Here is a 57671-nt window from a genome sequence, read left to right as displayed (position 1 = left end):
GGAAGAAGATGCCGTAATCGCTGGTGCGGAAGTAGCGCTGGGCGGAACCGGGACCACCGGTCACCGGATCGGTATTGATTGCCTCGAAAAGCGGTGTGTCATTGAACAGGTTCCACGGCGTGGCGAACGTATATACCGGCCTCGCCCCACCGAGGAGATTGTTGTTGTCCTGCTCGCGAATGATTTCACCACCGAACTTGAAGGCATGGCGACCGACGACCTTGGTCATGACATCGCGGAATTCGAAGGTGTTTTCCGCGAAACTCGCCGGTGTTGTTTCGCCTTGTGGGGCGCCCCAACGAACGCGATCGATGGGCATGTCTTCAATTTCCACGCGCGGAATGCCCCAGTCCACGGTCGACGAAGACTGGACCGTGTTGTAAGCCCAACGCGTGGCGTTGAAGCGAAATTCGTTCAGCCACGTCGAAGAGAACGGCCTGATCCAGCTCGCCATCAAATCCTGATTCTTTGGCTTAAATCGAACATCACCGGAAGGACGCGCTCCGGTCGAAGAATCGGCCCCAAGATTGTCCTGCATGGTGATGTAGCCGCCGACTGCGAACTGGTTCTGACCGAGGTTGTAGTCCGCCCGGGCGTTGTATTGATAGGCGCGATTGGTGCTCGGCACCGCCACGCGCACAAACTGCAGATCAGGAATGCCGTCCAGTCCGCCGCCGGTGCGATTGTTGGTGGAATATACGGGAACATACTGTCCGAGCGCACCCGTGGGCGAACCGATATCGATGGCATTGCCAACGATCTGGCAAGGCCACCCGGCATTGTCGAAATTCGTGCATGTCGGAGTGAGGACCTGCACGGTCCGGGGTGTCATGCCCGTGGAGTTGACGATCTGTGTGCTGAGACCATCAGGCCGAGCGCTGGCAAGCAGTTGATCAAATTCCGGGGTGTCGACCCAATTATTGGAATAGCCCAGATTGTTGGCGCGATTTCCATCCATCGAGAAGAAGAAGAACAACTTGTTCTTGATGATGGGTCCGCCGAGGCTGCCGCCGAACTGACGATATTTATTGTCGTTGCGGACAGGGTCGCCGCCGTCGGGACCGCCCCACTTGTTGTACGCATTCAGAGTTGGGTTCTGATAGCGGAAGAAAGCGCTCCCGTGGAACTTGTTAGTTCCGCTCTGGGAAATCACTTTCACCTGTGCACCCGAGGTGCGGCTTTCTTCGGCGGAATAGGTTCCGGTCACCACCTGAAGTTCTTTGACGGACTCCTGGTTCGGTGTAATCACCGCGGCCCCGCCCCAGGTCTGACTGTTTACGCTAACGCCATCGATGCTGTAGCTGTTAGCTGAGGCGCGTTGTCCATTGGCGCTGATCTGCACGAGGTTTTCCGTCTGGTAAATGGAGGAATTGGAGCCACCCGGTCCAACGGAATTGGGAAGGGCGACGGAGTCGCCATTGCCGGCCCGAGCGCCGGTTCCGAATACCCCAGGCGCGAGGCGCACAAGTTCATACGGATCGCTGCCGAATTTCGGAAGGTCCTGCACCTGCTGGGTGTCGATTGAACCCGACATGGCCGAATTCTCTGTCTGCAACGGCGGGGGCTCACTGGTAACCGTAATCGACTCGCTGGCGCTTCCGGTTTCCATGTTGACGTCGACCCCGCGAGGACTCTCAGCGACGACGGCAATGTTCTCGAGTACCTGCTTCTTAAATCCGCTCGCTTCGACCGCAACGGTGTAGTGCCCTGGCGGCAAACCAGAGATGCGATAGAACCCCTCCTGGGAGGAGTTGGTTTTGTAAGCCACGCCGGTTGCATGGTTGGTTGCAACTACGGAAGCGTTCGGTATCACAGCGCCGGTGGGGTCCAGAACAGTGCCTTGTATTGAGGCATTGAACTGCGCGTGGGCGGCAGTTACGGCGCAAAGAATCAGCGCGAATGTGAAGAACGGCAGGAGACGACGGATACGGGGCATAGTTCTACCTCCGATAGCGGATGTGGGGTGCCGCGGCCTAAACCTGCTCGAATGGGGGTGGAACAGTTCTCGGCGCCGCAACACTAAACCGGGTTTAATTAATCGATTTAGTGTGCGTCGGGAGAATATCACTTTCAGAGTAGCTGTCAAGTGAGGATTTGCAATGTTCTCCGCTTCTAAATCGATTTATGCGGAAAGGCGCGTAAATCGCGGAGTGGGCTATTGGCGAAAGCGGTACGGGTTGGCGGCTGGGCGGCAGTTGAACTAGGATGCAACCGCAACCGGACAACCGCAGATCGGGGTGTCGAAGAAGGAAAGTCCAAGGCGGAACAAAAGATCCCTCGGCTGCGCCGCGATAAAACCGCGGCTAAGCCCAGGATGACACGGCGTTGTGGAACGCGACCTGTGCTGAAGATGGCACAGGATCAGGCAGCGAGAAGCTGCTGCAAGCAAGGATGACAAAGAATGAATTCGAAGATGACGAGGCGCGAGTTGTTGCGGATGGGAGCGATGGGCGCGGCGGCGGTTCCGTTCGGCGGGTTGGTAGCGGCGTGCCAGACCAGGAAGAGCTTTACGCCTCCGAATGGCACTCCGTATCAGGGCACGGATGAGCAGTTGCTCGACGAGATTCAGCGGCGGAGCTTCGATTTTTTCTGGAACGAGGCGAGCGAGAAGACGGGGCAGGTGAAGGATCGGGCCAAGGCGAACTACCCCACCCTATCGCCAAATGCAGGCGATAAGGGTGGGGCACCCGAAGGCGATCCGAGGCGGATGTCGAGCATTGCGGCGACGGGGTTTGGGCTGACGGCACTGTGCATTGGGGACCGGCGCGGGTACAGGCCGTCGAAGGAAATCAAGGAGAGGGTGCGAACGACGCTGGACTTCCTGGCGAACAAGTTGGAGAACGTTCACGGGTTCTACTATCACTTCATTGATATGGAGACGGGCGCGCGCTGGGCGAAGGGAGTGGAGCTTTCGTCGATCGATACTTCCCTGCTGCTATGCGGGGTGCTGACGGCGCGGCAGTACTTCGACGACCAGCAGGTTAAAGACCTGGCCACGACGATTTATCACCGTGTGGACTGGCCGTGGATGCAGAACGGCGAGAAGACGCTTTCGATGGGGTGGTTCCCGGAGAAGGGATTTCTCAGTGCACGATGGAACCACTACTGCGAGCTGATGATGATTTACCTGCTGGGTATGGGGTCGCCGACGCACTCGCTGGCGCCGGATACGTGGGATGCGTGGACGCGGCCGAAGATCACCTACCAGGGGATTGAATATATTTCGGGGAACGATCCGCTGTTCACGCACCAGTACTCGCAGGCATGGTTCGATTTTCGGAACAAGCGCGACAAGTATGCCGATTACTTCGAGAATTCGGTGAAGGCAACGAAGGCGCACAAGCTGTTCTGTTTGTCGCTGCGGGACAAGTTTCCGGATTACAGCGAGGATTTGTGGGGGATCTCGGCGTCGGACTGGGAGAAGGGGTATACGGCGTGGGGAGGGCCTCCGGCGCAGGGGCCGATCGATGGGAGCGTGGTTCCGTGCGCTACGGGTGGTTCGCTGCCGTTCCTGTTCGATGACTGCGTGAAGGTGCTGCGGAATATTCGGGGGCGGTACGGCGAGAGGGCGTGGACGAAGTACAGCTTCGTGGATGCGTTCAATCCGCTGGATGGGTGGTATGACCAGGATGTGCTGGGGCTGGACCTTGGAATAACAATGGTCATGGCGGAGAATCATCGGACGGGCATGGTGTGGGAAGTTTTCATGAAGAATCCTGAGGCGCAGGCGGGGATGGAAAAGGCGGGATTCAAGGAACAATCGGAAAATCGGAACATCGGGTAATCGGGAAAGAATAGGCGAGCTACGCTCGCCCGGACAGGCGAGATCGCCTGTCCCCACCAAACTGGGACGGAAAGAATGAAACAGACGACGAAGTTGGCGGAGTTTGTGAAGCCGTATCGAGTAGAGAGCGGGAAGGGGTTTCGGCTGAAGGATTTTGATCCGGCAGATACGCATGGGCTGAAGTCGGAGTTCAAAGGCGAGGCCGTGCAATTGCTGCAGCAAGGCGTGGAGAAGCTGGCCGAGTTGCAGGACATGCTGTACGCACAGGATCGGTGGGCGGTGCTGCTGATTTTCCAGGCGATGGATGCGGCGGGCAAGGACGGCACGATCAAGCATGTGATGTCGGGAGTGAATCCACAGGGCGTGCAGGTGTATTCGTTCAAGGCGCCGTCGGCGGAAGAGTTAGACCATGATTTTTTGTGGCGGACGACGCGGCGTCTGCCAGAGCGCGGGCGGATCGGGATTTTTAATCGGTCGTATTACGAAGAGGTGCTGGTGGTGAGGGTGCATCCGAAATTGCTGGGGCCGCAGAGGATTCCGGAAGGTCTGGTTGGGAAGCATATCTGGGAAGAGCGGTTCGAGAGCATCAACTGTTTCGAGAAGCATTTGGCGCGGAATGGGACGGTGGTGCGGAAATTCTTTCTGCATCTGTCGAAGGGCGAGCAGAAGAAGCGGTTTCTGAAGCGACTGGATGAGCCGGAGAAGAATTGGAAATTTTCGGCGGCGGATATCCAGGAGCGCGGCTACTGGAAGGATTACCAGAACGCTTACGAGGACATGATTCGCAACACCGCGAGCGAAGAGGCGCCGTGGTTCGTGGTTCCGGCGGATAACAAGTGGTTCGCGAGGATGGTAGTGGTGGCGACGGTGGTGGATACGCTGAAGAGTTTGGGGCTGGGGTATCCGGAGGTTGCGGCGGAAAAGCGTCGACAACTGGCGGAGTGCGAGAAGGCGCTGCGCGGGGAAAAATAGAAATCCCCTCGGGGCCGGTTGTGCCTTGAGGGGATCGGGTGGGGCCTCTGTGGTTGCAGAGGCCCGGCTGAAGAGAGGAGCGGCAGTCGCGAAGGTCTCAGAAGGTGTACTGTGTCCAGATCGCGATGCCGTTGGAGTCGCCGCCGGGGACGAGTCCCTGGGGGTGCACCCAATGGAAGTTCTCGTTGCCCACAGCAAAGTCGAAGTACTTGGTCACGTGATAGCTGATGCCGCCGACGGTGCGCGCAAAGTCGAGCGGGTTGTCACCGGCATACCGCGTGTTTGGCTGGAAGTATTGGTAGAAGCCAAACAGGGAAAAGGGAGTGCCTCCGAGGGCGGCATGGCCGAATGTAGCAAAGCCCTGCTGCCGGGTGTGGGTACCGCTGAGAACGCTTCCGGCGAGCGTATTGAAGTCATCGTAAGGACCGCCGGCAACGGGGCCAGTTCCCGAGAACATGTTCCCGGTGCTGACCGCATTGTGTCCAAGGTCGTACTCGAACGCGATCTGGTACTTCTTGGAATCGGTCTGGTAATGCCCCAGGATAGCCAGACGGTTCAAGGGAGTGCTGACCTGTGATGGCAACTTGGTGTTATACCCGTAGTTTTCAAACGCCGTGATGCCGAAGCCGGAGCGATCGGACTTGGTGCCGAATGGATACCACGTCAGCCGCGCCATTAACTGCTTTTTGTCGCTTGTTTCAATGGCGTGGAAACTGGCGGTCGTAAAGACGCCGAGGTCATAGTCCAGATATTCTTTCCCGTTGATCTCAACGGGACCGTGCAGCTTCGCACCGACATAAGTGGAACTGAGGCCCATATAGTTCCACGGCACAAGGTAGGTGTAGCGGTAGGTACTGAGACCCTCTTCCCAGTCAATGAGCGGGTTCTGTGTTTGCCCGAAGGTCAGTTTCGCCTTACGGAACGCCTTGCTGCCCTTGAACAGGTTGTTGAAATCGACGTAGGCGTACTTGAGACGGAAGGTCAGGTTGCCATTTTCACTGCTGCCTACCTGTGCTCCGGTGCCGTTGGGAATGGCGCCCGAAGTGCCGTCGATCTGACGATAGATGTTGGGAGTGATCCGCAGGGTCACCATGTCGTTGGGGGTATAGAAGAAATTAATGTAGGCACGGGTTACGTCGAAGATGTTGGCGCCGGCGTTCCCTGGCCCGAGTTGGTTGACGTTGGCAATCCACTGAGGTCCGAAGCCGGTATCGGTGTAATGGGTGAAGCCCCCGAAGAATTGACCACCAAGCTTGATCTTTCCATTGGCGAGATCGGACAACTTGTTCTGCCTGTCGGACAGGGTCGCGACTTTCTTCTGATCTTCCTGAACGGTTTGCGTTGTGCTGGCGAGAGTGCTGTGAACTTCGTTCAGTTCGGCGGCAGTCTTCTGCTGCTGGTCAGCGACGGTGGTCTCGACATTGGAAGCTTTCTGCTGGGCTTGCTGCGAGGCGGTCTGCGCCTGGTTCAGTTCCTGCTGGACCTGCTGCAGTTTCTGATCACGGTCAGCGAGTTGCTGCTTCAGCTGGTCGATCTGCTCCTGCATGGTTTCCTGCAGCCGCTGCAGATCTTCAGTTGTGGCTGCCGGAGCACGTTTAGGCACCGCGCGGTGATGGGTTGTAGTTACGGTTTTCTTCCGCGTCGTAGTAGTCGTCGTGGTCTGGGCGAAGCAGACCCCGCCCAAGGCGAGGGCGACAACCACATTTCGAAACTGAGCGTTCATTCTTCTCTCTCCAGAAAAGTTCTGCGTAGATTCCGTACGGGCCACGAACCCTGCTTCTTGCGGTTCCTGGAAGCGACTCGATGGACGGATTTTCCTCGTCCGCTGGCCTGCTTCGTTTGTACGTGGATCGCATTACAAGGGCGTTACACAATTGTTAATTTGGCGTGAACGAAGAATGGCAACCGAAAAGCACCTGAAGACCGGGGGACCGGATGTTGTTGTCACCCGGAAACTCGAACCAGGCGTGAATGAGAGTTCTCCGGATAAACTAACCCGCTCGGGCCGAGCGAAGAGCCCGCGCCACTGGGCTTCAACTTCATTCCGACCGCGAGCCCTGCTGCCGGGGATGGCAACGCACATGATCCAAAGTCCGGCGGAGGGTGGCCTCTCGTGACCTTACGACGCTCGATGTAGGACGGCATACCTCTTGCCGTAACCCCACTTAGGTGTGTTTTCCGCTTGCATCGGGTTTGCGCGGTGCTACATTCCGCGAATTGCAAGAGGGAGTGAGCCCTCCGCATTTTGGGGGTTGTATGCAGTACCTGCGCGTTGCTTCGTTTCGCTTCGCCAGCAGGCTCGCCGTGGCCTTGCTGGCATTTTCGTCAATGGTCGCTGCTGAGATCACGGTTGTGTCGCCCGCAGCAAACAGCTACGGAACTTCACCGGTGCATTTCGTCGCCTCCGCAACCAGTTCTTCCGGTCATCCGCTGACCGCAATGTCCATCTATGTCGACAACCAGCTTCGTTACAGCATCGATGGACATTCTGTCGATCTCTTCCTGCCGCTCACCACCGGAAAGCACAATGTGGTTTTCCAAACGTGGGATAGCGCCGGGATTGTTCAGAAGTACTCGGTAACTACTTACGTGAATTATGGGGTGAGCGTGGCGGCACCCTCGCCGAACACCTCGGTCAATTCGCCCGTCCACGTTTCCGCACTGGCGACATCATCGAGCGCGATCACCACGACGAAAATCTACGTCGACAACATCGAGAAGTACTCAAGGAAGTCGGCTTCCGTAGACGTGACGCTTCCCATGGCGACCGGAACGCACAACATTGTGGTGCAGGCATGGGATCAGGCAGGGCACGTCTATAAAACGTATCGAAAGATCGGCGTGATCAGCACACTGCCGTGGTTGGCCGGACGAGACCAGTTCCTGCAACAGAAGTTTCAGGCAGGCGTCGCGCATATCGACGGGCGCTATGGTTTTACGTTGAACAACTTCCTTGTTGAGGGTGGTTCGAGTGTCCGGCAGTTCGGAGGAAGCGGTATCTTCGTGTATCTCTATCCGAAGTTCCGCACCTCGTATCCCGACAAGAGCACGGTTCTCTGGCCGACGACGGACCCGACTTCACTTACTCAACTGGCGCAGACCAAGCCGTACTTACAGTTGTTCGGGATGGGCTTCAAGGTCATCGTCCTCACAGCATTGACGTTTTCCAACGGCGGTGACAACGTCCTGAATTTCAATGTCGACCCGTCCGCAGCGCATAGGGAAGAGCAGGAGATGTACGACCTGACCAAGTGGCTGCTGACGCACTATAAAGGGTCAGGCAAGACTTTCATCCTCAAGAACTGGGAAACAGATCAACTGGCGTTGCAAGGCAACGACACAGCGAACATTTCGCCGGAGTGGATAAGCGCATTGAAAATATGGTTTGCGGCGCGCCAACGCGGAGTCACGCGAGCACGGAACGATCTTGGGAATCCGCCCGGAGTAACGGTTCTCAACGCAATCGAGGTCAGCCGCGTGCTCGACTATACCGACCACCAGTTGACGCGCACGATCAACGCAGTTGTTCCGGCCGTGAACCCGGATCTTGTAACGTACTCCTCCTACGATAGTACGTTGCTGGGGACCGACTCGACGACGCTCATATCCGCAATGAACCGGGCACTGAACACGATCAAGCAGTTTACAGCGGACCCAATGTACCTTCGGGATCGGCGCGTCCTGATCTCGGAATTTGGATTGTTTGAGAATGAGCTGCCGACAGAAACCACCTGGCGCGCGAGTACGATTTTGAAGACTGCCAATACGGATGGGCTGAGCGGAGCGTTCCTGTGGCAGCTTTATGACAATGAGTGCCACGAATCGAACGGCGACTACTTTCCCGTCGACAGTAGCTGGGGTAGTCTGCAGCGTCCCAAGAACAGCGACTGTCGCGGGCTATGGCTGGTGAAACCTGACGGCACCAGGAGTGCCGTTTTGCCGATTCTTTCCAGCTACTGGTGAGTGCGGGCGACCAGGGCTCCAACCCCATCTTGCTGGCTACCGCCGGGAAGATGGGGCACCGCTCCTGCAAGGTCGCTTTTCGCGCTGAGATGATTGGAGCCGTGGATTCATCCAGAAGATATTCATCCAGAGAGTACCCCGCACGTAGCTTGGACGGGCAGTTGCGAATGTACAGGCAGAGGCACCCGTCCAAGTAAAGCGGTTACACTCTCCGTGCCGCCAGCACTCTCAAAAACTCCCGCTCCCCCATCCGGTACTTGAAGGCCTTGCGCCCGTCAATAAAAACCACGGGCACCTCTTCGTTGTATTTCTCTCGCAACTCGGAGTCGCCATCGATATCCACCTCGCGCCACCGGAACTCGGCCTCACCCTTGAGGCGCTCCAGAGTCTCTTTGACAACGTCGCAAAGATGACACCCCTTCCGCGAATACACCACCACCTCATGCATGCCATGAGCATACCCGAACTGTAGCGGGAAATTTCCGCATCGCGTAAACCCCGCTACCGGGGGCACTTAGGCCTTTATATTCGAGATCCGAAAATCGGATGATCGGAAGAGCAAAGACTTTGAAAGCTAGCTCTAAGCGCGGGGTGAAGCCGCCGCGAATGTCCAAAACCGACATGGCGGGGCAGAATCAGCTAAAGTTTTGTAAAGGTGCTTTCAGGGGGCCCTTGGGATTGAGACACTAAGAAGAGCATTTCCTGCGTTTCACACAAGTATGGATCGCGTTCTGGTGGTAGACGACGATGTCGAGCTTTGCGGATTGATCCGCGAGTACCTGGAGCCGCAGGGCTTTGAGGTCGAAGCTGTTCATGATGGCGAGGCAGGTCTTGCTCGCGCGCGGACTGGCGATCCGAACATCGTGGTGCTCGACATCATGATGCCGAAGATGAACGGGTTGGACGTCCTGCGCCAGTTGCGGACATCCTCCCTGATTCCGGTACTTCTGCTGACGGCGCGCGGCTCCGACGTGGATCGAATTCTCGGGCTCGAACTTGGAGCCGACGACTACCTTCCCAAGCCATTCAATGCGCGCGAGTTGAGCGCCCGCCTGAGGGCGATTCTCCGGCGCATGGGAAACATCCCGCAAAATCAGCCGAAGGTAAAAGTTGGCGATGTCGAGCTGGATTTTCCGAGGCGCTCGGTTACGCGCGCGGGCCACGCGATTGAACTGACGGCGGTCGAGTTCAATATGCTGGCCTGCCTGATGAAGGCGGCGGGCCGGGTTGTAACGCGCGACGAACTCTCCAAAGATGTGCTTGGGCGGATTCCCTCGCCATTCGACCGAAGCATTGATGTTCACGTCAGCAAGGTCCGCAAGAAGCTGAGCACCGAGATAGGGCTGGCGGATCCCATCAAGACGGTTCGCGGAGTGGGGTACATTTACACGCTGCCGGGCGAGGATGTTGCCGAATGAGTGTTTTTTCGAAGCTGGTGATCTCGTTCTGGCTGGCAGTGGCGCTGTCGATGATGACCACGGTGATTCTCTACCCGCCGAGTCACCGCGATGCTTCGCATTTCCCCGAACTCAAGGCCGGGCTCGACATGAACGCGCAGTACCTCGTGTCGTTGCTGGAGTCGGACCAGGACGCGACGGCCCGGGCGTACTGTGAGCAACTGGCGCAGAAGAACATGTTCCTTTATGTATTCGACTCGCGGGGCAACCAACTGCTCGGTCGGACTGCACCTCAACAGGTGCTGTCGATGCAGGCGCAGGATGCGCCGAAGCCTCAAACCGCCAAGGTTGGAGACCGCCTTTATGCGGCGGAGTCGGAAGTACTTAAGGATGGAACGCGGGTATCGGTGGTAGCGGAGTTTCCAGACCGGCATCCGCCGCTGTTCATCCGGATGGCCCCCCGTATGGCGCTGCTGGCGCTGATTTCCGGGCTGGTGTGTTACCTGCTTGCGAAGTACCTGACTACGCCGCTGGTGGCACTGCGACATGCAACGCACCGTCTGGCGGAAGGCGACCTGAGTGCGCGTGCGATCAGTACAGGAGGCGGCAGCAAGGACGAGATCAGCAGCCTGGTAGCCGACTTCAATGCCATGGCGGACCAGATCGAGTCCCTTGTGACGCTGCAGAACCGGTTGACCACGGATATTTCTCATGAACTGCGGTCTCCGCTGGCGAGACTGAGCGTGGCGCTGGAAATTGCGCGTGCGAAATCAGGGCCCCAAGCCGCGAGTGCACTGGACAGGATTGAGACCGAGGCGGACCGGCTGAATGAGCTCGTCGGACAAATACTGATGCTGTCGCGGCTGGAATCGGGCACGGACAAGACCGTGCCGGTAACGATAGAGATGCCGGAGTTGCTGGAAGACGTCGCCGACGATGCGTCGTTCGAGGCGACGAAGAAGGGCTGCAAGGTTAACCTGACCATAACCGGCAAGTGCTCGATCCAGGGCAATCGCGAATTGTTGCGCCGCTCACTCGACAATGTCCTTCGCAATGCCATCAACTACACGGCGGCGGGGAGCAGCATCGACGTCTCGCTGGAGTGCGTGAATGGCCAGGCTCCGCCGCTTGCCCTGATCCGCATTCGCGATCATGGCGTTGGAGTTCCGGAGAGCGAACTGAAGAACATTTTCCAACCGTTCCACCGTGTCGGCGGAGACCGCGCAAGACAGAGCGGTGGCGCGGGGCTGGGCCTGGCGATTACCGATCGGGCAGTACGGCTGCATAACGGAACGGTTGCGGCAAGAAACGCTCCAGACGGGGGCTTGGTTATCGAGATCGCACTGCCGGCAGCTATGGAAAACGCGAGAGAAGCGGGCGCGGAATCGGGTGAAGTGCGAGAGCTTCTCCGCCCTACACCGAAGACGCCGCGAGAGTCATGACAGCCGTCTCTGATCGTTGGTAGCTGGCTAAATAGCTGCTCTCTGATTTTTCAGCCCGTGTGCGAAACAATCCCAGAAATATCCAAAGATTGCTCTAGCTTTGAAACCGCGGCTGTAGTTCCGCGATTTGGCGTGTGATGGCGGCCTTGGGAGAAAAGGCGCGGGCGCCCGATCGCAGGCATCGCTCGCGCGTTTCCGGAGAGTCTTCGGCGGACATCATGAGGATGGTTGTGGTCGGGAAATGAATGGAGATCAGGGATGCAGCGGTTGCGCCATCCAGGACCGGCATATTGACGTCCATGATAAGCAGATCGGGACCGAGTTCGGCGGTGAGTTCGAGGGCTTCGAAACCGTTGCTGCCGACGCCAACGATTTCCACGTCAAACAACATCTGCAGCAGTTCGCGGAGGACGACGCGAAAATCCTCGCTGTCGTCGACGATCACCACACGAAGCGACTCGGCGCCAGAGTCCTGGTGAATGGGGTGGGCCTGTGTGTTCGCTATCTCACCGCAGTTCTGCATCGTTTCTCCTTTGGAGATGGAAACACGCGCTGTGCGGGCAGAAGGTAAAGAGTCGGTGAAATCGCTGTAAAGATTCGTGAACGGGGAAAAACACGAACCCACATCTGCTCACTACGGCAGATGTGGGGCACCAAACTGTTATATTTCGGCTATGCTGCGTTGCAAGCTGTTGCGTCCCGAAGCCAAAGCTCCAACCATGGCGCATCCCGGAGAAGACCTGGGATACGACCTTTATGCCGCCGAGACGGTGGTTTTCCCGGCGCGAGGACATGCGGTGGTTCCGACTGGAATCGCCATCGAGGTGACTGCGGTGGACGGTACGCCGATGGGAGCGCTCGTGCGGGACCGGTCGTCGATGGCGGCGCGGAGAATCATCACGACGGCAGGGGTGATCGACGCTGGGTACCGCGGCGAAGTGAAGATCGTGATGGAAAACCTTGGGGAGATGGAGCAGACGATTCACGCAGGAGACAAGATCGCAAACCTGCTGCCCTACCCAGTGTTGACGACGGCGGTTGAGGTTGTGAGTGAACTGGCCGAGTCGCGCAGAGGCGCCGGGGGATTCGGGTCGAGCGGGAAGAGATAACGCAAGAGGCGTATCCTGCACCCCGCAAAGTTGTAGAGCGGAGAGCGGAAATTAGCGGTAGTATGGGCGGAAATGGGGACAGCAGCCGATGCGCTGCTGAAGGATGCAAATGCCACACAGATTAAAAGTCCTGGAGCAGAAGGTGCCGACGGTGAAAGAGATCATCGCCGGGCTGGCAAAAGCAGAAGCTGACGAAATACAGAAACTGAAGGAACAGGCGAAGAGCAAGAAGAAGTAGACGCTGGACAAAAGCAAATAAAAGAAAGGACGGGTATGAACCCGTCCTTTTTATGTCTGCGCCTCTCGGTTAGTGCTGCGGCTTTGGAGGTTCGGTGGCCGGCTTGGTCTCTGCGGGCTTACCGGATTGGGTGGCCGGTTTGGCGGCCTCAGTCGCGGGTTTCAAGGCTTCGCCAGGCTTTTCAGTGGTGCCCGTGGTCGGGGCTTCCTTCGGCTTGATCGAGAGCAGTTCTACCTCGAAGACAAGCGTTGAACCCGGTGGAATGACGTCACCGGCGCCGCGATCACCATAAGCGAGGCTAGCGGGAACGAAGAGTTGCCACTTTGAGCCAACCGGCATTAACTGGAGCGCCTCGGTCCAGCCCTTGATTACGCCGGTGACGGGAAATGTGGCGGGCTCACCGCGCTTGTAGGAGCTGTCGAATTCCTTGCCGTCAATGAGAGTGCCGCGATAGTTGCAGACGACGGTGTCAGTGGCGGCGGGCTTGGGACCGGTGCCGGCGGTCAGGACCTTATATTCGAGGCCGCTGGGAAGCGTAACCACACCTTCCTTGGTTTTGTTGGCGGCGAGGAATGCCTGTCCGGCTTTCTCATTTTCGTCGGTCATTTCCTTGACCTTGGCTTCCAACTTCGCGCGAGTCTCCTGCTGGAGTTGCGCCAACGAGGTGCGAATCTCTTCTTCGGTCAGGGGCGATGGCGTGCCCGCGAAGGCATCCTTAATGGCCTGGGTAACGATGGCGGGATCAACGTCGACCATTTGACCCTTGAGATTTCGTCCGAGGTTGTAGCCGAGCGCGTAGCTGGCCTTTTCCTTGGGCGTGGTGAGGTTGAGCTTACCTGGCTCAGCCTTCGTCGCAACGGCAGCCTTGGCTGCGCCAGTTTTGGCGACGGGTTTCTTCGCGGTGGTCGTAGCCGTCTTCGGCTTGGTGGAGGTGGTGGTGTTCTGGGCCACGGCGCCGATGGAGACGGCGCTCGCGACCGACAGAACAAGCGCGCAGAAAGGTGCAGAGTTCTTCATGTAGCGATTGTCGCATATCGTAGCGGGGAGGCCGTAATAAGAAAGCAGCAGGGACGGAGAAAAAACGGGGATCGGACCCCGTGAACTAAGACAAATGCCCGGGCCTGAGGCGGGTCGCTATAATCGGGGCATGGCAGGATTTCGACCTGTTGACGAGCAAATTGAATACATTCGCAAGGGCGCGGTAGAAATCATTCGCGAGGAAGACCTGCGCGAGCGCCTGGAGCAGTCTTACAAGAGCGGCACGCCGATGCGCGTGAAGGCGGGATTCGATCCGACCGCGCCCGACCTGCACCTCGGACATACTGTACTCATCCGCAAGCTGAAACATTTCCAGGATATGGGGCATACGGTGGTGTTCCTGATCGGCGACGGCACGGGGCTGATCGGCGATCCTACCGGACGCAATGCTACGCGGCCGCCGCTTTCACGAGAGCAACTGGAGAAAAACGCCGAGACGTACAAAGCGCAGGTGTTCAAGATCCTCGATAAAGAGAAGACGGAAATTCGGTACAACAGCGAGTGGCTGCACGCGCTGGGCTTCGAGGGGATGATTCGCCTGACGGCGAAGTACACGGTTTCGAAGCTGCTGGAGCGCGAGGATTTCCATAAACGGTTCCATGAAGAGAAGCCGATTTCCGTGCATGAGCTGCTGTATCCGCTGGCGCAGGGATACGACTCGGTGGCGCTGAAGGCTGACGTGGAGTTGGGAGGAACGGACCAGAAGTTCAACCTGCTGGTTGGCCGTGAGTTGCAGAAGCACTATGGACAGCCCTCGCAGATTGTGTTGACGATGCCGCTGTTGGAAGGCACGGACGGCGTGCAGAAGATGTCGAAGTCGTACGGGAATTACGTCGGGATCACGGAAGCGCCGCAAGAGATGTTCGGTAAGCTGATGTCGATCAACGATGACCTGATGTGGCGCTACTACGAGTTGCTGACGGACCTGACGACGAAACAAATCGAAGAGATGAAGTGGAAGGTATCGGACGGCTCGCTGCACCCGATGCAGGCGAAAAAAGACCTGGCGAAGAAGATCATCGCAGATTTCCATTCGGGGGAGGCGGCACAAAACGCGGAGGCAGATTGGACGCGGCAGTTCCAGAAAGATGAGACACCGGAAAATCTCGAGACAGTTAACGTCAATGTCAGCGATCTGAGTCCGAACGGCGATGGTGCCGTGAAACTCGACAAGTTGCTGGTGAAGGCTGGGCTGGCGGAGTCGGGTTCGGATGCGCAAAGGAAAATCAAGGCGGGCGCAGTGAAGATCGACGGCGGGGTGCACAAAGAGCTCTACGTGAACCTGAAGCCGGGCGCGGAGATCGTGGTGCGGGTCGGGCGGTTGATGAAGAAGATTGAACTGAAGTAGAGACAAAAGGTCCTTCGACTCCGCCGCCCAACAATTACGATGGCAGCTTTTGCTGCTGGGACGACGCGGCTGCGCTCAGGATGAGAGGTGAGGACATGCCTGATCGGGATGAAGGTTCTCAACTCACGTTGCGAGATTTCGAAGAGCGGTTTCGGGATCGTCACCTGCTGCACGGAGTTGTCGAGAAATGGGCGCGTGAAAAACCTGGCGATGTCGCGCTGATCGATAGCGACCGCGGCAAACGGACGACTTGGGCGGAGTTCGATAGTGCCGCGACCGCCGTGGCGCTGCACTTGTTGCGGCTGGGGTTTCGCAAAGGCGATACGTTCGCGACGGTGCTGCCACTCACCAGTGAACATCTTTTCCTCGAATATGCCTGCTTCAAACTGGGCGTCATTTTTGTTCCGCTCGATCTGCGTTTGCCCGCAGCCGAAATTCTGCGGAGCCTTTTGCTCGTAAGCGCCTCCGGATTTGCGTTTGTGAAGATCCCGGGCATTAACGATCTGCACGAGTTCTGTTCCCAGATGGCCGGGCAGCGACCGACGCTACGGGTGCTTCTGCAGTTCGCCGGCGCAAATGATTGCGCGCAGGGCGTGACGCCTATGGGTGTTTTCATGGCCGAGGCGATGCAGGCGGCGAAAAACGACGCGCTCATCTCGGAATTTCGCCGGGCTGAGGTCGACGAGAACAATGGAGCGCTGGTTATTTTCACGACGGGATCGACGGGATCGCCGAAGCCGGCGCTGCTGTCGCATCGGAATGCCAGTTGCCAGGCCATGTGCATCAGCCAGGCGCTGCTGCGAGGCGGAAACGACTTGGTGACGCTGGTGAATTTGCCCCCAAGCCACGTTGGTTGCCAGACGGAGTTGCTGATGGGAACGCTGTTCGAAGGCGGAACCGCGGTGCTGGTGCCAGTGTTCGACCCGGCAAAATCGCTGCAGGCGATCCAGGGGCATCGGGTAACAGCCATCGGGCAAATTCCGGCGATGTTTCAGTTCGAGTGGCGGCTGAAGAATTACGATTCGTACGATTTCTCCAGCCTGGATTTTGCCGCGTATGGCGGGCAACAGGTTTCGGCGGCGTTCATCGACAAGATGGCGACGATGGCGCCGCATGTGGGAACCGGGCTGGGGCTTACGGAAACGGCGGGATTCTGCACGTATATCCGTCGCGACGCGGCTCACGCGCGAGATTGTGTTTCGACTTTGGGAGATGCAATGCCGGTGTACCCGATGACGATCCGAAGGGCGATGCGGGCGGACGGAAACGCGGGAGAAGAGGTTCCGCGAGGTGAACTCGGACACGTTTGTTTCCGCGGGCCTCAGACGTTTCTCGGTTATTTGAACGATCCGGCGGCAACATCGGCGACGATTTCGAGCGATGGATACCTCTATACCGGAGACATGGGGTCGCTGCACGCGGACGGTTTGCACATGGCGGGCCGGGCGAAGCTAGTTATCAAGTCTGGCGGATACCAGGTGTTTCCGGGCGATATTGAGAATCACTTCTGCGCATTAGAAGAGGTTGCGTCGTGCGCGGTCGTCGGGGTGGAGCACCCGATTCTGTCCGAGGCAATCGTCGCATTCGTGGAGCGGAAGCCCGGGGTCGAATTGACCGAGCAGATGCTGGAGAAGCACGCGCGTGGCCTGGCTTCTTATATGCGACCGCGAACGTACGTCATTGTCGGGCCCGGCGAGATTCCGTTGAATCGAGTGGCGAAAGCCGACTACATGGTTCTGCGCGAACGCGCGAAGGGAAAGGGCGCCTGAGCTTCCCCTCTTCGAGGCTCGCGAGTTTCGCTCACGCGATTAGAACCAGAGATTAGTTGGCGTTATTCCCTGCCATGTCCTGTTTCGCGGCCTCAATGAGGTGCTCTACCTGGTCTTTCCGCTCGAAGTTCGGGTTTAGTTTCAGGAGTTTCTGCCAGGTTGCGACAGCTCCGGCGGCGTCGCCCTTCCCTTTCCACTCGATGATGCCGATGTTCAGCAGCGTTCCCGGATGTTTTGAGTCGTATTTCAGGTTCTGCTGAAGGTCCGCGAGGGCAGCGTCGGGATCGCCATCGTAGTAAAGGCACGAGGCCAGATCAGCGCGAACGGCGAAGTTCTTCGGATCCGACTGCAGGGCCTTCTTGAAGTAATCGGCGGCCTCTTTGAACTGATGCGTCTGCATGTAGATGTTGCCGGTCTGGATCAGAAGCTTGGCGTCGCTGGGCTTCTGCTTCAACTCGGTGAGCAGCGGCTCGGCTTGCTTGTCGGCCATGTGCTTCATCTGATCGAGCGTGGGCATGGTTGCAGGCGCGCTGGGTTGCGCCGCTTCGACTTTGGCAGCTGGAACCGGCGCAGGGGCAGAGCCACGGATCATGTAGCCGAGAGGGAGACCTACGGCCAAACAGATTGCCGCCAGTGCATAAGCCTGTACGGGACGCCAATTGTTATCGGTGCTGAGTGCTGTGCCCATTTCGCCTGATCAACTCCCTCACATCGCCCAAGGCGCAGTTCTGTAACCAAGTACGAGGTGCATTCTTTTTGCCAAAGCCGGAGCCGGGAATGCAGATCTAAGTTATTGGTATCCAGGGGCTTACGACGAGGCGTGGTCCTGCCCAGCATGTGTCGGAGGACTGGCAGGGGCATCCGACACAGAAGAAGGGTCGTTTCACGCAAAGAGTTACATTGCCAGTGTGATATTTGACAGCGCGATGAGAACGAGGAGAAGTGAACGGTTTTTCCCGGGGACATAGCAGCCCTAGAAAACGAATCGGAGGCTGGGAGAACCTCCGATTCGTTTCTTTTGCGCACGGCTTCTACGTCATCCAATTCTGCGTTTCTGAGTTTTTATTGACACGCTAAGGCTATCCACGCGTGCTGGGCGGGCGGAAGATTTGAATCGCCTACCGTCAATTCCAGATCGAGAAAATCTCCGGGTACCACAGATACGGCTCCCGTCGCCGTACACGACTGCAAGCTGCCTGCAAGCACGCAAGACAACGATGTCGGACTGACCGCTGGACTTGTTCCCCACCGCAAGGTGAAGGTCTCGATTGCGGCGCCCGGCGCGGCATCGGTGACTACGATGAGAGAGCTAACGGTGCAGGCAATGGGCATCAGTGCCTTCGAGCTTGGAGTCTCTGAGTTACTGGCAGTGCCCGTGCTCACGTTAAAGAATTGATTCCCTATGTTGCCGCCACCGAGATCGGCGCCCAACGTGAACAAGACCATCGGCGATCCGGACGGACCGGCCGGACCCGCAGGCCCCTGTGGACCATCAGGGCCTTGCGGCCCAGTAAGCCCCTGCGGGCCCATGGGCCCGACAGCACCCACGAACGGTTGGCCATTTATCGTGAAACCGGTCGCATCCACGTTTCCGTGAACGATGAGTTTGTCCCCGAATTCAACCTTGCCCTGGTTCGTCTTTATAGCCCAGGCTTTGTCAGGGTTAGCTGTGTTGTAGATTTGATTGACTCGGACGCCGATGACATCGTCAGCGGATGCCGCACCAAGTCGATCGACATTGAACCCGTACAGTTCAGAAATCGGGGCTGGAATTTCTCCCCACGCGGTGAAATTGGCCATCTTCCGAATCTTTGCGGGGCTGAAGAGGCGGTCGGGGGTGGGCGTATCCAACTCCACGAATATCCCGTCAACTCCGCCGGTTTGAGTGAGGTTGGAGGGGTCCAGCGCAACCTCGTAATAGGCCCCATACAGGTCTGAACTGTTGTTTGCGTAACTGGTCACGTTCAATGCAGTGTTGCCAAAATTCGGATCAGTGCCGTCATTGGAGATTACCGCTCTCCCCCAATTCGCCCAATTCACATCGGGAGACATGTTCGCCACAACATCGCCAATTTCCATTTTGTTGCCATGGTGACTCCAGCCGTCGCTATTCAGCGTGAACGGGTTGCTCACCAACGACCAGAAGTCACTCTCAATTGTCGACGTTGTGGCTGCCGAGACGCTCGTTCCCGCGGGGCCCTGGGGTCCGATGGGGCCCATCGGCCCTACCGGTCCCATTGGGCCCATCAGTCCTTGTGGACCAGTGATCTGTAAATTCAGCACAGCAGGATGAACGTTCTCCTTGCTGTCGAGCGAAATAAAAGTACCCGGAGCATACGAATCAGCGCTGATCGCGACGGCAAAATCCGCCGCTGATGTATCAATCGAAGCTTTGACCAGGGTCGTAACATCGACAGAAATAAAGTTCTTTGCCCTGGTGGTTGCGATTGGGTTGGTTTTCACGCCCGCACAACCCGGGATATTGCGCTGCGTCAGGGTGTTTTCATTCCATGTAGATGGAATGCTGCAGAGCGAAATCATGCCCGGCCTATTCACTCGGTTCACGTACACAACCAATGTGGCCTTCGCAATCTGTTCAGAAGTTGTTCCACCGGGCAGAGTTGAAAGGCTGAACCGCAGAAACGCGGTGTTACCGCCCCCAACATACAGGTTCGGCGCACCCCCGTAATTCCGCCCTACGAAAAAGCGGCTGGTATATGTATCGCCCGTAAGAACCGGCGTAGCAGCATGCGCCAAGCACGCAAGTGACACCACGAGCATTACAGCAAGGAAATTGCGGTGGATGGTTTGTACTCGCATAGAACTCCATTCGAGGGGTCTGCTGAGAACAGAACGATTCTGGCCCAGATATCCCGGCCGGAGAGTGAGCACGGTCACAATCGCGAGCACTGAGGTAATGGTGAAAGACCTTAAGAAGTCTGGAGTTTGTGTTCCGTTTTCGTAACAATTCCAGTCTTTCTTGTAGATTTTGTGGGATTTAGCGCTATCCCGCAAAACATCGCGAGCAGGGCTTCAAGATGTCGGGTGGAGGCTCGCTCTTCTTAAATATGTCTTTTCAGTTTTGGAAGCCCTTGTTCCGTTGCCGTAACACACTCCATTTTTCCATTAGTTTTCATGGAGTTTAGGGCATCCTGCCAAAACTCTCAGTTACAAGGCCCAAAACGTCAGATGAGTGCTACCGAACTGGAGGGATTCGTGGCTCGTGTCGCTCGTGAGTTTGTCTGTGACTTAGCCGTTGGCAACCGTTCTTTCCAGCTTGCCCTAAAGATCAGCCCCGCGATGGACGGCTGGATCTACTCGGTCTTTGACGTTAGCAACAACTGCATACTGGTTCCTGAATCGCCAGTTCCGGACCGTGAATCAGGCAGGCATTGCGCTGAGGCAATCATTCTGGAAAATTTTGCATTTTCGCAGATCAAATTCAATTGGCGGACGAAGCCATCCCGACCCTAGGAATACGGATCGCACGATTCTGGCATGATCTCGATTCTGGGCCGAGGGAGCCCGCTGATTCACCTTGCCGATCCCAATTTCAGAGCTCCAGTGGTTGTTGTCGTGTGCTGCGTGACAGTGCCGGTGCTGTTGTGATCCCACCCGTGGCATGTGAGCGTACAGGTGTTACTTGTCGGATCGTACTTAATTGCGGCTCCATTATTTTGAGCGACCACGTTGAGGTCGAAGTCCACCAGGCGCGGTCCGGCTGAGGTCCCATGCGCTGTATGGCATGTCGAACAGGACAAACCCTGCCCCCACACATGCGTGTAGTGGCCACCCTTGTTAGTCACTGCAGAGGGCTTGAAACTGGCATCGGACAAGACGCCGCCTGGATTCGTGGACAGGTCGTGGCATTTAGCGCACAGAGCGTATGGTCCGCCGTTGACACCGCTGCTGGCGTCAAGGCTCGGGCTCGGATAGGTGTTGGTGATGGGCGCGCCGGGAGAAGGAGCCTGGCTCATCTCGTATCGGCGTTCCAGCAGATGCCAGAATTGTGATCCGTGCGGGCCAGTCGGTCCGGTGCCACCGAACTCCCGGTTGTCGTCGCTGTTATGGCAATCGGTACAGAAGATTTGCGAACCCATGCTGCGAGTTGCCGGTGTTGTCGCGCCGTTCTCGTTCAGCATGGCGGGGAGCAGGCTCGGCTGGTTCTGCAACAGCGCCTTCGTCATTACCGGGTGCTTCGATAAAGCCGAACTGTTGAACTGCGGAATAACATTCGTAGCGGTAGAGGCTGTTGACGCCCGCAATGGTTCGTACCCGAATCCGGTAAGTGGCGTGCCTGAACTGTTGCCGTGGCAGCGCAGGCATATCTGGTATTGGTTGGGAGCCGGATTCAGCACGCTGGTGCCGTCGGTCTCGCTGATGCCGGCAGTGTTGGCTTCCGAAACACGCGTTCCGGGAGCGTCGTTGAATACCTGTACCTGCTGCGCCGCATGGGAGTTGTGGCAGTCGGCACAGGTCGCGTGACGATTATTGTTCAGCAGCGTGGCTTCATCAGCGTCGTGAGTGTTGATTCCCGCCGGCCACGGGTGCGCGGTTCCGTAGAATGATTGTCCGGCACCCTTGCCCTGCTTCAGGTACTCATCAAAAATGTTGGGGACGCCGGGAGACAACGCTGAACCGCCGTTGTGGCATTGGGCGCAAGGCTGGGCACTCGCGTCGGCATTGGGAAATGGTGTGGCCGGAGCATTCAGTAGTCGCGCGGAACCCGGAGCGTTGTGATTCTGATGGCAAGAGGTGCAGCCGTTCTGCGCAACAGTGGGATAACTGCCGAGACCGCTATTTGCTGAAACCTGATTTGTAGCAGTGGCGTGGATGCCGGTCGACCAGTTCAGGAGCGGGTTGACCTGGCCTGTCATTGTGCGTGCGGGATCGTGACAGGCGAAGCAGAGCTGGCTGTTGGAATCGGGGATCGCGAGAAAGTTCTGTTCAGTCTGATCGATGCTCTGGACGTGAGGATTGTGGCAGCTGTTGCACTCAACGTTGCCGTTGATCAGTTGCACCTTTCCGGTCGGATCGGCGGTCTTGTGGCTCGCGACGAGGGAGGCAGCCAAATCCACGGAGTCCTTGATCGGCAGGTTCAGGCTGATCGGGTGCGATTGCTGCAAATTGGCGCCAAAGCTGTCGGTTCCCGCGATCGGATTCATTGCAATCTTTCCGTAAGCCGCGGTCGTGCCCAATGCGACGGTACCATCATGACAACTTAGGCAAAGGCTGCTGGAGCCTTGAAGCACCGGTTGTGTCGTTGTGTTTGCGGCGGTGCTGCTGGTGTAGGTGGAGTAGGTTTGCTTCGAGAGTGTCTGGTTCCACAGCGGCGTGGCCCCACCGACGCCGCTATGCGGCGCGTGACAGTAGACGCATCCCAACGCGAGTGGACCCTGGGCCTTGCTTCCGGGGCCGAGATTATGGTCGCCCAGAACGTCCGTCGTGATCTGTGCGGACAGTACGCCCACAAACAGCAACAACATTGCGCAGAAAAATGAAGCCCTAAGTTTCACTGACCCGCCCTCACCGGCTTTGCTACTCCGTAGTATTGAAAGACCTGGACGCGCCGGTTAAATGAATCGACCACAAAAACCTTGTCTCTGCGGTCGATGAATAAGCCCGAAGGCAGCTGGAATTCTCCGAACCCGGTTCCTTTCTGGCCGAAGTAGTAAAGAAGCTGTCCTTCGCGATTGAAAACCTGCACCACGCCCCAAAGGCCATCGACAACGTAGAGGTGACCTTCCGAATCGAAGCCGATTCCTTTGGGACGGAACATTTCGCCGGTTTCGTCGCCGAGTTTGCCTATGACGTATTGCACGTTTCCGGAAAGATCCATCACCTGCACGCGGAAATTCATTGCGTCGACTACGGCGAGGGAGTTTCCTTCGAGGCGAAGCTCGGTCGGGAAATTGAACTCGCCGACGGCGGAGCCGTGCTTGCCAATGGTCTGGAGCACATCGCCCTTCATGTCGAGCACGAATACCTGGTCGCGCAGCGTGTCAGTGACATAAATGCGCTGGGCTGCGGAATCGACGGCGATGCCGGTCGGACGCTTGAAGAATCCTTCGCCGCCTTTCAAACTGCCGATGACGCGCTTGAACTTGCCACTGGGCTCAAAGACGAAAATCTTGCCGGCTTCCGAGTCGGTCACATAAATGTTGTCGGCAGAATCGACGGCCACACATTGAGGGCTCTGCAAGCCATTTTTCTCGTTTCGGCGCGCGATGAATTTGTACTTGTGGTGCTCGAAGTCGAAAACGTGAATACCGCGAGCGCCGGGGTCGGTAATGATCGCGCGACCGTGGGAGTCGACGACCACGCTGTAGGGGCGCATCATGAAGTAATGGTCGGGCTCGCCGGCAATGACGTTGAGCACCTTCGTCCAGAATCCCGGCTTCTTCTCTATGTCCCGATCGGAGGTGAAGCTGTTTTCCCAAACTAGTTTTCGGCCATCATTCAGAAGAAGTTCAGGCGGAGCTTCGGCGGGCTTCGTCTTGGGCCGCTTGGAGGCGCAGAGCGGCGTAAGACCGAAGAGGACTGCGCAAGCCAAGACGAGCCATGTGTTCTTCCGGTTTAGAACCAGTTGAACCATCGGTTCACTCCGATGTAGAAGGAATTTAAATTACCAGCCGGAACTCCTGACACACTGATCGCCTGCAGGAATCTTGAATAGCCGCCGACGAAATACATCTGCCGCCATTGGTAGTGAGTGGTCACTCCTATCTGTTCGAACGAGAGCATCGAATTCAAGGTATCGCTCTTGGTATTACTAGACGCCCGGGAGTAGTTGGCAGCAAACGCAAATCGCCGGGCCGGGGAGGTCGAGGCGGCAAATGCGTAGGAGTGTCCGCCGTAGAGAACGATTGCTTCTGGGTTCAGCACCGGATTAGGAATAATTGGCGGTGGCGTCAAGCCTGCAATGGTCTGAATTGCAATCCCATTCGATTCCTGGTAACTGGCGGACGCCGCGAACCACTTTCCGGCAGACAAGCTTGTCGAATAGCTGTTGCTTGCAGAGCTGGCTCCCTGCTGCATCGTCATTCCACTTCGGTTGGTGTTCGCGCCTGCACTCCAGTAAAGCGGACCGAAACGGTGCTGCACCGTGCCGGAAGCGTTGTAAGTGGACGTCATGTAGGTGACTAGCAGCGTCTGTACGTTCTGAGAGTAGCCAAAGCCGAGACCGAAATTCCACCCAGCGATTCCGCGGGAATATGTGGCAGAGTCGCTAAAACCAAAGACCGTGGCGGGGTTGTTATCTTCGCGATTGCCGGTTCCGGACATGTTCGCACTGAAGCCACCGCCCAACAGTTGGTGCGAGAATCGGGCAATGCCCGTATACGAGGTCACCCCAAAATTAGTGCCAAGCCATGTTTGTACGCGGCGCTGGATTTCTCCGCTGAGCGACAGACTATCCAAAGGCGTGTAGTCGACGACACCGATCATGGATAGAGAGTGACTTCCCGAAATAGGAGTAATTTGCTCGGCATTGCCGCCTGCCGCCAGAATCTGCTGTGTGACCGTGCCGCCCAGATTGTCGTCAAAGTCAACGGTGCCGCCGACGGAAACCTTGCTCCAGGGGTGGAGCGCAGCCGTGGTCGTGAATGTGTCGGCACTGGAGTCGCCGTTGAATGTACTGCCGGTGAAATAGTCGTAATTGTTGGAATAGCGGCTGAAACTGGTGGAGAGATTTCCCTGAAGCGGCAATCGATGTGCGGCACTGAAGTTCCAGGTATCGGTGCTGACGTCGGATGTGGAGGTACCTTCCGAATCGGTCAGCAAGAGCGGGACATCGCTGTTTGAAACGGAATGGCTATATCCGCCATTCAGATTGAAGCCATCCCAAACGTAACTCGATCGAACGGTGAAGTTTTTCGCCGCTGTGGTTCCATCCGAGTTTGTACCGTAAATAGAGTACGCACTATGGGTAAGCTGGAATTGCGCCGTTACAGAGGGCAGATCCGGCAAAAGAGCTGACCAGCCGACTGTAAGTGCGTCGCTGTTCCCGTGCGTCGTAAAGTCGGGCAGACCGGGCACCCCGAAATTTCCCTGGCTATTGAACCCCTTCGTGTAGCTGATTGAGCCCGGAAATCGGCTACCTCCAAATATCGCGCTCGATAGGTTGAAGCCGCTGCTGCTCGCGATATTTTGAGAATTAGAATTGGCCCGGGATTGATCGTAGTAAGGCTGAAAACTGAACGAGAGAAAATTTGGCTCGTAGTAGAAGCCGGAGAGATTTCCGGTTCCGTTCCAGTCAATGTTGTGACTGGACTGAATGATGTTGCCATAGCTTCCGGTGTATCCCGTCCCGAGGTTGGCGGTTGCACTACTGAGCTTCAGGTTATCCGTGAGAGAGACCTGAGCGACGCAGTGGACTCCCAGCACCAGGGCGAGAACGGCTATGCAACTCGAGATTGTGAAGCTCTTTTTCACCGCAAACTGACCGTCCGATTCGAATTAGAGTTCCTGTACCTCTGCGCCTTTCCGAAGTCTTTGGTCGAGCTGTGTGCGCAAGCGGTCCGCTTTCTGCCTGCGCAGATTGTTACTGAGTTGGACTCTGACCTCCGCGAAGGTTCTTTTTCGCGCTGGATCATGCTTGTTCAGGCGAATAATCGTATAGGCGCTGCCCAGTCTCACCAGGTCGCTGACCTGTCCGGGGCTCAGGCTGCTGAGGACCTTCACGATCTCGGGAGGCAACTCCGCACTGGGAACTGCCTTGTGATCTCCAAGGTCCACGCGATAGTCATCTTCCGAAATCTTTTCGGCCAGGAGACCAAATTCCTTATATGATTTCGTGGCTTTCGCCTGCCTCAACGCATCGTCAGCACGCCGTGCCGCTTCCTTTTGCTGCTCGGGGTTCGGGCTTTCCGGCGGGAGGATCGAGATGGATTGGAACTGGAACTGGTCGGGAACCTTGAACTTTTCAGGGTTGTGATCGTAGAAAGCCTTCGCTTCGGCAGCGGTGACGACGGATTTTGCATCAATTTCGGATTTCAGAAGGGCTTCAATCAAAAGGGAACGCCGGATTTTGTTTACCAGCAGAACCTTTGAGCCATGGAAATCCTGCCTCAGAACATTTTCGTACTCGGAATCACTATTGAACTGCTTGCGGAAATTGGCCTGCGCTTTTGCCAACCGGGGCGCAGGAATCGTCAGTTTCCGTCGTAGCGCTTCCTGGTAGACCAACTCTTCGAAGATGATCATCTGCATGGCGCCTTTTCGAATTTCGGGCTCCATGGCTTTCGGAAAAGCGCCGTTGTGCTGATTCGCATACGGAAAGATGGTGTACATCTCGCGCAGCAGATCAGACTGCGTTAGCACAACTCCATTTACTCGCACTACCGGCGTGTTGAGATGCGCTACCGGGCCGCTTTGAGCGATGGTGGGTCTATGAGATGCCACCTGAGCATTCACGGAGCTTACGATTGCAACCACCAGGACGGCTATGAGTGCTTTACGCTTCATACTTCCTTTCACTTCGTAAAAAGGGGGAGGGAAACCCTTTCCTCCCCCCGAGTTCAATTAAAAGAAACGAGAATCAGTACCCGTCCGTGACTGTTACGGCACTACCGTTGTTCATTTCGTTCGCCTCAGCGCCATGGCACTGGCGGCAGAACTGCGCGGTAGCGTTGAACCCGGCATTAGTCGCACCCGGATCGTAGTTGCCACGAATGCCGAAGTACGTCTTGTAGTAGCCCTGGACGCCTCCGATTTTGCCCTTGAAGACATTCATCACGTGCTGGTTATGGCAGCTCGTGCAAACCACAATGGGCTTGTTGTTGTACGCTGCAAGGTTGGCGGTGAAACCGTAGTTTGTCGCGAACAGAGTTGACTTTGGACCGTTCATGGTGATGGTGCCGTCACCGTTGTCGGTGCAGTCCCACTGATAATGTGTAGGGTCGCAACCGACGTCCGCGTTCTCGCCTACCGGATGGTCGTTGCCGTAGCCTGCACCGGTGGTGTCATTGCCCAGCAGGGTCGGGATCGGAGTCGCGCCGTAGCCGGCGGGCAGGGTCTCGTACACCTGGTTGGTCATCATGGTGCCCTTTGCCAGTTTGCCGTCATGGCAGCTGAGGCAGAGCAACAATCCGCCGACGCGAGGATCGGAGCCACCGAGGTGGATGTCACCCGAGAGGTTGGCAGGCGCGACGAAGACGTACTTTCCGTTGTCGCCAAATGCAAACGACTGGTTGTAGAGAGGCTGCACGTCCTGACCCCAAAGGGCTACCCAGCTAGTGCTGGGATCGCTCGTCGCCCTGCCGTTGCCGGCGGGGCCGCTGTGCGGGGCATGACAGCCCGCGCAACCACGGCCATGGTTGTTGTGTGCGCCGAGGACATCACCGCTCGGCGAGTAGTTCTGCGCCATCGCCATTCCAGCAGCGAAAACGAGGACCACAAGGATTACCAATACTTTCTTCATTACAGAGGACCTCCTGATGATTAAAGAGCTTGCTTTTGACTGCTTACTGCTGTGTGGTCTGTTACTGCCGGGGAGTGGTGTACAACCCGCTCCCCGGTTTTGGCGGCCCGCGGACCGCCAAAGCTTGTTGCTATGGCGCAGATGAATTCTGTGTTTCTTTTGCGATGTTCTGTTTCTGGCTGCCCGACTGCACTGTTCCCTTTTCAGCCGGAGCTTTGTCAGGGGGCAGTTCTCCGGCTTTCTTTGTGCGTTCTTCCTCGCGCTGTTTCTTCTCGGCCTTGGCTTCGGCGTCCGTGACATAACGGAAGATCTGAATGCGGCCGGGCTGCATCTCCGAGGTGAAGACGCGATTGTTCTTGTCGATGTAAATGCTGCAAAGATTGGTGAACTCGCCGGGGTACTTTCCATAGCCGCCGAAGTAAATCAGCAACTGTCCCTTGCGATTGAATACCTGGACACGGGCGGCCATCGTGTCGGTGACCCAGATATGGCCGTCGCTGTCGATCGCAATTCCCTTCGGGCGCTGGAAGCATCCGGGAGCGTCGCAGTTCTTGCCGAATGTGCTGATGAAGTTTCCGTCGGCGTCGAAAATCTCGACCCGGTCGTTCAGGGTATCGGTGACGTAGAGATTGTCGTCGCTGTCAACGGCGACGCCGGTTGGCCAGGCGAACTGGCCTGGATCCGTGAGTTCGTGATTCTTCCCGGTGGTTCCGATCTTCCGGATCAGTTTGAAACTGTCGAGGTCGTATACGAGAACCTGGTCTAAATCGACATCGGCGACATACAGGAACCGGTTCTCGTTGTCGACAGCGAGGCCGTCGGGAGTAATGAGACCGCCCTCAATCGTATCCTGGAGTTTGTGATCCGGACCGAAGACGAGGATGCGATGGAAGCCACTGTCAGAGACAAATAGCCGGTCCCCGTCGTCGATGGCGAGACCATTGATAGTCTTGAAATTCGCGTCAACGTGATCCTTTATCAGGTGACTTTCTTTGGTTTCCGGATTAAACATGAAGATGGCACCGACGCGGTAATCCGCCGTGTAAACCGTGCCTTTCGAATCCACCGCGATTCCATTTGGCGCGATGAGTTGGAATGGGATCTTCACGTTCTTGTCTTCCATGACCGGCTTCGATCCAGCCAGGCGATCCATCCAACTGGATCTCGGTTTTTCCTTCTTGGCGTCGCGCTCGATCTTTTCGCCGACGTAGTAGCCGATGGTGCGAATGCGGGCGATCGACGGGGGATTGGGGAAAACAATCTTCGAGAGGTCAAAATCTTCCAAGGCCGGCTCGCGACGCTGCGGGACGGTGGAGGTTGGCTGTTTCTTGTTCTTCTTTCCCGCATAGGCCGGGCCGGGAAGGACCACCGCACCCACCAACAGCATGACCAGTGCAACCAGCCAGTTGGCGACTATCGAGCGACTTTTGCAAACTCTCAACATCTCAACTCCCCTACACATCAGTGCTGCATGAATTCTTGCGGTGTATGGCACTGGCCGCAGAATTTGCGGTCATTCTTCATGTCATTGACCAGCAGATCCGGTTGCGCCGAAGAATGCGGTTGATGGCAGCTGAGACACGTCAACTGCGTTTTGACTTTGTTCGGATCCTTTAAATCCATGACACTCGACGTTGGGTGTCCGATGACCGGGTGTCCGAGTCCATACTTCAGGGGCAGAGCTACGGTCTTATCGAAGTAATTCCCGGGCAGAAGCACCTTGCCATCGAAAATGCTGACCAGATCTTCGCCTTCAAGCTTCTTCGGATTTCTGTCAGGACCGTGGCACTCGAGACAGAGGTCGTTCACGGACTTGGCGCGAAGCAGATGCTCGTTGTCTCCGCCGTGCGGTTCGTGACACGTCGCGCAACCTTGTTGGAAAGCGGGCTGATGCAGATATTTCTTCTTGCCCTGCTCAGCCTGGTCGGTATGGCAGGCCAGGCATGCACTCACCGGATCCGGTTGCAGGAAGCCCGGCGAACGCCCGGCATGGGGGTTGTGACAATCGGTGCAATCGCCCATCGCACCGGGGTGCTGAACTTTCGCCTTTTCGATCTGCTCTTCTTTATCGGAGTGGCAAGTAAGGCAGAGTTCCTTGCTTGAGGCCTGGGTCAGAACGACTTTTCCGTCCTTCGGCGGCTGGTGGCAGGTGCTGCAAGAGTCCTTGCCACCCTGGAAAGGCGCATGCACGAAGGCTTGCATTAATTTGGGAAGTTTGGACTGGTGCGGATCGTGACAGCTCAAGCAGTCGGCCGTTGCGAACGGTTGCCCGTCATGGGCTTTCACCAGGCTCTCGTCTTTAACATCGTGGCAGTCGAGGCAAAGCGCCGGCGCGTCCTTGGTCAGGTGATAGCGGAATTCTCGCTTCGTGGGGTCGCCTACCTTGTGGACGTTGTGGCAGGTGTCGCAGCCCATGTCGAGCGCGGGGTGCCGGCTACCGCCCTTCGGAATATCGACGCCGGTCTTGTGGCAGTTCAGGCAAAGGTTCTGATTTGCATCGCCACTCGTGGGCTTCAGCAACTGGTTCTTGTTGTCGGAAGTGTGCGGGTCGTGGCACTTGATGCAGTCTCGAACCGCGGGCGGGTGAACCTTGCCTTTCAAGTCTGCGGCATTCTTGTCGGCATGGCAGGTCAGGCACAGGGAACCCGGGGTCGAAGTGATCAGCTTGACATGCGTGATTTTGCCGTCTTTGGAGTTGCGAATCTCGTGGCAACTGGTGCAGCCCATGGCGATCGCGGAGTGAACGAACTTGCCCTGCGATTTGTCGCTGTGGCACTCGATGCACTTTGCGGAATCGGTGTTCTTATCCAGCGGGACCGGATGCTGTACCCCATACAGCTGGGATGTTGCGAGCGCCAGTCCAACACCGAAGATCGTCCGCACTACACCTTTCACAACTACCTCCACTGCGAGCAGGTGGAGAGTGCAATACGCTGACCGGAACCCCGGAAAACGTGAAGGGCCTCCAGTACGAATTCGCTAAATGGTTGACAATAAACGAGCATTCAGGTTCTAGAGAGCCCACGCCAGATAGCACCAAGGTGCCTAACATCAACAGAATCCGTCACTTACGTGCCATATTCGTGAAAACGCCGATGGGTGATTTCACGGCCAATGTGCGGGAGATCGCCCTGTCGCGGGAAAGAACCAAGGGAGGCGCCGCCGGACCTGATTGAATGCGCGATCTCGTCACATCGATGAGTGATTTGGCCCACTTTTCAGCAGATTCGCCGATTCATCACAGCCGCTAAGCTGCACTGAGGACTACAGTTGCGGGGAACGTCGGGTCTTGGACTCGCAGTTGCAGTGATGATGTGGTTGGAAAAGGAGCCCAGCATCATGGGTGTATCTGCGCTTTGGACGAAGTTCTATAAAACGCTGGCCTCGATTCGTACCGGAGTCATCCTTCTCATAATTGTTGTGATCTTTTCAGCCGCCGGGACCCTGGTAATGCAGCGGCCGACGAGCGAACCCGGACAATTGGAGCGAGCCTACTCCCCATCGACACTCGCACTGCTGGATCGCATCGGGTTGACGGATGTGTTCCACTCCTGGTGGTTCCTGTCCCTCCTCGCGCTGGTCAGTCTCAGCATCATCTTTGCTTCGCTTGAGCGCTGGCCGAACGCGTGGCGGTTTTATGCACGACCGTACCGCCGGCCTGAACCTCACTTCCGCGCCGCCCTCCCCCACCGCACGACGATTCCAATTCGAGATGCGGATGAGGGAATCGAGGCAGCCGAGAGGGCTTTTCGCAAGCTGAGGCTTCCGACAGAGCGCATCTCCGGCAGCGAAGGCACTTCGTTGTACTCGGAAAAGCATCGTTTTGCGGTGCTGGCGGTTTACGTGATCCACGCCAGCCTGTTGTTCATCTTCGCCGGCGGAATCGTTGACGGACTACTTGGCTACCGCGGCTTCATGAGCATCGACGAAGGCCAGACTACGAACCGATTCCTGGTCCGAACCGCCAAGGGCGAATTCCCAAGGACATTGCCGTTTTCGATCCGGTGTGACGAAGCTCGCCAGGAAAACTACAAAGACGCCGAGAAGCGCGACACCGGCATGCCGAAGAAGTATTGGTCGAAGCTCGACGTAATCGAAAACGGGCAAGTCACCAAGACGAAGCAGATCATCGTCAACGACCCGCTGGTGTACCGCGGCATTCGGCTGTTCCAGGCAAGCATGGGACAATCCGGAACGCTGCGATTCGCGACGCTCGTAATCAGCGATGCCGCAGGCAAAACGCAGGAAGTCAAGCTGAAGCCTGGCACGACAGCACCGCTTGGGCCTGACACCTCTATAACGTTCGCGAAATTCGTACCTGACTTTTACATCCAGGACAACGACGTCTACACCAAGTCGGAATCACCGAATAACCCGGCGCTCGGTTTTGTGGTGACGAAGGCAGGACAAGAGCACAAGGCGTGGATATTCGTCGCCAACGGCATGACCGCCGATGTTCCAGCCCTGGGTATGAAGCTGACGCTCACCGGCGGCGAAATGAGGAACTTCACGGGACTCGAAGTTTCTTACGAGCCCGGCCAGTGGGCGGTATGGACCGGATGCCTGCTGATGGGCGTGGGCCTGGTTATCGCGTTCTACGTAATCCATATGCGGTTCTGGGCGATCGCCGTTCACGATGAAAGACAAGGCCTGGTGTTGTGGGTCGGCGGTGCATTCAACAAGAACAAGGAAGGGTTTGAAGACCGTTACAAAGCCCTGATTTCCGCCATCGAACGAGAGATACAGGCTCGCGAGTCACAACCGCCAATTTCGAATAACAAAAATAAGAAAGCGAAAGAATCTGCGCGCGAAACCACCACGATGGTTGTGTAATCGCGGCATGGAATCGGAGAAATAAATGTCGAGAGCAAAGGCACAACAGCAACCTGCGGCAGCCGGAGGAATGTTCCTGGTGCTGGTAGCGCTGGGAATGGCGTTCCTGCTGTTTACCGCATTCTTAAATGTCATAAAGGCAAAGGCCGGGGCTCCGCTGGCCAACGAGAGCAATATGCTGTACATGGCGCTGGTGTTCTACGCGGGCGCCGGCGCGCTCTACATGGGATACGGCGTCACCGGGATCGAGCGGTATGTAAGTTACGCATCTTTCGCCACGCTGCTTGGGTTCCTGGCGAACACGGCAGCCGCGGCGCATCGCTGGTACATCGCCGGACGACCACCGTTCTCCAACATGTACGAAATGTTGTTGAGCTTCGTCTGGACGCTGGCGCTACTGACGCTGGTTGCCGAGCGGTTCTACAAGGTCAAGATCATCGGCAGCGTGACCATGCCCTTGGCGGTGGTCAGCGTCATCCTGATGCAATTGATGCCGTCGGAAGTTCGCCCGCTGGTTCCGGCGTTGCAATCGACCTGGCTGCACGTCCACGTCACGCTGGCGATGCTGGCTTACGCTGCCTGTGCCGTGAGCTTTGCGCTCTCGATGATGTTCCTGATACAGGACAAAATGAAGACCGAGACATTCCAGGCGCTGACCGCTGCTGGAATGGTCGCGGTGTACAGCTCGATGATGCTCCGCTTCAACAATGGCGGATTTAATGTCATCGCGTGGGACCCAGCGGCGAAGGAAGAGGTTTTCGTAGCGCAGAATGTGCGCCTGTTCGTCACGATCCCGGCATTAGGCGGATTGTTCGTGCTTGTGTTGCTCTCGGCACTGGTACCGCTGGTGCTGTACGCGATTGCCCGGATTAACAAAGACGAGTCTTTTGATGGCTGGGCGAACCGGTTTATGTTCATCACCATTGTCCTGCAGATCATCGGCGTAATCATCCTGGCGATCCGCATGCGCGGGGGAGAGTATCCCTCGGCTTCGCCAGACATGCCCGGGATGTTCCCGACGGCGCTGCCGGCAAGCCCGTTCATTCTCTCGGGTATCGTCGGTGGAATTTTCGCCGGACTACTGTACCTGCTCCTGCTATGGCGCCGCAGCGGTCTCGAATCGATGCTCCCCTCCACCGAAAACCTCGATCGGCTGACCTATCGCACGGTAGCCATTGCGTTCCCGCTGCTGACCGCGATGATAGCCACCGGCGCCTACTGGGCCAACCAGACGTGGGGTTCGTACTGGAGCTGGGATCCAAAGGAAACCTGGGCCGCGATCACATGGCTGGTTTATGCCGGGTACCTGCACATGCGAATCACCCGCGGTTGGCGTGGGCGTCGCGCGGCGTACTTCGCAATCTTCGGGTTCATCGTTGTGATCTTCACATTTTTCGGAGTGACCTACCTGTTACCGAGTATTCACGGCTACGCAACGATGTGAGCGGCTTTCAGACCTCCTGATAGCTCACCGCTGCCTTTTCACGATACGAGGGTCGACCAGACCCTCGTTTTTTTGCCGGCCTCCGGCATACCCCGTAGGTCACAAGTGGCTTGTGAGGCGGGTTGCGGGGATTGATAATGGAGTCAGCACTCAACATTTCAGGGAGACAGCGGGTGAGCCGGGTTCGACTGAACTGGCAAATGAAGGCCGTACTGCCGGTCGCGGCAGTGCTAGTGAATGGCCTCCTGCTGTTTGTGCTGGTCACGCTCTCGCAGGAGAACACGCAACGCAACACGGTGCTGGTGATTGCCACAGCGGGCGCGGTGGCGATCTGTGCCGTGATGATCATGGTGCTGGCAGTCGTGGTTCACCGGCCCATGACCGAGTTGCAGGAGAAGATCGAACGGGTCCGCGAAGGCGATCTGACCGTCTCTGTGAATTTTGCGGACCGCAATGATGAGATTGGTGACCTGGGCAAAGACTTCAACGACATGGTACGGCAGCTTCGGGAAAGCCGCGAGGAGATCCAGCGACTGCACCGCACGCAGATATCACGCGCCGAGCACCTGGCTACACTTGGTGAATTGGCGGCGGGACTGGCGCATGAAATTCGCAATCCGCTGGCCGGCATCGCCGGCGTGATGGATGTGATTGGTCGCGACCTGCCGAAGGAGAGCCCCGCCCGTTCGGTGCTGAAGGATGTGCGAAGCGAGGTAGTGCACATCAATCGGATCGTCTCCGAACTGTTGGAGATCGCAAGGCCTAAGCAACCGGAATTTCGCAGGGCCGACTTGAACGCCACCGCCGAGCACGCGGTAATGTTTGCGAGGGACCATGCGGCTTCCCGAGGCGTCGAAATCGAGTTGACGAAGGATATGGAGGGAATCGAGATCGAGCATGACGCCGGACAGATTCACCAGGTTCTGTTGAACCTACTGCTGAACGGCGTTCAGGCGTGCGATCAAGGTGGCAAGGTTGTACTCCAGGTGGCGCACACCGAAGATTCCGTTCAGTTGACGGTAGTGGATACTGGAAAGGGAATCCCGCCGGAGATCATCGGGAATATCTTCCGGCCGTTCTTTACTACAAAAGGGAATGGAACAGGATTGGGTTTGTCGCTGGCGCGGCGAATGGTAGAGGGCCATGGTGGCCGGCTGGAGGTTTCCAGTTGGGTTGGGAAAGGCAGCCGGTTCGTTGTGTCGCTGCCCAAAGAGCGCCCGCAAACGGTTGGGGCGTAGTAGATTGGTAACAGGAAATGCCTGCCGAAAAAGTGCTGATTGTAGATGACGAAAAGCTGGTCCGCTGGACCCTGCGTCAAAAGTGCCAAGAGTGGGGCTACCAGGTACTGGAAGCGGAGACCGGCACGGCGGGACTGCGCCTGATTCACTCCGAGTCGCCGGATCTTGTTTTGCTCGACGTCCGATTGCCGGACATCAATGGTTTACAGGTTCTGGAGCAGCTGAAGCAGAACGGCGAAATGCCGCGCGCAGTCATCATGATCACCGCCGACGCACGCGTTGATGACGTCAAATCCGCGATTAAGCTCGGGGCTTACGATTTCGTGGAAAAAGCGCCGGATTTCCACGACGCGCTGGAAGTGACGATTAAGAACGCACTGGAAGCGACGCGGCTTCGGAGCGAGGTCGAGTCGCTGCGTGGCGAAGTGCGGAGGCGCTCGGGATTCCACGATGTCATCGGCACCTCCGGCAAGATGACGGAATTGATGAGTTTCGTCCGCAAGATCGCGGTGAGCGAAGCGACGACGATCCTTATCCAGGGCGAAAGCGGAACCGGCAAGGACCTGATCGCGAAAGCCATTCACTACCAGAGCCGCCGCCAGAACAAACCGTTCATCGCGATCAACTGCTCGGCCATCCCGGAAACCCTGATGGAAGCCGAGTTGTTCGGGCATGAGCGCGGAGCCTTCACCGATGCCAAGGCAATGAAGCGCGGATTGTTTGAGGTCGCCGATGGCGGAACGTTGTTCCTCGACGAAATCGGCGAACTTTCGCCGCTGCTGCAAGCCAAGTTACTGCGCGTGCTGGAAGATCAACTGGTGCGGCGGGTCGGCGGGGTCCGCGACGTGCAGGTAGATGTTCGCGTGATTGCGGCGTCGAATCGTGATCTCGAAAAAGCTGTGCAGGATGGCGAGTTCCGGCAGGACCTTTATTACCGCCTGGCAATCATCTCGGTTTTCCTGCCGCCGCTGCGCGACCGCAAGGAAGACATTCTGCCGCTGGTCGAGTTCTTCATGAAGCGTTACAACCGGAAGTTCCGCAAAGAGATCAAGGGCGTAACGGAAGAAACCAGCAAGCTTCTCCACAAGCACGACTGGCCCGGCAACGTTCGAGAATTGAAGAACGCCATCGAGCGCGCCATGATCCTTGAGGAAGAAGAGATGCTGCACCCGGATTACCTTCCATTCGCTGTCGGAAAACGCGCGGCAAGCGGGATGACGGCATTTGAGGCAAGTTCGACCGGAAACGGCTCGCGAGAGTTGGGGAACGGTCGTGCGCTGCCGAAACTCAGCATTCCCGACGGCGGCACCTCGTTGGAAGAGGTAGAACGCGCCTTCGTGGAAATGGCGCTGACGCAGGCTAATGGAAACCAGACGCAGGCCGCAAAGCTGCTCGACATCAGCCGCGACGCGCTGCGATACAAGCTGAAAAAGTTCAACTTAGGGCATGGCGACGAAATAGACGAGTAGCCTCCCTATGCGAACTAAACTCGGACCCGGCGTTTCATACTGGACTGTCAATGCGCTGACGTTTACTTGATGCGGAGGGGCCCGAATTCTGCTAACTCCGCCAGCGTAGTTCCTTCCAGAAACCCGACGAATTCATTCCGCACTTGCTTCCATCGGGAATGCGCCGGGCACGGTGCATCGTCGTTACACACTCCGGTTCCCAGGACACACTCCAACTGGGTTGTGGAGGAGTCGAACAGCGAGACAATGTCCAGCAGCCGGATCTCCGTGGCTGGCACTGCCAGGCGATAGCCGCCACCGGCACCACGAGTAGCCTCGATCAGGCCGGCGTTGCGCATGACCAGCATGATCTTGGAAAGGTAATTGGACGGAACCGAGGCTTCTTCGGAAAGCTTTCGCCCGAGGACGGTTTCGCCAGACTGCATGCGAGCCAGACAACTGAGTGCGCGAATCGCGTACTGCGAAGTCGTGGAAAGCATGGTTCTCCCCCGAAAGCCATGGGTACTCTGCCGATTGATGCTCGGGGGAACATCCCGCCAGAGTTCGGCTGAGCATAGGCCCCGCTGGTTTGCGCCACCGTGACGGCAATCACGGCTCGTCGTGCGAAGGATCACGGTACAAAATCGATTTAGACTTGAGTATCGAAGTAGATGGAGCTTGCCCGCGGCCGGGCCGAACCAGGGGAAACACCCGCGAGCTAGCTCCATCGCCTATCAGAGCAGGATCCCGCTCCCCTTTTCAATCCACCTGCTCCAACTCCACACTCAAATCGATGCTCTAAGGCTGAGTACTGCTATGGCCGAAGAGACCTCTACCACTCGACGCACCGCCCACGAGATTTTCGAAAAGGTCATTGAAAGTGCCGCCGATGAATTGAAACGTTCTTCCCGTGCGCTCGCGTTCTCGGGAGTCGCCGGTGGTATGGGCATGGGACTGACGGGACTGTCGGTGGCGGTTGCACAAAGCGTGCTTGGCGACGGAGGCTGGCAGCAGTTTGCGGCGCTAATGTTCTACCCTCTCGGCTTCGTCGCCGTCATCATTGGCCGGGCTCAACTCTTCACAGAAAACACGCTCTTTCCGGTGGCGTTGATCCTGACCGAACGAAAACACGTCTTTAACACCCTGCGATTGTGGACAGTCGTGTTCCTGGCAAACATCGGCGGGGCCATGTTGTTTGCGCTCGTAACGATGAAAACCGGAGCCCTGCCCTATGACGTCGGCATTCGGCTGGCGGCTCTCGGCATCCGCTCGGTTGCGGGCAGTTCCGGGCATATCTTCTGGAGTGCCGTGATTGGCGGTTGGATCATCGCGCTCATGGCGTGGACGGTGACGGCGAGTCACTGGACGATAGGCCAGATTGCGGTGGTCTGGATGCTCACCGTCATCGTTGGGATGGGGCGTTTCGCCCACTGCATTGCCACCAGTGGTGAAATTCTCAGCGCGGTGTTCACCAGCCAGGTCGCGTTTTCAACGTACGGCCACTGGCTGCTGTTTGCCACGCTTGGAAATATCCTCGGCGGAGTCACATTCGTGACCCTGCTCAATTTCGGGCAAGTAAAGCTGGAGGAGTAACGAAATGCGAGTACCGAGCAAACGAACATTGTTATTAGGTATGGCAGGTACGATCACCGCAGGCGCCCTGGCCAGTGCGGGAGCGGTCGTCGCGGCCGGTGCACTGGTGCGTCGCCTGCGTTTGGCCGACATGAGCGGAAAAATAGTCCTGATCACCGGAGGCTCGCGCGGGTTAGGACTGGCAATCGCGCGCGAGTTCGTATCGCTCGGCAGCCGGGTAGCAATCTGCGCTCGCGACCAGGCAGAACTCGAACGGGCTGCTGTAGATTTGCGACAGCGTGGCGGCTCGGTCCTCACCATCGTCTGCGACGTCGCCGACCGTGAACAGGTCGGGCAAATGGTTCAGCGCGTCAAAGATGAGTTTGGCCAGATCGATGTACTCGTCAACAATGCCGGCATCATCAGCGTTGGGCCGATCGAAACCCAGACCATCGACGACTTTCGGGAAACCATGGACGTGATGTTCTGGGGCCATGTGAACACGATCTTTGCCGTGCTGCCGGAAATGAAGCGTCGACGGAGCGGCTGGATCGCCAATATCTCTTCAATTGGCGGCAAGATCAGCGTGCCGCACCTGGTGCCCTACTCCTGCGCGAAATTCGCGAGCACCGGATTGTCGGAAGGTCTCACGGCGGAACTGGCGAAGGATGGAATCCACGTAACGACCGTCATTCCCGGCCTGATGCGCACCGGGTCGCACGTGAACGCCTTCTTCAAAGGCGACCACAAGGCGGAGTACACCTGGTTCAGCCTGTCGGCAACAAGTCCGCTGAGTTCCATCAGCGCTCGCCGTGCCGCGCGATCCGCCGTCAATGCCATCCGGCGCGGCCAGCCTGAATTGATCCTCAGCATCCCGGCGAAACTCGCGGTTGCGGTACATGGGCTGCTGCCCGGAACCACCGCGCGCTTAATGGGACTGACAAACCGCGTATTACCGGGTACCGGCGCCGAGGACAAGACACGACAGCGCGGGCACGAGAGCGAGTCGGCGGTCACTCGTTCGCCGCTCACGGAACTTGGCAAGCGCGCCTCGCGCGAGTACCTGCAAAACCCGGCAAGCTGACGACAGGCGAAATCGGCGGAGCGCGGCCCACACTCATGCGGGACGATGCATCCCACTCGTGAGCGCCCTCGGGTGCACGCATTCTGCAACGTAGGAGCCGACTTATGGCGTCACGAGCGAAAGCCACAGCAATAACCGATCACGATGAAATACGGCGATGGGCGGAAGAGCGAGGCGCGCGTCCGGCGTGCGTTCGCGGAACCGGCAGTAATGACGATGTCGGCATGATCCGCCTCGACTTCCCCGGCTACTCCGGCGGAGAGTCGCTCGAGCAAATCTCCTGGGACGACTGGTTCCGGTCCTTCGACGAGAACGGGCTGGCGCTGTTGCACCAGGAAACCACTGCAGGCGGACAGAAGAGCAACTTCAACAAGTTGATTGCGCGAGCCACCGCGGAAGGCCGCCAGCGCAGCGCACACGCGCGTCGCGGTTCGCGTTCCGCCGGGAGCGGAGGTGCAGGTTCTCGTACAACTCGCGCGCGTAGTGAATCCAGCACTCGACCTCGCTCCACATCTTCTGGCCGCAAATCGACAGGCACGCGCGCTCGCCGGACGGAAGCGCGCGGCGAATCCCGCCGCAGCAGCGCACGCGGCACTCGCTCGAAGTCGAGAACGGGCTCGCGTCGCGCAACGACTTCACGCGCTCGTCGATCTGAAACTCGCGGCAAAACCAGTCGCGGTTCGGCAACCACACGGGGCAAGCGGCGAAGCACGACTGTACGGGGTACCGCAAAAACAGGCACACGTACACGGTCCTCACGCTCGACCTCGCCTTCGTCGCGCGGCTCACGCACGACCTCGCGACGAACGAATGCGCGCGGGGGCCGCAGCAATCGCGGCAATATCGTCGCAATGAAGAGGACGAGCCGGCATCGCCGCACGCGACGCGCCGCCTAACCCCATGCGAACAAATTTCTCCACGGCGGACCGAGGAGACGATCCCGATCCGCCGCCGCCACCTTCGCAGACTCCTCCGGCCCCCGTCGAGGAACCGGAAGACGCACCCTCTCACCGGAATCCGCCGGTCCAGGAACCCGGCCCTCGTCCGGAAAAGAGATATTGAGGCCATGTTTGACGCATTGCCTCTGCCGAGGCCGGCCTCACAGCCGCTATAATTGACGACGGTCCCTTGCCGAATGCACTCGTCGAGCGCGCAACCTGATCTCGTCCCGGCCCAGTCTCCCGCGGAATTAATCCAACGCCACACTCGCACCAGGTGGCACATCGCCCTGATCCTTGGTCTGTGGCTTGTCCTCTATGTTCCCGGATTATTTTCCCCTGCTCTGCTGGACGACGCGGATTCCGTGCACGCCGAAGCCGCCCGCGAAATGCTGCTACGGCACGACTGGAGCACCCTGTACATCAACAACGGCTTTCGGTACCTCGAAAAAGCACCGCTCATGTATTGGGGCATGATCGTCAGCTACAAGGCGTTCGGGGTATCAGAGTGGTCAGCGCGCCTCCCCGTCACTCTCGGCATGCTCGGCCTGCTGCTGTCGACATATTTTTTCGCGCGAAAGCGCTTCGGCGAATCCGCGGGCCTGTACAGCTCCGTGGTATTGGCGACGTCTTTTGGCCCATACATCTTCACGCGCATTCTGATACCCGATCTGCTGGTGGCGTGGTTCCTGCTCATTACGCTCGATTTCTTCCTCCGTGGACTGGAATCGGAGAAACCTTCCAAAGCGGACTGCTGGGGGCTTGCGGCGGCATCAGCGCTGAATGTGCTCACAAAGGGGCTGATCGGGATCGTCTTCCCCGGCGGGATCATCCTCGGGTACTTGATTCTGACGGGAAATCTGAAGCACCTCGCCCGCATGCGCCTTGTCTCGAGCTTCCTCGTCTTCATGGCGATCGCCGCGCCTTGGCACATCGTTGCCGGGTTGCGAAATCCGGCCGCGGGGCAAGCGCGCGGTTTCTTCTGGTTCTACTTCATCAATGAACACTTCCTGCGATATCTGAACGAACGTTTCCCGAAAGATTACGACACCGTTCCTCTGTTCGTTTTTTGGGGAATGCTTTTCCTCTGGCTGGTGCCGTGGAGTGCGTTTGCCTTCCATGCCCTGGCAGATCTGCCAATTCGCCCGCGCGCGTGGGTCGCTGGGGTTTCGTCCGTCAAATCATTCGGCTCCAAGATCGCCAGTATCTGGCGCAATCTTGCGAGCTATGGGCAGGGGCTACCGAGCCGCGAACGTGCGCTGCTGCTCTGCGGAATGTGGATTTTGTTCATCGTCGGATTCTTCAGCTTTTCGAGCCGGCAGGAGTACTACAACATTCCCGCGCTCCCGGCGCTGGCAGTGATTATTGGCGCATGGCTCGGAAAAGAGCAGAAAGCCGCGCCGGAAAGTCCGATCCGGCGTTCGGGACGCCGGATTCTCGCGGCTATTATTGCCGTTGTCGTGCCGTTCTTTACGCTGGCGATGTTCTTGCTTTGGAAGTCAGAATCGGTGCCCAAAGGAACCGAGTTGTCTGACGTTCTCACCAAGAATCCCGGTGAATACGCGCTCTCTTTCGGTCACATCTTTGACCTTACGCCGCGCGCCATGGGGTTCTTCCGCGCACCGCTGGCGATCTCGGCGACGGCAGTGTTGCTGGGCGCCATAGTCGCGTGGTGGTTGCGGCGGCGGAATTTCATAGCGCGCTCCAACCTGGCGATCACCCTAATGATGATCGTCTTCCTGCAGTGCGCGCACAGCGCCCTCGTGACCTTCGCTCCGATACTCTCGTCGAAATCGCTCTCGCAAGCGGTGGAACGGGTATACAAACCGGGCGACGTTGTCGTCATAAACGGCGCTTACGAGGACGGATCGACACTCAATTTCTACGGGCATTTCCAGCTACACGTCATTAACACGCGCGACAATGGCAACCTTTATTATGGGTCATTGTTCCCGGATTCACCGAAGGTCTTCGAGAATGACACCTCGTTCAAACGCCTCTGGGACGGCGATAGGCGAGTATTCCTCTGGACCGAGAAGGACGACATCCCGCGAGCCGTGCTACAAACCCAATATTTCCAGATAGCCAAAAGCGGTGGTAAATACATCCTAAGCAATCAGGCCAACAGCAAGTAGACATGATGGCAGCTTCCATACTGACGGTGACAACGAGGCTCGGGTTACTCATCGCAATCCTGGGCACAATCTCGTCGACGGTGTTCCTCGCATTGGCGAGTGTCGCGGCCGTACGCTTCCGCCGCAAAGCTTCCAAATGGCATGTTCGCGGCGAAGCACAGAACAGGGACGAACTACCCCCAGTCACCATCCTGAAGCCGCTCTGTGGCACGGAACCTAACCTCGAAGACAATCTTGAGAGCTTTTTCCGCCTGGATTATCCGGACTACGAGATTGTCTTCGGCTGTCGTGAATCCGACGACCCTGCGCTCGAGGCAGTTGCAAACCTTCGCGCAAAGTATCCCAAGGTGACCGCACGTGTCGTGCTATCCGGGTATCCGGTGTGGCCGAACGCGAAAGTTTTCTCGCTCGCGAAGATGATCGCGGCGAGCAGCAACGACTATTTCGTCATCAGCGACAGCGACATCCGCGTTCAACCGGAATTCCTGCAGAACGTCATTCCCCCGCTGCTCGATCCGTGCAATGGCCTGGTCACTTGCATGTACCGCGGTATTCCTGCCCCGGATTTCTGGTCGAAGCTGGAGGCCCTCGGCATGTCGGTGGAGTTACCCTCTGGCGTCATCACGGCCGATATGCTGGAGGGAATGCGTTTTGCCCTTGGCGCAATCATGGCGGTACGGCGCGACGCACTCGAGAAAATCGGGGGCATTGCCGAAACCAAGGACTACTACTCCGACGATTTCGTGCTCGGCAATCTTGTGTTCGAACGATCCGGAATGAATGTTGTTCTCTCGCACTACACACGCGTAGGGCACGTGCTCACGGCGCAGACATTCGGCCAGACGTTTCGAACCCAACTGCGCTGGATGCGCAGCACGCGCTATTCGCGTCCGCGAGGCCACCTCGGAACAGGACTCACGTTCTCGACTCCATTTGGGATACTCGGCCTGATTTGTGCGGCGACACTGAAGATGTGGCCGCTGGCGATCGCACTGTTCGCATGGGGATACCTCAACCGGGTAATCCAGGCCATCGTCATAGGGTGGGGCGTAGTTGGCGACCGGCGCGCGCTCGCGGGCGCATTGTTTTATCCGGTTCGCGATCTGCTTGGCTTCTTCGTGTGGTGCGCGAGTTATCTTGGCGGCAGCAATTTCTCGTGGCGCGGCGAAAGGTATCACTTCACTGAAGGCGGAAGAATTGTGCCGGCCGCGCGCGAGATGGATGAAGTCCTGCTAGGCAGATAGCTTTTGTCGCGCAATATCGTCCTTCCGATACAACACCCCATCCTTCAGACGGAACGCTTCTCCTCTCCATGTGACGGTGTTGCCAAGGAAACTGGCAATAAATACGACCACGCCGATGGCGTCGCGCAACGGTACCAGCCAGAGGTTCCGCCGGCAATGCGCGTCCAGCACCACCCATCGTGCGTACGAATAGGTCGAAAGAAAGCGCACGACGGCAACAAGCGCCAAAAGCGCCAGGCTCCACGGAGCGAATCCTGCGAATATTGAGGCGATGATCGCCCACGAAAGACCATACGTGAAAATGATCCCCGCATACGCGGATTTGCGAAGATCGCGCATCGTACGTCCCCACCTCAGTTGATGCTCGTACATTTGGCGAAACGAATAAGCGGGCAGGAAGGTTTCAACGACAACCCCGGCTAGCGCCACCCGGTAGCCCGCGTGAAATGTACGGAAGCCGAGTTCGTAATCGTCGGCGAGGAAGTTGGACAACGGTTCGAGGCCGCCGATTTCGGCGAGGACTTTCTTGCTGATCGCCAATGTGGAGCCGAGTGCAAATTTGATGCCGCGATCTACCACCAGGGCCGAGAGGATTCCCCCGGCGAAGTCGGCGATGATCATCGACTCCACTCGCGACCAGATGCTCTTCTGCGGCACTCCACGATAGAGAGCCGTCACCATTCCAACCTGGGGATCGGCGAAATGGGAAAAGACATCGCTCAGATAATTGGGAGGAACACGGATGTCGCTGTCATTGATGATCACATACTCGTAGCGCGCTTCGCGCACCATCTGCGCAAGGTTGGTCACCTTTCGATTGGTTCCACCGGAGTCGCGACATATCACAAGCCGGATAGCCCGATGCGGAAACTCCCGCTTCAACCGGTCGACTTCGGCGACAGCAGGATCGGACAGATCATTGACGCCGAAGATGATCTCGTACTCGGCCGGATAGTCCTGAAGGCAATGGCTGCGGAATCCCTCGTACATCTCTGGATCGGCACCTTTCAGCGGTTTGAGAATCGATACCGCCGGGGTGAAGTTCGGATCGACGGTGAAGACCTTGCGCCGCCAGTGATAAATGGCCCAAAGCGTCAGCACCAGGTAACCGAAACCGCATCCAGCCAGGATTGCGAACAGCACAGCCAGCGAGTGCAGGGCGAGTGTCATCGGGAAGGGCTCAGCTTAGCAGAGAACACGAACGCGCGAAATCACTCGTATCGAAGTGCCTCGATGGGATCAAGGTGCGATGCCTTCCACGCCGGATAGATTCCGAACACCAGTCCGATCAAACCGGCCGCGGAGAATGCGAAAATCGCCCAGAAGAACGACATCGTGGCCGGAAGAGATGGGAAAACTAGCGGGACGAGCATCGTGATGACTCCACCGACACCGATGCCGAGGACTCCCCCAATACCTGTCAGCGTCATCGCCTCGAGGGTGAACTGCAGGAGGATGTCGCGCTTGCGGGCACCAATAGCCTTGCGCACGCCGATCTCTCGTGTCCGCTCCGTCACCGAGACAAGCATGATGGCCATCACCCCAACGCCGCCCACGATCAGTCCAACGCTGGAGACGGCGAACATGAAGATGAACAACCCGTTCGTCAACTGATCCCAGAACTGCAACAGGCTGTCCTGGCTGAAGACGGCGAAATTGTCCGGCTGATTGGGCGCCAGTTTTCGCCGAACCCGCAGCAACTCGCGAACCTCCTCTTCCGCGCGCGGCATGTCATCCTTGGAGGTCGCCTTGAGGCTGATCCAGTTCTGATCGAGTTCGGGGTGCAACTTGCGGAACGTGAAGTATGGGAAGACCACCTGGTTGTCTTCGGGGTTCGACCCGCCGCTGAATGCGGTCTTCCGCTTCTCGGCCACGCCAATGATTGTGAACAGCTGGCCTTCGATGTTGAGTTCTTTCCCGAGCGGGTCGGAGTTCCCAAACAGTTCCTGCGCGGTGTCATGGCCGATTACTACGACGGGCGAGCGGTTGAGATCTTCGGCCTCGGTGAAATAGCGGCCAGAGTCCATGGACAGATCAAAAACTTGCGTCCAGGAAGCGGTGTCCCCTTCCAATATCGTATTCTTTGCCGTCCGTCCGTTGTACTTCACAGCGTAGGTCCCGGTTTTAAACTGCGGCTGAACGTACCGCAACCCCACGCACGCTGCCTGCACGTGCGGCAGATCCTTCATCGCGATCATGTCATCGTAAGTCAGGCGCTTCCGCTGCAGCACCTCGGGCGATGGCCGGCTGAAGGTAAACGGCTCGAGGTGGAAAGCGAAGATGATATTCGATCCCATCTGCTCCACTGTTGCCTGGACGCTCTTGTTCAAGCCGCGCACCACCGAACTGATCGCGATAACGGTCGTGACACCAATAACGATGCCAAGAACAGTGAGTCCCGAGCGCATCTTGTTCTTGCGGATGGAATCCATCGCCATCCGGATGATCTCACCGACATCGTTACGCTTCGCCATTACAGTTCGAACCTCAGCGCGGTGATCGGATCGAGACTCGCCGCCCGGCGCGCCGGATAAACGCCAAAGAAGATGCCGATGCTTGCGGCGACCAGCAGTCCCACGAGGACAGCCCACAGAGCCACCGCCGATGGCATGCCGACGAACGCGGTAATCGCCTTTGCCACGCCAATACCCAGCGCAACGCCCATCATCCCGCCGAGCAGCGCCAATATCACCGACTCCATCAGGAACTGCCGCAGCACATCCGAGCGTCGTGCACCCATGGCCTTGCGAATCCCGATTTCGCGCGTGCGCTCGGTTACCGAGACCAGCATGATGTTCATGATGACGATACCGCCCACCACCAGCGCAATCGACGTGATCGCGATCATGACCGCAAAGAACGTGCTGCTGATGCTCGCCCAGATCGCCAGGAAGTTCTGGTTGGTTTCGATGGCGAAGCTGTCCGCCGCATCGGGAGCATCGTGACGGCGCGCCCGCATAATGACACGGGCGTCATCGATGGCCTGCTCCATCGGCGTGCCAACATCGTAAGCCTTGCCCCAGATTCGCAACGACTTGTCATGCGAACCATAGGCTTTGAAATAGGAAGTGATTGGCAGGATGACCCAGTTATCGCGGCTGCGGCCCAGGGTTTTGCCCTCCTTCTCCCCTACTCCAACCACCGTGTAGACACGTCCGTCTACGCGAATCTCCTTTCCGATCGGATCGGTGTCCGGCATAAGGTTGTCGAGGATATCGTGGCCGATGATGACGACCGGAGCCGCGGTGTTGACGTCAGTGTCGTTGATGGTCCGCCCGGCGACAAGATCCAGGTCGAAAATCCGGCTCATGCTCGGTGTCCAACCGCGAACGTCGGTGTCTTCGCTGCTCTGCTCCTCGTACTTCACTTTCCCGTTGCCGGAGATCGCGAACGCCCCCACGTCTTTGCAGTGCCGGCAGCTTTCGCGAACCGCCGAGTAGTCTTCCAGCGTCAGATCCTTCCGTTTCTGCGCCTCGAGGAATTCCTCGACGTTCGTAATGACATTGGGGGCTTTGGAGATGATGAAAACGTCGGCACCGAGATTGAACACCTTTTCGGCGACGTAGCCATTGATGCCGTTCACGAAGGTGACGACAGCGATCACGGCGGCCACTCCGATGACGACTCCGGCGAGAGTGACCACCGTTCGCAATTTGTTAGCCCACAACGATTGCAGGGCCAGCCGGACGGCTTCGGCGAGATTCATGCAAACCTGCGCGGCGACGAGGTTCTCACAGTTTAGCAGACGGATGAGCTCGCCCCGTAGACGCAAAAACCTATATTCATTGCACTTCCGTCAGTCCAGGTTTCGCCGTAACTTGCTGTATAGTCAAGCCATCCAACGGAGTCCGGGAACTTGAACACAGGCACATATACAGAACCACTGCGGTCCGAGACGGTGAGGGATTCCCCTAAACTCGGGTGGCTCGCCCGCAAGTTGCGCGAGCCCGGGGTTCTCCTGCGCCTTTCCGCCATTTTTCTGGCAGCGCTCTACGTGCGAACTGTCACTTACGGCTTCGTCTACGACGACCTCGGAATTGTTTTCATCCAGTGGAAGGGCTGGGCCGCTCTCAAATCCCTCTTTCTACATGATCTTTTCGCCTCGGCTTCCGGCACCGGGTCCGACTACTATCGTCCGTTATCGTCGGCTCTAGGCATCATCTTCGTACATTGGACCGGTGGCACTCCCGGATGGTTTCACCTCGCCGCCGTTGCCATTCATGTCACCGCGTTTTATCTGGCATACCTCTTCGGACGCCACCTGTTTCGTTCCGAATGGATGGCCCTGCTGACCGCATTTTTCTACTCCATTCACCCGGCGAAAGTAGAACCGGTCGCATGGGTCGGCAGCAGTTGGTGCGACGGTATCGGTGCTCTTTTCTTCTTCGCATCTCTCATCTGCTACTTCAAATGGCGCGAAACCTCGCGGAACGGCTGGATTGCCGGTTCGCTTCTATTCTATGCGGCCTGCCTGCTCACAAAAGAGACGCTCGCCGTTCTGCCGGGCCTCATCGCGGTACATTTCTGGCTTTCGGAAACCAGCCGCCAAAAAATTCGCAAAAGCTTTCTCCTTCTGCTTCCTTACGCCATTGCAATCGCCGGATACTTCGTTCTGCGACACATCGCGCTTACGCCTCATGTCGTCAGCGCCGGAGTGGGAAAGCCTTACCTGAAACCTTCCTTCACGGCCACGAACATCTGGAGCGCACCGCTCGCCTGCTGGTGGTACGTAAAGCACCTGGTGTGGCCCACCGGTCTCGCCGTGATGTACGACTCCATCATCGTCACCACGCCCAAGCTCTGGAACTTCGTCGCTCCGGGAATCGCATTGCTGCTCTCTGGGGGGATTGGCATCTGGATATGGCTGCGGCACCGCTCGGTAGAAGCGACCGTTATGGTTGCATTCTTCGTGCTCACGATGGCGCCCTACATTGTGCTAGCACCCATGGCGCAGCAGCACGACCGATACCTGTATCTCGCAAGCTATCCCTTCGCTGCGCTGATCGCGTGGCTGCTTCTGGCCCCAAGCCGTGTTCCCGCGCAGGCTCGCTACGCAATCGGCCTGTTGCTGATTGCTTCTTGGGCAGCGAGTACCTGGCACGAAACCGGCTTCTGGGTGGATAATCTCTCGCTCTGGCAGCGCGCCAGCGTCATCGCACCCAACTCAGTACGTCCCAAGGTAGTTCTCGCGGACGAGTATGCCCTCGCCGGCAATCTTCCGGCTGCCGAAGAGATAATCACGGAAGGTCTCAACGCGCACCCGGCCTCTGCTTATCTCCTGTATTCGCAAGCCGCCCTGGCCGAGAGGCGAGACGATCTGACCAAGGCCAAGTCCGGCTATGAGCGAGCTTTCACCGCGGATTCTTTCGGCAATCTCAAGCCGATCTGTGCCTCGAAGGTCGGCAACCTTGCCATGAAAGAAAAGGACTACGCCGAAGCCGAACGCTGGTATCGCATCGCCACGACATTGGCACCCCAGACCGTCGGCTATCACGGAGCTCTCGCCAAGGCCTTGCATGCCCAGGGCCGAGAAACCGAAGCGGCGGAACAGTATCGGCTGGAAGTGCAGGTCTCGACCGCCATCCGCCGGGCAGCCAATTCGCTATAATATTCATTGTTAGCCGCTGGATCGGGTGATCGCTGCCGTCCCGTTTACGCTGGTTCTGCCAGGCCGCACGGAAGCGGGAGAGGAAAGTCCGAACTCCGCAGAGCAGTGTGCCGGATAACGTCCGGGCGGTTGCCGTCAAGGGCAACTGACGGAAAGTGCCACAGAGAATATACCGCCTCGTTTCGACGAGGTAAGGGTGAAAAGGTGCGGTAAGAGCGCACCGCCCGGGCAGTAATGTCCGGGGCATGGCAAACCCCACACGGAGCAAGACCAAATAGGGAGGAAGCGCCTTCGGGTGCACGCGCCGGCTCGGCACGTCAAACCTTCGGGTAGGTCGCTGGAGCCAGCCAGTAATGGCTGGCCAAGAGGAATGATCGCCCCACGGCGCAAGCCGCGGACAGAATTCGGCTTATAGATCCGGCTGCTATACGTGACCGCTCCTGTCTAAACCGCAGGAGCGGTTTCCTTTTGCATCCCGTGAGAATCGATGAAGGTCCCCACGTCTGCGCGTTGTTCGCAAATGTGAGTCTGTTTCTCTTTCATCGCCGGCGCTCGATTGCGGAGCCACAGCCCACCTTTACGGTGTCTGCATCCCGTGAGAATCCGCCGATCCCACTGCAGCCGACGCGCCCTTCGCCCACGCTTCCCGATCGTCAGGCATGTTCAGTTGGTGAACTCCGTGCTCAATCGCGTTCTGCAGCGACTGGTACTGCCGCTGCTGGTTTTCATCCCGAGGCGAACTCCACGGATGTAGGTAGTACACCTCGGAAATCCCCGCCTGCAGCATCTCCTTCAGGCACCCAAAGCACGGCTCCGTCGTCGTATACATCACCGCGCCCTGTATGCTGATGCCGAACCTCGCCGCCGCCAAAATTGCGTTCTGTTCCGCGTGAACGCAGATGCAGAGATCGTACGCGGTACCCGAAGCGTACTTCTTGTCGCGATTCGCGCACCGGTGGCAGCCCCCGTCGGAACAATTCTGCATTCCGCTCGGCGTCCCGTTGTAGCCGGTCGAAACAATCCGCCGATCCACCACGATCACCGCTCCAACCTTCTGCCCCGTGCAGTCCGCGCGCTGACGAACCGCCAACGCAATTCCCATGAAGTAATGATGCCGATCCGGACGCGATGCCATCGCACCCTCCTGAGTATGCGCGCGAGAGTAACACTCCCGCCGCCGGCCATGCGACGATTTTCGCTGCACCTGAGCTTTTCGTGGGATTACCGCCCGAATTTACAGGGACAGGACACGATCCCCTGTTCCCGTTAACAACCTACTGCATTCTCAGTAACGAGAACGATCTTCCCTGTCACGCCGCCTTTCCCGAGCAGCTCATGCGCAGCCCTGGCCTCGGCAAGAGGAAATCGTTGCGCAACGATTGGCTTGATCTTCTGCTGTTGAAGAAGATCCAGGAGTGCGATCAGATTCTCTCGGAATAAGGCGGGACGCAAACGTTTCAGCGTCTGAATGCTGTAGGGAATCACCCGTTTTCTCCCGGGCAATATCCAACCGCCTGCGATGTATACCGCATAAATAGGGATACCGTGGAGCCGATTCCGGCGGCCTGGACGACTTGACGACAATCCCTGACCGCGCAGGGAGGTCGTATTTCCGTAACCAATGACGCGTCCACCTCGACGAAGTGCCTTGCGGGATTGCCAGAGGTGATCACCACCTATTGGGTCAAAGACAACGTCCACGCCATCATCCGTCAGCCGTTGAATTTCTTTCAGGAAGTCGGCTTCTTTGTAATCAATGGGAGTACAGCCGAGATCGGAAACTGCTGATGTGCTTCGCAACGAACAAGTGCCGTACATCTCCAGTCCGGCGAGACGCCCCAGTTGCAGAAGTGCCGTGCCGACGCCGCCTGCTGCGCCGTGAATCAGAACCCGCTGTCCCGGTTTCACCTTGGCGGAATGATGCAGCATCTGGTATGCAGTGATGTAGTTCAGGATCAAGCTGACGGTCTCGCCTGCATCCAGCCCCGTCGGCACCGGTATCAATTCACGTCTCGGCAGGCAAATGAACTCGGCATAGGCACCGTGGATCGGCATCGAAGCGACCCTCTGGCCCCGTTCGAATCCTGAGACACCATCGCCGAGTTGATCTACCACGCCGACTAGATCCCACCCCGGTGTGTAAGGAATCTTCGGTGTTTCAGGATGAATTCCCTCGCGTGCCATCAGGTCAGGCAAGGAGACGCCGGCAGCGAGCACTTTCACGCGCACTTCGCCCGGCTTTGCCTGCGGACACTCTTCTTCAAGCACCTGGAGCGCTTCGGGCCCGCCGTAATGGGTGACGACGATTCGCCTGTATTTCACAGGCCCTCCGTCCCGGGCATTCGGCGAGGGATTATATCCAAGAGTTGACGCACGTACTTGTGACTACCGTCACACCCTTGTTGTTGGTGCGATGTTTCAGGAAGGGTAGTTGATGCAATATCCCCAAACCAATCCAAGGCCCCGAAATAGCGTTCAAATTGATCCTCTCTTCGCTCACAATCGCACAAGACCACCGATCTTAAGACCACCGATCTTTCCGGGTGTAGACTTCCCCCATCCACACTATCGGCTCTTTGCGTGGCTCCTGCTCAGTCAAGGACCAGAAGCCGTTGCCGAAAGGAGCTGTCATGTTCGGAACATTGCTCATCGTCACATTTCTGGTAGCCGCAGCAACCGCGGTTGTCACTGCCGTTGTCTTTTCGGTGCCCGTGAAGAAGATTATGGCAAGGCTCGTCTCCGACGAACTCGCTCCGATTTGGAGACGCTACATCATGTTCGCCGTTTTGGTAGTCGGCATTGCGGGTGGCGTGCGCGTCTGGGATCTCGAGAAGTACATCACGCCGGATAAAGACGGCAAGTTGCTCGCTCTCACATCGCAACGGTGGGGCTTGGAGATTTACAAGACGGTCATCGGATCGCTGCAGAGCGTCACCTGGATGCTCTTGATCTTCTTCCTGTTCACGCTTATCGCTTACGTTGTCGTGCGCGGGTTTGAGCTGCGAAAAGCGGCTCATTCGTAATCCGACGACCTGGTTGCCTACATCTGCACGTCTTTCGCAGATGTGGGTCTGTCTATGACGCGGAGTTTTCCGTCCGAAAGGAGCATGAGCCGATGTCCTTCAAGGCCGTATCCTGGACAGTCATTTCCGCACTCGGTCTTGCCCTCATACTGCTATTTAATTATTGGGCTTCTTATCAGCCGCTCAGCACGCTCGCTTACGCCGGAATCGCCGTAGCTCTTTGTGGCCTTGCGAACCTCGCGCTTCCCTTCCGTTTTCTCGGAATCCGCAAGCGATACGCCGGAGCGCTGATTTTCGCCGGCGGTGTGGCCTTGGCTTTTGTGGCCCTTCTCTGGCCGGCCCCGACCATCCGCGTCGCGCAACACAACAAGCTGCTCGACGACGTTATGCCCGAGTACCAGTTCTACGAGCGGCACTCGCTGCGCATTCACGCCAAGCCTGAGCAGGTGATGCAGGCTGTCCGCGAGTCGCGTTTCCGCGACATGAAATCAGTGGCCACGCTCATGAAAATTCGCGCCGCCGCCCTGCGCATTCATTCCACCGCCGACTCCTTGCAGGACAGGCAGATTCTCGAAGCATTTTCAGCATCCGGTTATGCCTTGGGCGGCAACGGTCACGAGATCGTCATGTGCGGCGGTGTGAACGTGCCCGCGAAGCGCCCGTTGCAACCGCGAACGCTGCAGGAGTGCGCCGACTACCGCGAGTCGGGTGCGCTCAAAGTCGCTTTCGATTTCAGGGCGGAAGATGCGGGAGGCGGATGGTCCACCGTCAGTACTGAGACGCGCGTCGTGGCACTCGACGATTCGACCCGTCGCGGCATGGGCCGTTACTGGCGACTGATCGTGCCCGGCAGCGGCCTGCTCCGGCGCCAGTGGCTGGATAGCATAAAGCAACGGACCGAAAGCACCCAATCGTAGTCTCTCCTGGCTCTGACTGACGACAACTCAGGATGTGCGGCTGCATACTTGTGGCCGTAATTAGTAGAAACGATTGGGCCGTTATCTTCGCCAACACGTATCAGAGCAACACAGAAGGGACTATTCGCACGATGTTAAGAACCACTGCTTTAATGGCAGTGTTCCTGCTTGCTTCGATTCATCCTTTTGCATCCGCCCAGGCTGCTCCAGTGGCGGGCAGGGTCACAATAAAAGTTCTTGATCCGACAGGTGCACCGATCCCGCACGCGCGCATGCGAATCGTTCCTTATCCGCTTGCGTTGTCCCTTAAGTTGGAAACCAGCTCAGAAGGTGTCGTTGATGTGCCTTTATCCCCGGGACCCTACGAAATCTTCGTGCAGGCGAACGGATTTAAACCTGCGTCACAGAAGTTCGAGGTGGCTGCGAACACGAGCCAGATGGTTACTTTCGCACTTCGGCTTGGCGAGGGCTCGCTTGTGTTCCTAACCAGCACCCGCTCGCCGGATGAACAGGAAGTCTGGCAGTTGGAGAATGCGTTGTGGAAGTATGTCGCCGATCTCGATGTCAGGAACTACGAAGCCTCGTGGGCAAAAGACGCGGTAGCTTTGCGACAGGAGGGCTATTACTTATTCGGGCAAAAGGACGTGGCTACGTGGCTACGGAGATATGAAGCAGGCAAACTGGAACTTGACGAATATTCGCTTGGCCCGATTGAGGTTCGGGCTAACGGAAATGCTGCCGTTGCGTACTACAGCGTGAAGACGCTGTGGCTGGACAATCTCGGGCGTGGGACGCCAAAGTGGGTCCGCGTCGCCCATACTTGGACGAAGATCGACGGCCACTGGCGACTTCTCGGAGAGGATATTTCTGAGTAATTGCGGGTACCAAGCTTCGATCTGTCTTGACGAGAATTGCCGATCCTACCGCACGTACGCCGCGATATTGATCTCCGGATTTCGCGGCGGCCTCTTCGCGACGCTTTCTGCGCCCACACGATAATTCAAATCCCGCTCCGAGAGAATGTTCGTCCCGAGGAATCTCACATCCGCAACCGCACGAATCGCTGTCTGCAACCACATGCCCTGGACGTTCGAGAAGTAAAGCGTCACGTTCACTTTCTTGATCCAGAACGACGGGCTCTTCGAGGGTTCCCCCTGGATTTGGATGATGTGATAGTCCCTCGCGTCTATCCAAGCCTTCCCGTCGAGCAGTTCCTTCGATTTCCGGCGCGGCTCCAGCCCCAGGATGAAGCATCGCCGCCCGTTCAGAGTTTCCTCACCCAGCAATGAGAACTCATAATTCTTCCGGGTGATAGCGGTCTTGTGCCAATCCGTCGCCATCTCCGATTCGTGCTCAAGCACCGTTCTAACCACGTGCTGCCCGCGTCCGCCACCTGAAGCATTCACGATCTCGAACTGCTTCGTGTTCGGCGGGTAATAGCTTACGTCCGCTACTACGGAAGAATCGGCCTGTGGCTTGTCATGGCCCTCGTAAAACAGGTACTGGCGTGTGACCTGGTATGGACGTACATTCCCGTGATTCGCCTCTTGCGTCTGCTCAAGACGCTGCACAATCGTCCCGAGATCGGGTACTCGCGTCTGCGCTTCCAGAATTATCGCCGTTGTCAGGAGAACGGCACCAACTATCGCGAGTTTGCAGCTTTGAATCACTTGCTGACCCCACCTTGCCTGATGCAAATGGCTTGCCACAATGGAAGCGTGTCAATGTGATGATTCGGCGGGCACAACGAGGTGCCCGCGGGTTGCGAGAAGTTGCTGAAGCTCCATGATTTGGGAAGAAAGTTCAGCGCTGGGAAGCTACGTTCCCAGTTGCGGCAGTGCCCTACCATCGCGGGGTTCGGTCTGCCAGAATAGCCGGTCCGGAGCTACGCGAGCCCATGCACAATTTCTTCCTGGCCAAAGAACTCTACATCTTGATTTTCGCTGCCGCATCGTGGATTGCGATCTGGTTGAAGAAGAGGCGGTCCGAGAGTTGGCCGATCACATCCGGCAGAGTCGAAACGGCATACACATCCGGCGAGTACGGCCATGTGGCCGAACTTGGCTATTCCTATTCTTCGAACGGGGAGTACTACTCGGGCCTGTATCAGCGAAAATTCAGCACGGAATCGGCAGCAGAAAAGTTCCTGGATTCCGTTCGCAACCAGTCTGTGATGATCCGGTATCAGCCCGACCGGCCGGACAATTCCATTCTCCGTGAGCGGGACAATGCCGCTCTCTTCCACGCTTGTTAGGACCTGGAATGCGATGGCACTCCCACGGTGAACTCCGCCGCTCGGAACCAATTTCCCTGGGGTCACCTGTCAACCCGGATTTTCGGATTTAAGCCATTAATATTCATAGATTTACCGCCGAAATTTCCGTAGATCTATGAAAACAATAGATCACGAATCAGGGGGGTGGGTCGAAGTATCTTTTCCCGCTATCTCCTTGTGGCACAATCAGGAACAATGAATCGGCTCGAAGATCAACTCGCCTTCATCCTCGAACTCGACAAGCTCAAAACCGTCTTCCGCCAGACGCTCCTAATCGACATGTCCCGCCGCGAGAACTCCGCCGAGCACTCCTGGCACTTGGCCACAATGGCGGTCCTGCTCGAGGAATACGCTGCGGAACCAGTGAACCTGCTGAAGACAATCAAGATGCTGCTCGTCCACGACATCGTCGAGATCGATGCTGGCGACACCTTCGCCTACGACACTGCCGGGTACGCCGACAAGGACGACCGCGAGCAAAAGGCCGCAGAGAGGATCTTCGGTCTCCTCCCGGAAGAACAAGGCCGCGAGTTCCGCAACCTCTGGGAAGAATTTGAGGCACGCCAAACGCCGGAATCGAAGTACGCGAATGCCCTTGACCGCCTTCAGCCTCTGCTTCACAACGCCCAGACCCAGGGCGGAACCTGGCGCATCCACAAGGTGACCAAGGACAAGGTGATTAAGCGCATGGAGCCAGTCAGAATCGGAATGCCGAACATCTATTCGACGGTGGAGAAAGTGATTGCAGACGCTTGCGCGGCAGGATGGATAAAATCTTAGTCTTTCCAAGCAACCTTCTCTCGATTTCCACATCCCCTCCAGGCGAAAACCCTGAAATCTACAGGATTTCCACAGTCGCCGATTCGAGCTGCGGGAATTGTTGCCGATTCCCAAGCCGCTGATGGCACACTAGAGCTTCATGGCCAATCCCGGCGATTTTGCGTACACCGTCAAGCAGCAGGCTGACATCGTCCGAATTGTGGGCGAGTACATCAAGCTGCGCAAAGCCGGGCCGCAAAACTACCAGGGGTTATGTCCGTTTCACAAAGAAAAGACAGGATCCCTTTCGGTACATGCGTCGCGACAGTTCTATCACTGTTTCGGCTGCAAGGCTGGTGGTGACGTCTTCAGCTTCGTCCAGAAGATCGAGAACATTACGTTTCCCGAAGCCGTTCGCCTGGTCGCGCAGAAGCTCGGCATCGCGGTGCCGAAGATGCAATTCTCGTCGCCGCAGGAAGCCGCGGAAGCGAAGCAGCGAACCGTACTGCTCGACCTGAACGAGACCGCTTGCCAGTGGTTCCAGGAACAGTTGCGGAGGCCGGAAGCTGCTGCGGCGCGTGAGTACCTGAAGTCGCGCGGATTGGACCAGAAAGGCATTGACCTGTTTCGAATCGGCTACGCGCCGGAATCAGGCTTCCTGCTGCGAGACCGACTGAAGGGCGAAGCCGATGAGGAGGCGCTGCGCGAGTCGGGGCTGTTCTCGTGGAAGGAAAATGCGGGTCACTCGGCTGCGCGGCCTGAAGGCCGCTCCGCTCGGGATGACGGTAACGGCAGCAATCCGAAGGCTGCGATCTACTCAAAGTTTCGCAATCGAATAATGTTCCCGATCTGCAATGAGTCGGGCAAGGTGATTGCGTTCACGGGACGGACGCTGGCGACGGATGAGAAGGCGGGGCCGAAGTACCTGAACTCGCCGGAGACGGCGGTCTATTCGAAATCGCGCGTGCTCTACAACCTGCATCTCGCGAAGGAGTGGATCCGGAAGTTCGATCACGTGATCCTCGTCGAAGGACAGATGGACTGCATCTCGGTCTACAACGCCGGGTTCCAGAATGTGATTGCGAGTTCCGGAACGGCGTTCACTGAGTTCCAGGTAAAGCTGCTCAAGCGCTTCACGAGCAAGATCGTGGTGAACTTTGACCCCGATACGGCCGGCGCCGCCGCCGCGGAGCGGTCGCTAGGAATGCTCGTGGGCGAAGATTTCGAGATCAAAGTTCTGACCCTGGAGCAGGGATTCGATCCCGATCTCTACGTCCGCAAGAAGGGCCGGGAAGCATACGCGCAGGCCGTGCGAAAAGCGCCGCGATATTTCGATTATCTCGTCGAGCGCGCGCGAACACAGTTCCCGGTTCGAACGCCTGAAGGCAAAGCCAAGGCTGTGAACTATCTTCTGCCTCATATCCAGCGAGTGCAGAGCCGGATTGTTCGCGACGAACTGGCGACGGAGATCGCGAACAAGTTGCGAATCGATAACGCGGTTCTCAGGCAAGAGTTGAAGTACGTCGCGGGAACGCGTTCGGCAACGAAAGTGATCGCGCCGAAAGAGTCGCCTATCAGCGATTCCGAACGCGTGCTGATTCGGGCGCTCGCGACGGCGCGAGATCTAGGACGCGATCCCGTCAGCAGCCGCGAGGGACAGGAACTCGACTTCG

47 protein-coding genes and 1 other RNA gene (2 of these 48 cut by a window edge) are annotated in these 57671 nt (G+C 57.6%); 25 read left to right on the top strand and 23 right to left on the bottom strand.

Annotated features, from left to right (window positions below):
- Positions 1-1936, bottom strand: partial view of a TonB-dependent receptor gene (locus ROO76_11365; GenBank protein MDT8068750.1) — the 5' portion only. The gene continues 1469 nt to the left of window position 1, outside the view; 1936 of the gene's 3405 nt are visible here — the first part of the coding sequence; the start codon lies at positions 1934-1936; its stop codon lies beyond the left edge, outside the window.
- A gap of 465 nt (positions 1937-2401) precedes the next feature.
- Here ROO76_11365 and ROO76_11360 point away from each other — a divergent pair, with 465 nt between their 5' ends.
- Positions 2402-3784 (top strand): glucoamylase family protein, encoded by a 1383-nt coding sequence (locus tag ROO76_11360; GenBank protein MDT8068749.1) that lies wholly within the window; start codon positions 2402-2404, stop codon positions 3782-3784.
- A 75-nt stretch (positions 3785-3859) separates the two neighbouring features.
- Complete coding sequence (locus tag ROO76_11355) at positions 3860-4756, top strand: polyphosphate kinase 2 family protein (protein MDT8068748.1); 897 nt, start codon at positions 3860-3862, stop codon at positions 4754-4756.
- Positions 4757-4853: 97 nt separating this feature from the next.
- Here ROO76_11355 and ROO76_11350 read toward each other — a convergent pair whose 3' ends face one another.
- Positions 4854-6479 carry a hypothetical protein gene (locus ROO76_11350; GenBank protein MDT8068747.1) on the bottom strand — a complete coding sequence of 542 codons (1626 nt, stop codon included), beginning with the start codon at positions 6477-6479 and terminating at the stop codon, positions 4854-4856.
- Positions 6480-7012: 533 nt separating this feature from the next.
- Between ROO76_11350 and ROO76_11345 the strand changes: the two genes are divergently transcribed.
- Complete coding sequence (locus ROO76_11345; GenBank protein ID MDT8068746.1) at positions 7013-8719, top strand: hypothetical protein; 1707 nt, start codon at positions 7013-7015, stop codon at positions 8717-8719.
- Between the two features lie 202 nt (positions 8720-8921).
- Here the strand turns inward: ROO76_11345 and ROO76_11340 are convergent, their stop codons facing one another.
- Complete coding sequence (locus tag ROO76_11340) at positions 8922-9152, bottom strand: glutaredoxin family protein (GenBank protein ID MDT8068745.1); 231 nt, start codon at positions 9150-9152, stop codon at positions 8922-8924.
- Positions 9153-9438: 286 nt separating this feature from the next.
- Between ROO76_11340 and ROO76_11335 the strand changes: the two genes are divergently transcribed.
- Complete coding sequence (locus tag ROO76_11335) at positions 9439-10137, top strand: response regulator transcription factor (protein MDT8068744.1); 699 nt, start codon at positions 9439-9441, stop codon at positions 10135-10137.
- Complete coding sequence (locus ROO76_11330) at positions 10134-11558, top strand: ATP-binding protein (GenBank protein ID MDT8068743.1); 1425 nt, start codon at positions 10134-10136, stop codon at positions 11556-11558. Before ROO76_11335 ends, ROO76_11330 begins: the two co-directional genes overlap by 4 nt.
- 94 nt (positions 11559-11652) lie before the next feature.
- Here ROO76_11330 and ROO76_11325 read toward each other — a convergent pair whose 3' ends face one another.
- On the bottom strand, positions 11653-12081 hold the full coding sequence (locus ROO76_11325; protein MDT8068742.1) for a response regulator transcription factor: 429 nt from the start codon (positions 12079-12081) through the stop codon (positions 11653-11655).
- Positions 12082-12232: 151 nt separating this feature from the next.
- Between ROO76_11325 and dut the strand changes: the two genes are divergently transcribed.
- Together dut and ROO76_11315 are read left to right on the top strand one after the other, a co-directional pair.
- Positions 12233-12667: a dUTP diphosphatase gene (gene dut / locus ROO76_11320; protein MDT8068741.1), complete on the top strand. Its 435-nt coding sequence runs from the start codon at positions 12233-12235 to the stop codon at positions 12665-12667.
- A gap of 109 nt (positions 12668-12776) precedes the next feature.
- On the top strand, positions 12777-12905 hold the full coding sequence (locus tag ROO76_11315; GenBank protein MDT8068740.1) for a hypothetical protein: 129 nt from the start codon (positions 12777-12779) through the stop codon (positions 12903-12905).
- A gap of 69 nt (positions 12906-12974) precedes the next feature.
- Here ROO76_11315 and ROO76_11310 read toward each other — a convergent pair whose 3' ends face one another.
- Complete coding sequence (locus tag ROO76_11310; GenBank protein MDT8068739.1) at positions 12975-13922, bottom strand: FKBP-type peptidyl-prolyl cis-trans isomerase; 948 nt, start codon at positions 13920-13922, stop codon at positions 12975-12977.
- A gap of 130 nt (positions 13923-14052) precedes the next feature.
- Here ROO76_11310 and tyrS point away from each other — a divergent pair, with 130 nt between their 5' ends.
- Both tyrS and ROO76_11300 read left to right on the top strand, forming a co-directional pair.
- Positions 14053-15291: a tyrosine--tRNA ligase gene (tyrS, locus tag ROO76_11305; protein ID MDT8068738.1), complete on the top strand. Its 1239-nt coding sequence runs from the start codon at positions 14053-14055 to the stop codon at positions 15289-15291.
- A gap of 95 nt (positions 15292-15386) precedes the next feature.
- A complete protein-coding gene (locus tag ROO76_11300) occupies positions 15387-17060 on the top strand; it encodes a class I adenylate-forming enzyme family protein (protein ID MDT8068737.1) in 1674 nt (557 codons plus the stop codon).
- Positions 17061-17112: 52 nt separating this feature from the next.
- On the opposite strand, the gene ROO76_11295 is transcribed toward ROO76_11300, so the two are convergent.
- The 9 genes from ROO76_11295 to ROO76_11255 form a co-directional block, all read right to left on the bottom strand.
- Positions 17113-17748 (bottom strand): tetratricopeptide repeat protein, encoded by a 636-nt coding sequence (locus tag ROO76_11295; GenBank protein MDT8068736.1) that lies wholly within the window; start codon positions 17746-17748, stop codon positions 17113-17115.
- A 374-nt stretch (positions 17749-18122) separates the two neighbouring features.
- Positions 18123-19880, bottom strand: a complete 1758-nt coding sequence (locus ROO76_11290) for a DNRLRE domain-containing protein (GenBank protein ID MDT8068735.1) — start codon at positions 19878-19880, stop codon at positions 18123-18125.
- Between the two features lie 713 nt (positions 19881-20593).
- A complete protein-coding gene (locus ROO76_11285; protein MDT8068734.1) occupies positions 20594-22576 on the bottom strand; it encodes a cytochrome c3 family protein in 1983 nt (660 codons plus the stop codon).
- Entirely contained in the window at positions 22573-23655 is a 1083-nt protein-coding gene (locus ROO76_11280) for a 6-bladed beta-propeller (protein MDT8068733.1), read from the bottom strand. Before ROO76_11280 ends, ROO76_11285 begins: the two co-directional genes overlap by 4 nt.
- Positions 23637-25493, bottom strand: coding sequence for a hypothetical protein (locus ROO76_11275; GenBank protein MDT8068732.1), 1857 nt, complete (start codon positions 25491-25493; stop codon positions 23637-23639). The genes ROO76_11280 and ROO76_11275 overlap by 19 nt, the downstream gene beginning before the upstream one ends.
- A gap of 24 nt (positions 25494-25517) precedes the next feature.
- The gene (locus ROO76_11270; protein ID MDT8068731.1) at positions 25518-26525 is read right to left on the bottom strand and encodes a peptidyl-prolyl cis-trans isomerase; all 1008 of its coding nucleotides are present in this window, start codon (positions 26523-26525) and stop codon (positions 25518-25520) included.
- A gap of 73 nt (positions 26526-26598) precedes the next feature.
- Positions 26599-27480, bottom strand: coding sequence for a hypothetical protein (locus tag ROO76_11265; protein ID MDT8068730.1), 882 nt, complete (start codon positions 27478-27480; stop codon positions 26599-26601).
- A gap of 130 nt (positions 27481-27610) precedes the next feature.
- The gene (locus ROO76_11260) at positions 27611-28924 is read right to left on the bottom strand and encodes an SMP-30/gluconolactonase/LRE family protein (GenBank protein MDT8068729.1); all 1314 of its coding nucleotides are present in this window, start codon (positions 28922-28924) and stop codon (positions 27611-27613) included.
- Positions 28925-28941: 17 nt separating this feature from the next.
- A complete protein-coding gene (locus ROO76_11255) occupies positions 28942-30375 on the bottom strand; it encodes a cytochrome c3 family protein (GenBank protein ID MDT8068728.1) in 1434 nt (477 codons plus the stop codon).
- A gap of 444 nt (positions 30376-30819) precedes the next feature.
- Between ROO76_11255 and ROO76_11250 the strand changes: the two genes are divergently transcribed.
- The 4 genes from ROO76_11250 to ROO76_11235 all read left to right on the top strand — a co-directional run bounded on the left by ROO76_11250 (position 30820) and on the right by ROO76_11235 (position 36464).
- A complete protein-coding gene (locus ROO76_11250) occupies positions 30820-32313 on the top strand; it encodes a cytochrome c biogenesis protein ResB (GenBank protein ID MDT8068727.1) in 1494 nt (497 codons plus the stop codon).
- 25 nt (positions 32314-32338) lie between these two features.
- Positions 32339-33757 carry a cytochrome c biogenesis protein CcsA gene (ccsA, locus tag ROO76_11245; GenBank protein ID MDT8068726.1) on the top strand — a complete coding sequence of 473 codons (1419 nt, stop codon included), beginning with the start codon at positions 32339-32341 and terminating at the stop codon, positions 33755-33757.
- Between the two features lie 173 nt (positions 33758-33930).
- Positions 33931-34995, top strand: coding sequence for an ATP-binding protein (locus tag ROO76_11240; protein ID MDT8068725.1), 1065 nt, complete (start codon positions 33931-33933; stop codon positions 34993-34995).
- Positions 34996-35012: 17 nt separating this feature from the next.
- The gene (locus ROO76_11235; protein ID MDT8068724.1) at positions 35013-36464 is read left to right on the top strand and encodes a sigma-54 dependent transcriptional regulator; all 1452 of its coding nucleotides are present in this window, start codon (positions 35013-35015) and stop codon (positions 36462-36464) included.
- Between the two features lie 62 nt (positions 36465-36526).
- Here ROO76_11235 and ROO76_11230 read toward each other — a convergent pair whose 3' ends face one another.
- Entirely contained in the window at positions 36527-36943 is a 417-nt protein-coding gene (locus tag ROO76_11230) for an Rrf2 family transcriptional regulator (protein MDT8068723.1), read from the bottom strand.
- 316 nt (positions 36944-37259) lie between these two features.
- On the opposite strand from ROO76_11230, the gene ROO76_11225 reads away from it, so the two are divergent.
- Both ROO76_11225 and ROO76_11220 read left to right on the top strand, forming a co-directional pair.
- Entirely contained in the window at positions 37260-38036 is a 777-nt protein-coding gene (locus ROO76_11225; protein ID MDT8068722.1) for a formate/nitrite transporter family protein, read from the top strand.
- A gap of 40 nt (positions 38037-38076) precedes the next feature.
- The gene (locus ROO76_11220; GenBank protein ID MDT8068721.1) at positions 38077-39099 is read left to right on the top strand and encodes an SDR family oxidoreductase; all 1023 of its coding nucleotides are present in this window, start codon (positions 38077-38079) and stop codon (positions 39097-39099) included.
- Between the two features lie 110 nt (positions 39100-39209).
- Here ROO76_11220 and ROO76_11215 read toward each other — a convergent pair whose 3' ends face one another.
- Complete coding sequence (locus ROO76_11215; protein MDT8068720.1) at positions 39210-39431, bottom strand: hypothetical protein; 222 nt, start codon at positions 39429-39431, stop codon at positions 39210-39212.
- Between the two features lie 34 nt (positions 39432-39465).
- Positions 39466-39888, bottom strand: a complete 423-nt coding sequence (locus ROO76_11210; GenBank protein ID MDT8068719.1) for a hypothetical protein — start codon at positions 39886-39888, stop codon at positions 39466-39468.
- Positions 39889-40234: 346 nt separating this feature from the next.
- Between ROO76_11210 and ROO76_11205 the strand changes: the two genes are divergently transcribed.
- Together ROO76_11205 and hpnI (ROO76_11200) are read left to right on the top strand one after the other, a co-directional pair.
- Positions 40235-42172 (top strand): glycosyltransferase family 39 protein, encoded by a 1938-nt coding sequence (locus ROO76_11205; GenBank protein MDT8068718.1) that lies wholly within the window; start codon positions 40235-40237, stop codon positions 42170-42172.
- 5 nt (positions 42173-42177) lie between these two features.
- Positions 42178-43416: a bacteriohopanetetrol glucosamine biosynthesis glycosyltransferase HpnI gene (gene hpnI / locus ROO76_11200; protein MDT8068717.1), complete on the top strand. Its 1239-nt coding sequence runs from the start codon at positions 42178-42180 to the stop codon at positions 43414-43416.
- Here the strand turns inward: hpnI (ROO76_11200) and hpnI (ROO76_11195) are convergent.
- Genes hpnI (ROO76_11195) through ROO76_11185 form a run of 3 tightly spaced genes read right to left on the bottom strand, consistent with a single transcriptional unit; the run spans position 43405 to position 47122 of the window.
- The gene (hpnI, locus tag ROO76_11195) at positions 43405-44586 is read right to left on the bottom strand and encodes a bacteriohopanetetrol glucosamine biosynthesis glycosyltransferase HpnI (protein ID MDT8068716.1); all 1182 of its coding nucleotides are present in this window, start codon (positions 44584-44586) and stop codon (positions 43405-43407) included. The genes hpnI (ROO76_11200) and hpnI (ROO76_11195) overlap by 12 nt on opposite strands.
- Before the next feature lie 41 nt (positions 44587-44627).
- Entirely contained in the window at positions 44628-45890 is a 1263-nt protein-coding gene (locus tag ROO76_11190; GenBank protein MDT8068715.1) for an ABC transporter permease, read from the bottom strand.
- Positions 45890-47122, bottom strand: a complete 1233-nt coding sequence (locus ROO76_11185) for an ABC transporter permease (GenBank protein MDT8068714.1) — start codon at positions 47120-47122, stop codon at positions 45890-45892. The genes ROO76_11190 and ROO76_11185 overlap by 1 nt, the downstream gene beginning before the upstream one ends.
- Positions 47123-47272: 150 nt before the next feature.
- On the opposite strand from ROO76_11185, the gene ROO76_11180 reads away from it, so the two are divergent.
- The gene (locus ROO76_11180) at positions 47273-49024 is read left to right on the top strand and encodes a hypothetical protein (protein ID MDT8068713.1); all 1752 of its coding nucleotides are present in this window, start codon (positions 47273-47275) and stop codon (positions 49022-49024) included.
- Positions 49025-49037: 13 nt separating this feature from the next.
- Positions 49038-49452: RNase P RNA component class A (gene rnpB, locus ROO76_11175), an RNA gene on the top strand.
- Positions 49453-49601: 149 nt separating this feature from the next.
- Here the strand turns inward: rnpB and ROO76_11170 are convergent.
- Both ROO76_11170 and ROO76_11165 read right to left on the bottom strand, forming a co-directional pair.
- Positions 49602-50159: a dCMP deaminase family protein gene (locus ROO76_11170; GenBank protein ID MDT8068712.1), complete on the bottom strand. Its 558-nt coding sequence runs from the start codon at positions 50157-50159 to the stop codon at positions 49602-49604.
- Between the two features lie 131 nt (positions 50160-50290).
- Positions 50291-51346 (bottom strand): medium chain dehydrogenase/reductase family protein, encoded by a 1056-nt coding sequence (locus tag ROO76_11165; protein MDT8068711.1) that lies wholly within the window; start codon positions 51344-51346, stop codon positions 50291-50293.
- 308 nt (positions 51347-51654) lie between these two features.
- On the opposite strand from ROO76_11165, the gene ROO76_11160 reads away from it, so the two are divergent.
- The 3 genes from ROO76_11160 to ROO76_11150 all read left to right on the top strand — a co-directional run bounded on the left by ROO76_11160 (position 51655) and on the right by ROO76_11150 (position 53839).
- On the top strand, positions 51655-52047 hold the full coding sequence (locus ROO76_11160) for a hypothetical protein (GenBank protein ID MDT8068710.1): 393 nt from the start codon (positions 51655-51657) through the stop codon (positions 52045-52047).
- A gap of 92 nt (positions 52048-52139) precedes the next feature.
- Positions 52140-52964, top strand: a complete 825-nt coding sequence (locus tag ROO76_11155; GenBank protein ID MDT8068709.1) for a hypothetical protein — start codon at positions 52140-52142, stop codon at positions 52962-52964.
- A 152-nt stretch (positions 52965-53116) separates the two neighbouring features.
- Positions 53117-53839 carry a carboxypeptidase regulatory-like domain-containing protein gene (locus ROO76_11150; protein ID MDT8068708.1) on the top strand — a complete coding sequence of 241 codons (723 nt, stop codon included), beginning with the start codon at positions 53117-53119 and terminating at the stop codon, positions 53837-53839.
- Between the two features lie 45 nt (positions 53840-53884).
- Here the strand turns inward: ROO76_11150 and ROO76_11145 are convergent, their stop codons facing one another.
- Positions 53885-54634 carry a hypothetical protein gene (locus ROO76_11145; GenBank protein MDT8068707.1) on the bottom strand — a complete coding sequence of 250 codons (750 nt, stop codon included), beginning with the start codon at positions 54632-54634 and terminating at the stop codon, positions 53885-53887.
- A 227-nt stretch (positions 54635-54861) separates the two neighbouring features.
- Between ROO76_11145 and ROO76_11140 the strand changes: the two genes are divergently transcribed.
- The 3 genes from ROO76_11140 to ROO76_11130 all read left to right on the top strand — a co-directional run.
- A complete protein-coding gene (locus tag ROO76_11140) occupies positions 54862-55218 on the top strand; it encodes a hypothetical protein (GenBank protein ID MDT8068706.1) in 357 nt (118 codons plus the stop codon).
- 216 nt (positions 55219-55434) lie between these two features.
- Positions 55435-56019 (top strand): HD domain-containing protein, encoded by a 585-nt coding sequence (locus ROO76_11135; protein MDT8068705.1) that lies wholly within the window; start codon positions 55435-55437, stop codon positions 56017-56019.
- Between the two features lie 139 nt (positions 56020-56158).
- A protein-coding gene (locus tag ROO76_11130) for a DNA primase (GenBank protein ID MDT8068704.1) crosses the window boundary here: on the top strand, positions 56159-57671 show its 5' portion. Its footprint extends 374 nt past the window's final position; 1513 of the gene's 1887 nt are visible here — the first part of the coding sequence; its start codon is at positions 56159-56161; the stop codon falls past the right edge of the window.

This window comes from Terriglobia bacterium, from assembly GCA_032252755.1.
Lineage (GTDB): Bacteria > Acidobacteriota > Terriglobia > Terriglobales > Acidobacteriaceae > JAVUPY01.
The sequence above is the reverse complement of the archived record's forward strand: the minus strand, read 5'-3'. Positions and strand labels throughout refer to the sequence as shown.

Excerpts from the sequence above, each read along its gene's own strand:
- ROO76_11345 (MDT8068746.1), top strand. The coding sequence starts at position 7,013 with ATGCAGTACCTGCGCGTTGCTTCGTTTCGCTTCGCCAGCAGGCTCGCC.
- ROO76_11230 (MDT8068723.1), bottom strand. The coding sequence starts at position 36,943 with ATGCTTTCCACGACTTCGCAGTACGCGATTCGCGCACTCAGTTGTCTG.
- ROO76_11290 (MDT8068735.1), bottom strand. The coding sequence starts at position 19,880 with ATGCGAGTACAAACCATCCACCGCAATTTCCTTGCTGTAATGCTCGTG.
- ROO76_11360 (MDT8068749.1), top strand. The coding sequence starts at position 2,402 with ATGAATTCGAAGATGACGAGGCGCGAGTTGTTGCGGATGGGAGCGATG.
- ROO76_11235 (MDT8068724.1), top strand. The coding sequence starts at position 35,013 with ATGCCTGCCGAAAAAGTGCTGATTGTAGATGACGAAAAGCTGGTCCGC.
- tyrS (MDT8068738.1), top strand. The coding sequence starts at position 14,053 with ATGGCAGGATTTCGACCTGTTGACGAGCAAATTGAATACATTCGCAAG.
- ROO76_11260 (MDT8068729.1), bottom strand. The coding sequence starts at position 28,924 with ATGTTGAGAGTTTGCAAAAGTCGCTCGATAGTCGCCAACTGGCTGGTT.
- ROO76_11170 (MDT8068712.1), bottom strand. The coding sequence starts at position 50,159 with ATGGCATCGCGTCCGGATCGGCATCATTACTTCATGGGAATTGCGTTG.
- ROO76_11330 (MDT8068743.1), top strand. The coding sequence starts at position 10,134 with ATGAGTGTTTTTTCGAAGCTGGTGATCTCGTTCTGGCTGGCAGTGGCG.
- hpnI (MDT8068717.1), top strand. The coding sequence starts at position 42,178 with ATGGCAGCTTCCATACTGACGGTGACAACGAGGCTCGGGTTACTCATC.
- ROO76_11135 (MDT8068705.1), top strand. The coding sequence starts at position 55,435 with ATGAATCGGCTCGAAGATCAACTCGCCTTCATCCTCGAACTCGACAAG.
- ROO76_11265 (MDT8068730.1), bottom strand. The coding sequence starts at position 27,480 with ATGAAGAAAGTATTGGTAATCCTTGTGGTCCTCGTTTTCGCTGCTGGA.
- hpnI (MDT8068716.1), bottom strand. The coding sequence starts at position 44,586 with ATGACACTCGCCCTGCACTCGCTGGCTGTGCTGTTCGCAATCCTGGCT.
- ROO76_11155 (MDT8068709.1), top strand. The coding sequence starts at position 52,140 with ATGTCCTTCAAGGCCGTATCCTGGACAGTCATTTCCGCACTCGGTCTT.
- ROO76_11355 (MDT8068748.1), top strand. The coding sequence starts at position 3,860 with ATGAAACAGACGACGAAGTTGGCGGAGTTTGTGAAGCCGTATCGAGTA.
- dut (MDT8068741.1), top strand. The coding sequence starts at position 12,233 with ATGCTGCGTTGCAAGCTGTTGCGTCCCGAAGCCAAAGCTCCAACCATG.
- ROO76_11325 (MDT8068742.1), bottom strand. The coding sequence starts at position 12,081 with ATGCAGAACTGCGGTGAGATAGCGAACACACAGGCCCACCCCATTCAC.
- ROO76_11280 (MDT8068733.1), bottom strand. The coding sequence starts at position 23,655 with ATGGTTCAACTGGTTCTAAACCGGAAGAACACATGGCTCGTCTTGGCT.
- ROO76_11225 (MDT8068722.1), top strand. The coding sequence starts at position 37,260 with ATGGCCGAAGAGACCTCTACCACTCGACGCACCGCCCACGAGATTTTC.
- ROO76_11350 (MDT8068747.1), bottom strand. The coding sequence starts at position 6,479 with ATGAACGCTCAGTTTCGAAATGTGGTTGTCGCCCTCGCCTTGGGCGGG.
- ROO76_11150 (MDT8068708.1), top strand. The coding sequence starts at position 53,117 with ATGGCAGTGTTCCTGCTTGCTTCGATTCATCCTTTTGCATCCGCCCAG.
- ROO76_11185 (MDT8068714.1), bottom strand. The coding sequence starts at position 47,122 with ATGAATCTCGCCGAAGCCGTCCGGCTGGCCCTGCAATCGTTGTGGGCT.
- ROO76_11295 (MDT8068736.1), bottom strand. The coding sequence starts at position 17,748 with ATGGGCACAGCACTCAGCACCGATAACAATTGGCGTCCCGTACAGGCT.
- ROO76_11310 (MDT8068739.1), bottom strand. The coding sequence starts at position 13,922 with ATGAAGAACTCTGCACCTTTCTGCGCGCTTGTTCTGTCGGTCGCGAGC.
- ROO76_11220 (MDT8068721.1), top strand. The coding sequence starts at position 38,077 with ATGGCAGGTACGATCACCGCAGGCGCCCTGGCCAGTGCGGGAGCGGTC.
- ROO76_11205 (MDT8068718.1), top strand. The coding sequence starts at position 40,235 with ATGCACTCGTCGAGCGCGCAACCTGATCTCGTCCCGGCCCAGTCTCCC.
- ROO76_11160 (MDT8068710.1), top strand. The coding sequence starts at position 51,655 with ATGTTCGGAACATTGCTCATCGTCACATTTCTGGTAGCCGCAGCAACC.
- ROO76_11315 (MDT8068740.1), top strand. The coding sequence starts at position 12,777 with ATGCCACACAGATTAAAAGTCCTGGAGCAGAAGGTGCCGACGGTGAAA.
- ROO76_11300 (MDT8068737.1), top strand. The coding sequence starts at position 15,387 with ATGCCTGATCGGGATGAAGGTTCTCAACTCACGTTGCGAGATTTCGAA.
- ROO76_11250 (MDT8068727.1), top strand. The coding sequence starts at position 30,820 with ATGGGTGTATCTGCGCTTTGGACGAAGTTCTATAAAACGCTGGCCTCG.
- ROO76_11190 (MDT8068715.1), bottom strand. The coding sequence starts at position 45,890 with ATGGCGAAGCGTAACGATGTCGGTGAGATCATCCGGATGGCGATGGAT.
- ROO76_11270 (MDT8068731.1), bottom strand. The coding sequence starts at position 26,525 with ATGAAGCGTAAAGCACTCATAGCCGTCCTGGTGGTTGCAATCGTAAGC.
- ROO76_11140 (MDT8068706.1), top strand. The coding sequence starts at position 54,862 with ATGCACAATTTCTTCCTGGCCAAAGAACTCTACATCTTGATTTTCGCT.
- ROO76_11335 (MDT8068744.1), top strand. The coding sequence starts at position 9,439 with ATGGATCGCGTTCTGGTGGTAGACGACGATGTCGAGCTTTGCGGATTG.
- ccsA (MDT8068726.1), top strand. The coding sequence starts at position 32,339 with ATGTCGAGAGCAAAGGCACAACAGCAACCTGCGGCAGCCGGAGGAATG.